This is a genomic window from Candidatus Ichthyocystis hellenicum (assembly GCF_001460935.1).
GTDB lineage: Bacteria > Pseudomonadota > Gammaproteobacteria > Burkholderiales > 2013Ark19i > Ichthyocystis > Ichthyocystis hellenicum.
On the sequence record NZ_LN906597.1, the window covers coordinates 1202740 to 1255700 of the forward strand.

Genomic DNA, 52961 nt, shown 5'->3' on the forward strand with positions numbered 1-52961 from the left:
GATATGATATCAAGGCCCCATGATCGGGAAGAATCCGCATATTCCCTCGAATCGATTCTAAGAGTTTTAATTTTTTTATACAAATTATTATAGATATAAGTAATGTCTTCTAATAAGTATCTAGTCATTAATTTTACGGTGCTACTATTTAGGGTAATTGACTTTCCTTCGTAGAATACAATGGATGTTTTCACCTCGTGTTCTAATTTTATCAATAAACTATCAAATAATTCTTTGTAATCATCAAAACTTTCCCTAAGTAATTCTTTTTTTGACATTTCTTTATCAACTATGCTACAGATACCCATTATATTTCTCATAAAAGATTTACTAATGTGTATTCCGTGAAGCATAAAAAACATACCATTTAATACATCTATTTCTTTAAACTCTTTTATTGCGCAAACAATCTTTTCTTGTAAATTGCATATAGTAGCTATTACTAATAACTTTAGGGCTTGGGATATCCTTGTTTTTGTTTCTTTATCTCTAAGCATGATAAATTTATCAACACCAAAAAAAATCTTTGTTTGAACTAACGGTAAAAACTCTTCATGGTGTATTTTATTTACCATCTCTACTACTTCTTTGCAAGATTCTCCTAATTTGTGAAAGAAAGTTTTATTTGATATACAGATAGATTTAACGTCTTGAATAGACATCCCGCTCTCCATGTGTACATCTGCAACTTGTATAATATTATTAATATATGGCGAAATTTTTCCGAGAATATATTCACGTATATTTGAGTATGTGCATGAAATGTTAATGCATGATTCATCAAGCCCTTTCTTTTTAATAAGAATACCAACTTCTTCTAAAATTCTTTTTTTCAACATGAATTCATTATCTATATCAATTGTCTTAATAGCACTATCGTATATGCTTTCAATTTTTTTGTTGTTCCAAATATTGGCTTGTATAGAATAGCATACTGATAACGGCAATGCTAATTCGTCAGGGGCAACAAATTTTTTAGAATTATTTGGTGCCTCCATATTATAAGTTAAAAAAAACATTTGCTGTGCTTCAAGAATTTTTTTGCCACTAGCACTTTCAGTATTTTCCATTTTTTTATTATCAATTTTTTCTGCACCCGAGATAGTTATAACTGGTATATATTCGATTGATGATTGCTTTGATAAACAAGATACAGGTGAAGCTTCTACTAAATATGTAGCGTCAGCTGATTTTTTGGTATCAACCCTTTTTGAACTTGAGATTGTTGTAAGCGGTTCATATTCTACGAATGGCCTCTTCAATGAGAAAGGCATAGGTGAAGTTTCTACTAAATACCCAGTGTCAGCTGATTTTTTAGTATCAATACTTTTTGAACTTGAGAGTTTTGTAAGTGATTCAGATTCTATGAAAGATTTCTTAGACGAACGAGATGCAGATTCAGTGTTAACTGATACATGTGTACTTACTCCAACCAGATCCGGAAATAAATCCTCCAGTAGTTCATTCATGGAAGAGGATGTATCTTTGCCATTATCTTGGTGCTTACTATGTAATGGATCTACAGCAGAGATCTCACCTGAAAAATATGGGTACATAAAAACTCAAATAACTGAATTGCAACAGCCCCATACTACACTAACACTGAGATATCTAATTGCTCAATTTTTATTGGATAGTAATATAATTTTTCCTAATTCAACGCAACAATACAACACTCCTATTACCCGACATAGGTAAAAACAACGTTACTATCTAATTTTTAATCAGTGATCTGATCATTAGGTAAGACTTAAGTTTGTTTAATATCACATTCCTAGTGTCTTTATTTGCAACTGACACTTCGTTATTTAAAATAGTCATGATGGGATCACTTAGTTCTTTTTGTAACTCCACTATTTGTGCCTTCACTATTTTTTTTATAATGGCAATTTTGTCAAAATTCTTATGGTTTTTTTCCGCACTTCTATACAATGATAGGCTGTCTTCTATTTTCTTTTGTGTCGAATCAAATATTGATTGAGCTTTTAGCAATGTCTGATTATCAACGTAAACGTTGTCGAATATAGAAAAATACTCTCCAACAATATGCGACGCAGGTAACGATCCAATTAAATCCATAACTTTTTCTGGAAGACTTATTATGCTAGAAGTCAACGATTCTAAAATACTATTAGTAATACTATCCGTTTCTTGTTTTTGTAGAATATTTCTTAATTCTGGTGAAATTACCATACCTACAATTTCTTTGCCAGTGACCTTTATTTGCCCTACGATCATACTACACCCTTCACTCAATTTATCGAAGAATTCCTTGTTGGATGTGTACGCTAATCTAATTTGTTCTATAGTCATTCCATTCCATTGGTTAATTTCGATTTTTTTTTCAATTTTATTAATTATATTATTAACTGTTGATAAAATATAACTTCTAATCATATCCCTACAGTCGTATATATTATACTTTGTTCCAAAGATCCTATTTTTTGCATTAAACTCAATAACTGAAATTGCAAACCTGTACAATCCTAAAGATCTTACATTGCTGTTAGGATCTAATGAAGACGAATATGTAAGTAGTTTAGAACTGCATTTATGGTAAATATTATCAATGTCTAGTAATGAATACCTGATTAGTGATTTTTTCAGATGCTCATTAAGATAAAATGTTGTTCCCTTAATTAACACAACGGATTTTTCTATTTTTTCTTCTAATTTTGCCCTTAAAGTTGAATTATTTATGCTCTGGTGCCTGTATGTTTGGGGAGATTTACCCGTATAGTCACTAATATTAACCATATTTACCATGCTTCTTACGAATGATTTATTGATATACACTCCATGTAAAGGTGCAAATACTCCCGTTAAAATATCAATTGTCTCAAATTTAGAAATAGCATATTTAATACTTAATGGCAGATCGTTTATGGTGTCTATTATTATATCTATCATTATTTGGTAAAGAATATTTTTTTTATCTTCATAAAGTCTATTTCTGGTAAAGCTTATGATTTTGTTTAACTCACTGTTTTTGCTGGCTTTAATTATAGACAGTATTTCTTCCTTTTTGATTTCATTTACAGTTTTTGCTACTTCTTTACAACACTCAGTTAATTTATAGAAGAATCTTTTATTTGATATGCACGCATCGCGAACATCCTTAATAGACATTCCAGGGGTTACTAATACATCTTCAGTTATTATAATATTATTAATGTAATGACAGAATATATCTAAAATGTATTCTCGTATATTAGAGTAAGTAGATGGAATGTTAATCCATTTAAATTCTTTTAGTACAGGGGTATATTTGTTTTTAATATCAATTTTTTTAATAGCATATTCATATATACTAATGTTGAATTCACTGGAAGGTATCAGACTGTCATAGTCATAACCTTTTGATGTTAATTCTGTTGTACTTGGTGCAATGTGTTTTATATGTTCAGACCAGTTAGTCTTATTTCTTGCCATGATTGTTTCGTGAGATTCTAAATCTTCAGTGTGCGGTTCTTCCTCTGCAACTTCATTGTTAGCGGTGATTATTGCAGAGCTTGTGGTAGGATGCTCTAGATTTTCAGTGTGCGGTTCCTCTGCAACTTCATTGTTAGCAGTGACCATTGCGGAGTTTGCTGTAGGAGATTCTAAATTATCAGTTAGTTTTTCCTCCGCAATGTTTATACGTTGGCTATCATTTGTATCACATATTGGTTCTTTTTGTTTGTCTTCAGATATATTGTCAAAGGAAGATTTAACAATATCTTTGGCCAAGAATGAAGATATTAACTTTACTAGAGCCTTACTTAGAGGATATGTGATTTCTCCAATTAAAATAACTGACGTTTGTGCAGATTTGTATACATATTTTTGCATCAATTCTTCTAATTCAACTTTTACCTTTGAGTAATAAATTTTTTCAGATTTTATTTTAATAGCCAATTCATAAATTTTATCAACAGTATAATTTTTAGTTATATTTCTTATAAAAGACTTGGGTAAGTACGCTCCGTGAATGTTTGAAAACATTCCGTGAGAAACATCAATAAGGGTAAATTTTTCTATTTCAGAGATAATATTATCCGGCAAATTGTATATGGCTTCCACTATTAAACGTTTTGTTAACATAGTAAGTTTATTACGTTTTGCCGTGGAAAGACTCTTTAAATTAGTCCATAAAGACTCACCTAAACCAAAATTAACATGATTCTGAATTATAGTTAAAAAATTATCATGTTTAGTGTTATTGTTTATGTTTTTTGAGATTTTTATGCAATACTCTTGTAATTTATCAAAGAAATCTTTATTTGATATGCACCGACACTTAATTTCCGAAATAGACATTTCAGGCGTTATGTATATATCATTGCTAGCTATAATATCATTGATGATAGGAGAGACCTTGCTTAAAATGTATTTAAGCATTTTTGAATAAGTGCAGGAAACATCAGCAAGTTGCCTATTAAAACCGTTAAGTTCGATTATGTTTTTAAATTCTTCCAGAATAATATTTTTGAACAATTTTTCTTTATCGAAATCGATTTTTTTAACAGCACGTTCATATATACTAGTGGTTAATTTTTCGGAGTATATATCCATGTATTTGTATCGTGTTGATATTAATTCTAATTGTTCTGGCATTATACCTACTAGCAAATTTTGATGGCTATTTTCTTCTTTTTCTGTTCCATGCTGATGATGGTTTACTAGTTCTTCTATGTTTGTATCTTGTTTATCTTCTTTAACCTCAACCGGTTCTTTATTTTCAGTAAGATGAGTTGGATGTTTTTCATTTAATAAATACCTTAATTTATTTTCAATAATTAATGCAGATCTTTTTTTAGGAGTGAGTTTGTTCATATCTAGGAGTAAATACTTGGCCATCAATTTTATGGTAAATGCATTCAGAGAAAGAGCCTTTTCTCCGATGCGCATAACAGATTTTCTGCATTCTTCTTCTAATTTTTCTTTTATAAGTGAGTCATTGGCTGCTAGAGACTGTTCTTCTGCGATTAATTTATAATTAGTGTAAATGTTTAATGCATTCCTTATTAATGATTTGGAAGCGTATCCTCCATGAAACAACGTAAATGTGCCTTCAAAAATATTAACTGGCTCAAGTTTTTCTATTGTATTTTTTATCTTTTGTGGCAAATCAAGAACATTACTTATTACTGAAATTTTTGACGATCTAGAAAGCTTTCTCTTCCTACTTAAAGAAATCTTTTTTAAGTTAGTAATGAAATTATTATCTGGGCCAAAAGTAATGCGACTTTGAATTATGGGCAAAAATTCTTCGTCCTTAATCTTGTCTAAAGATGTTGCTATTTCCTTGCAAGATTCTTGCAGAGCATCAAAGAATTCATGATTGGATATACATTTATTTTTTATGTCAACAACATTCATGCCAGGGGTTATAATTATATCTTTTGTAAGAATAATATTATTTATGTGCAGAGAAACTTTGTTTAGAACATACCCTCTTATATGGGAATAAGTGTAAGAAATATCCATGAGTGATTTATCAAAATTCTTATATTCAATTAGATTGGAAAATGTTTTTAATATGGCATTCCTAAGTAATTTTTTTTCATCAACCTCAATTGATTTAATCGCTTCTTCGTATATACTCATAGTTAAGCGAGAAGAGCATATATTTGTTGTGCTATATGCCGTTAGTAATGGTTTTAGTTCCTCCGGCATTTTATGTTCCGATAAAAGAGGAATAGTACATTCTGCTGTTATAGGTGGAACGTGTTCCTTTGAGGCTTCACATGCAGTTAACTGCTGTGTTGAAGGTAAGGTTGATTGTCCTGATACAGAGAGAGCGTACTCCAGCACATTGGTTACCCCTATGGGGTTACCATCTTTGTCTCTTCCTTCTATTTTATTTCGCAGAGATTGTGATTCGTTTTTAGTAAAAACTATAGAATTTATATCTGATATTAGACGCTTAGTCACCAATTTTACTGTAGATTCGTTTGGGAAATATGCTATTTCATTAAATAATACAACAGATTTGCGCAATTCTTCACTTAATTTATTTTCTATCTCAGATTTATTTTTAATCACCGATTCGGTGTTGTTGAGAATGTTTTTTAACTTTCTTAATGATGATTTAGCAAATTGTACTCCATGTATTTTAACGAATACAATTTGTAAAATATCAGTTGGTTCAAATTTTTCTATTATAAATTTTATTTTTTGTGGCAACCCCCGCAGGGCATCTACTATTAAATATTTAAGTGAAATAGAAAGTCTATTCCTTATGTTCATAGAAATTAATCGCATGCTAATGTGTGAATTGTTTTTGTTGTTGCGCGAACAGAAACGAACATAGTATTGGATCATGGGGAGAAAACTTTCATGAGAAAGCTTATTCACTGAAGTTGATATTTCCTTACAGCATTCCTGTAGTTTATCGAAAAAAACTTTGTTTGATGTATACCTGTATTGAATATCTGTAATAGACATTCCGGCAGTAATTTTCACATCTGTGGTTAGTATAATGTCATTGATGCGCGGACTAATCTTATCCAGAATGTACCTACTTATGTTTGAATAAGTTCGCTGGATGTCCATGCTGGATTCGTCCAAATTTTTTTCTTCTATTTTATCATCTAGTTCTGTCAAGACGGAATTTCTAAACGATCCTTCTTCGTCAAAATCAATTTTTTCAGCAGCAATTTCATATATACTTTTTGTTATTCTGGCAGCTAATATATTAGCTCGATTGTACGAGTTTGGTACCAGTTTTAATTCTTTTGGGAGTACATGCTGGCTATCTTCATGAAGCTGGCAATGTTTTTTGCTACTACATTGTTCAGAATTATTATCGTCTTCATTGCTAACATGCTTTCGTTTTACAGCAGCAGAAGAGGAAGGACTAATCTTATTTTCATATGAAGATAAGTTTTCCATCGAGACACAGCATTCATCATAATTTGGTATATTATCTGTAGTTGCTGATGGTCCTAATTCACCTGTGTATGTACTAGTTGTGCAATCTTCATCAATAAGCGGTTCATTTTCTGAAATACCATCCCATGATGGAACATCACAGTATGAATGTTCTGTTGAGTAACTATTATCACAATAATTCGTATCAATTTGTATAGCAAAGGGATCTTGTTCTACTACATTAGACACACCATTAAGTAAATTATCTATATCAGTAAACAAATTATCCATCGAATTATTTTTTTTTCTACAACTCGAATCTGCATCAATTTGTGGAATAAATGGGAACGGATCGACCATACCATGCATGCCACTAAGTAAGGTATCTAAATCAGTAAACAGACTTTCTATCGAATTATTTGCTTTCCCAGAATTCAGTGAATCAGTTGGTGCTGAAAGTGGGTTCAATTCATTTGTATAGGTTCTATCATCAAGTAAATTTTCTAATGTAGTATTAGGTGAATTGTATTCCCTATTGGTGTTTATATCATAGCTTGGTGTTTCAGTGTCTTGCGCATATGAATACATTTCATCTGCATTATTTGCACTATCAATTAATCCCCCCAATGTAGCGTTGAAAGAACATTCTTGATTATAAGTTTCTGTGCAATTAGTTACATCATCATATAAATATGATCTTTCTGTATTGTTTGTGATGCTAAAAAAGTCTTCCAGTGAAATATCGCCAAGCAAATATTTTTCTGAGCTATCCAAATTGTCGTTTTTATTGTAACTTGAAAAAATATTGTTGGAGGATTCATAGTCAATATTACTACAACTATTAACATTGAAATTGTTTGATTCATCGGTGTCGCTAGGGCCATTGTTTGGAAAATATGGATACATATACTGAATGCCTAACAGATTAAAAACAACATACATCCGACTAAATCGGCGTTTTGATAAAATTACTAAAATTAATCGATAACTTATAATTATGTATCATTTTCTACATGAAAAGTCGGTATATATCAAAGACGCAAAATAAATTATGATATACCTATACATAACATATAATAACTACTAAAATAAACGTTTCCTTGCGTTCAGTTCCAATGTTATACCATAATTAATGATGTACTAAAATTAATGTTTCACGTTTGTCCGTGACTAATGTTATATGACGGAATGTCGTGAACTGATGTTTATTGGTAAACGCATTGCTATTATTAAGCGTCATTTTTATTGAAAATATCTTTATTAGCTAGTTATTTAAAAAAATAACCGTACTTAATAATTTTGTTACAAAGTAGAGTATAGATATTTTTGAGAAAAATTCTACCTACTAGTTTTTATTTGTAAGTTTGTAATTATAGTAAAGTGTTATCTATTAAAGTTAATTTTAATAGGTTTTTGCTGACCTCACTCATTTTTTATATTTAAGACATGTGTCTACTAAGTGTGGTGCAGTAATTGTTATTAATAACTTTTACTAAGCATATAAATATAAAATAAAATTCATCTGATGTTTAGTATATTGCAGGTTGTCGTTGACTGAAAATCATCTTTATTTCATCTTAATGGTGGTGAGATGCATTTCTTCACAGCCTCAAGTGGTGGTTAGCGTGAATACTATTTTTTCTATAAACACTGATAATGCAGCTGGATATACCTTAACCCTACACCAAATTTCATTCGGTCCGAGCTATGCATCATGAGATACACATAATTGCTCGTCTGCCTTCCTTTTGCGACTTTCATTTGGTTCTTTATCATCGGTGGTTGGTTTAGTCTTGTTTTTGAGGGAAAAGTTAACTATATCAGAGAGCAAATGCTTGGTCATTAATTCTACCATAAATTCATTGGGTGCGAGTGCTTTTTCTTCATGTAGTACCACAGATTCTGTTAGTGCTTTTTTTACTTTTTCCTCCAGTATGCTTTTTTTATCTAGAAGTTTATTAACCATATCGGCGGGATAAGTCTTTGTTAAGTTTCTTATAAATGACCTGGTTAGATATGTCCCATGTAGTTTTACAAACAAAATTTCCGAAATACTAGCCAAGTCGAGTTTTTTTATCTCAGAAATGATTTTATTTGGTAAATTTCGTATTGATTCAAGTATTAAAAACTTTGATAACGTAGAGAGTACATTTTTTTTATCGCGAGAGATGCTTTTTACATTGGTAGTTAAAGATTCTCCAGAATTTATACGAATATGACCTTGGATTATGTACAAAAAATATTCATGAGGGATTTTATCTATCTTTTCAGAAATATCCATGCAGTACTTATATAATTTATCAAAGAAGACTCTATTGGATATACATTTATCTTTGATATCTGAAGTAGACATTCCATTAACTATAACCACATCTGAAGATGGTATAATATCATTGATGTATGGAGAAACTTTACTTAAAATGTATTTTCGTAAATTTGAATGGGTGCTAGAGAAATTTGTATTTGACTCGCTAAAATCATTTTTTTCCATTTTTTTATTAAATACTTTCAACATGGTTTCATTAATTAATTTTCTTTCATCGAAGTTAGTCATTTTAATAATTTTCTCATACATATTTTCAACTAATTTGGCAGAATATATATTGTTGTAGCTGTATAACTTGGTCGTTATCTTCAATTCTTTTGGAATCTTATATTTTACTTGATGTTGTAAGGAATGTTTTTGGCTATCCTTATCCGTAGCTTGTGGGTCACTAATTGAAGGCAATGGTTCGTATGAAAACAATTTAGACATGATTCCCCATGAATCTTGGGTGCTATTTTTATCAAAAGTTATTTTGTTGTCTTTGTTACCAAAATGTTGCTCCTTTGTGGCATTAGATGCTGGGGGTTGCTTATCATGATACGCAGGACCACTAGCTACAAGCATGCTACATTTGTCGCTGTAGTGTATATTATTCATGTCAAGTAGTAAATAATCTGCCAAGAGTTTTGCCATAGACTTGCTTAGCTTAAATGTTGTTTCTTTATATACTGTGATAGATTCACATAGTTTTTTTTCTAAATTTTCCTTTATAATTGGGTCTTCGATACTTAGGTTTCTGTTAATATAATAAATATTCGCCACATTTTTAATAAGTGACTTGGTTAGATAGACATTGTGAGTGAATACAAACTCTCCCTTTAAAATATCAACTGGTTCCATGTTTCCTATTGTGTGCTTAATTTTTAGTGGCAAATTGCGTATAACGTTTACTATCAAAAATTTAAGTGCTTTATAGATTTTATTTCTTCTGCTGCAAGAAATTTTTTTCATACTAAAATTCAAATTATTTGATGGACCAAAACTTATACTAGATTGAATTATAGTAAAAAAATCCTTGCGCCAGGTTTCATCTACATCTTCTTCTATTTTATTACAATGTTCTTGCAATCTATCAAAGAATATTTTATTTGATGTGCATTTATCTTTTATGTCTGAGATGGACATTCCGGGAGTTATTAATATATCTGTATCTTTCATAATTTCATTAATGTAAGGAGATGATTTATTGGAAATATATTTACTAATTTTTGAGTAAGTTAGTGAAATATCCATGAGTGATTTATTAAAACCTTTGAATTCAATCAAGTCATTAAAATCTTCTAATATGGTACTTTTAAGTAAGCCTTTTTCATCAATCTCTATTGACATAATAGCATATTCATATATGCTAACATTTGCCAAAGTGTGGCTGATCTTATAATTAAAGATATATGATCCAGAAATTAATATTAGTTCTTCTGGTAGTACATACCTACCACAATCATCAAAAGTACAATCATCAAAAGTAAATTCTTTACTTAATTCCTCTCGTATTGTGTTTTCTGATATATTCCTGGTTGCTGAAGGATGTTTTTCATATTCTTCAGATGCATTGCTGCTAGTTGATGGTAATTGAGGGTTACTTCTTTGTTCAAAGTTTCTTATATCTTCAATGTCAATGTATCTCCTATGTTGGTTAAAAGATATAGGTAGAGTTTCATCCGCATTTTCAGTAAGCAGTATGGATTTTTTACCAAAATAAATATTAGCTATATCTGAGATCAAGTATTTAGTTATAGATTTTATTATGCGGTCATTAGGTGAATATACTCTTTCTTTAAATAGCAAGGAAGATACTTGCAGTTCTTTCTCTAAGTTTTCCTTTATGGTTTTAAATAATTCATAAAATGATTTATAAACTACCTTTCTATCGTCATCCATTATTGATTTATTAATAGCATAAATCTCTAACATATTTCTCATAAATGACTTGGTTATATACACCCCGTGCAATTGTACAAACAAACCATTTGAAATATCAGTGGCACTAAAATTTTCTATTTCATATTTAATCTTCCTAGGCAAACCAAGCAAGGAATTGACTACTAAATATTTTAGCAATAAGGAAAATTTATTTTTTCTATTTATAGAAATTTTTCGTACGTTGGCATCAAAGTATTCTTTTGCACCGAAACCAACACGGGATTGAATTATATGCAAGAAATTTTCAGCAGGAATCTTATCAGTTGCTATTGCTATTTCTTTACAAGATTTATGTAATTTATCGAAAAAAATTTTATTTGATATACACTTATTTTTTATATCTGATATTGACATTCCAGGAGTTATAGGTGTATCAGCAAATTTCATTATATTATTAATATCTGAAGAAGTTATGTCTAAAATATATTTACCAATTTTTGAATAAGTTCGGGATAGATTCATATTGGATTGATCAAATCCCCTAAGTTTAATGGCGTCACCGAATTCTTCTATAATAAGGTTTTTAAGTAAATTTTCCTCGTCAAAATTAATTTTTTTAATGGCATTTTCATATATGTTGCTAACCAAGCTAACAGAGGCTATATTAACGAAATTATACAAGTTTGCCGTAAGTTTTAATTCTTTTGGCACTTCAAATTCAGGTGAGATAGATTCAATTTCCCTTTCTTCACTGTTTTTTTCATTATAATTTACCATTTCACCGATTTCAAAACATTCATTATTTTTATCAAAAGATGTATGTGGTTGCTCTGGTATGTTCACTAGTATATTGTTATTTTCAATGAATGCGTTTGTATTAACCAACGGTTCAATATTTGCTGTTTTCAATTGATGGTACTCTAGTTTATTGCCACATAAATCTCCAGTAGAAGCATTATTTTCGTAATTTGTGTTAGTATCCCGCAATTCGGTTATATGGATTGCATCACTTACATCATCTATATTGTTGAATAGATTTTCCTCTGGGTAATAATTTTCAGTGTAATCAATAAAATTATTTGCTATGTTGAAAGGATCTTTATTTTCAAGTATTACATCCGATAGTACATCTACTATTAAATTATCTATATCTTTATCATAATTCAAAAATTGATCACTATGCTGATTTTGCTCAATAGTGCTACTTAAATTGTTTTGAGTATTGTCCTGATCTCCAATGTCATTACTTTCTGTGGGGGCGTTGTTAGGGAAATATACATACATATAATTAATGCCTGACGAATATAATTAAAAAATAAAATACTTGTTTCTATGTTATATGGATGCTACAGCAAAATTATTACAGTTGATGTTAAATTTTGATTGTTGATAAATTGTAGTTAGATAATTAAATGAAGATAAAATTTTTTTGTTGTAAAATATGATGATAGATTATACATTTCTAATTTTCTTGAAAATATAATTGTAGTCTCGTCATATGAATTTGTAATAAGCTGAAAGTATACTACTTTTGTGCTTTCAGCCTATTACAGTAATTAGTATTTAATGGTTTACAATTTCAACTACTATCTTATATACAAATATATTATATGAATGTTTCATCAATTAAGGGTAGTGGAGCGTTATTCATGTGCAGAAAAATGGTTGTTAATGATTTTGTCCCTCATCCTAGCATAGTAAGTAACTATATCCGATGCTAATTTATTAGCTAGAGATCTTAAGGTAGATTCATTTGGTGAAAGTAATTCACCCTCGTGTAGTATTGTAGAACAACGCAGTGTTTTTTCTAATTCAATTTTTATAAAATTTCTTCCTTGTTCTAATAGCATATCAATTTTGTTAATTGTATAAATTTTGGTTATATTTCTTATTAATGATTTTGGAATGTATATCCCATGTATTTTCACAAATAAGTATTCCGAAATATTATTGATGTCAATTTTTTCTATTTCAGATGCAATGCTATTTGGTAGGTTGTATAGGAAGTATAATATTGAAAGCTTTATCAAAGCAGTAATTTTATTCCTTCTGAAGATTCCGATGCGTTTTATATTGGCACATAAATCAGTATTTGAGCTAAGATTAATATAACTTTGAATTATATGTGAGAATTTTTCATGAGGAATTTTATCTATTTCTATCACTATTTTTTTGCATGATTCCCGTAATTTATAAAAAAAATCTTTATTATGTACGTATTTATGCTTGACGCATGGAATAGACATGCCTGGAGTTATTACTACATCTGTTGTTGATACAATGTCATCAATGTACGGGGATATTTTATCCAAAATATATCTAGTTATGTTAGAGTAGGTGTCGGCTATTTTTTCGTTGGCCTTATACGTATTGTAATCGACGATCTTGTCTTTAAACTCTTCTATTATAGCGTCGCTTATCAATCTGTCACTGTCAAAATTAATTTTTTTGATAATGTTTTTATATATGCTGGTAGTTAACCCAGTAGAATATATGTTGATGTAATTATATGATTTTTTAGCTATAAGCAAGTTATCTGGCATTATATTATTTACGTAATTTTGAGCAACATATTCTTGCTCTTCCCCTGTATCTGAAGGATGGTCTTCTGGCGTTTTTAACTCTGTTGAGCATATATACTCGAATACAGGTAAATGAGATTTAATCCTAGATATCATATTGTGATATTTTTCACTACTTATACCAAATGTTGAGGTGCATTTGGTTGTGTCATCTTGGTTTATCATGTTAAAAGATGTGGATGGTTGTTCTTCATTCGCATAGTAGTTTTCCATATCCATTAATAAATAATTAGTCATAGATTCTACTAAAGATTTACTTGGTGAAAATGTCATGTTTTCAATTAGCACAACAGACTTTCTAAGTTCTTCTGCTATTCTATCCTTTTTGTGAGACTTTTTAGTTTCACAAATGTTTAATATGTTTCTAATAAACGATTTATTAACATATACACCATGCAACAGCGCAAACACACTTTCCAAAACTTCAGCCTCTTCAAATTTTTCTATTGCTGATATAATTTTAAACGGCAAATTGCGTATGGTGTGTACTATTAAAGATCTTACTTCCACTGAGAGTAGTCTTTTTCTCCTGTAAGGACTTTTTCCTATACCAAAGTTTGCGCTGGAATCTATGCATTTAGATGATCCAAAATAAAAATTATTTTGAATTTTACCCAAAAATTTCTCGGCTTGTATTCTTTCTACATTTGTTGCTATTTCTCTACAATACTCATTCAGTCTGTTGAAGAATATTTTGTTTGATATATACTCACGTTTTATATCTGAAATAGACATTCCAGGAGTTATGGATATATCCGTACTTATAGTGACTCTATTTATATATCCATGAAATCTATCTGAAATATATTTATGTATATTTGAATAAGTTTGAGAAATATCTATAGAAAAGCCATCATAACCACTGAGCTTTATTTTTTCCTTAAACTCCGCCATTATAATCTCTCTAAGTAAAAATTTCTCATCAATATCAATTTTATCCACAGCATTTTCATATATGCTCTTAGTCGATATCGAGTCTATATCAGTGAACTCGTATACCTTTGATGATAGTTCCAGTTCTTCTGGCATTGTATATTTGGAGTAATTCTGAAGAGTATTTTTTTCATTGTTAGGTGATTGTTGTTTTTCGTATGCGTTTGATGCAGTACACTGATTGTTGTATGAATTTGATTTGGTGATACTTTGCCAAACATTTAGCTTCTCTCGATTGTAGAAATATTTAGGTGTGTCTTTTTCTGAATCTGGGTCTGGGTCTGGATCTGAATCTTCGATTATTAGTTTGTACCCATTCCTAAAATAAAGGGTGGTTATGTCCGTTAGCAAATATCTTGCCATTAATTCTAATGTAGATTTATTGGGTGAAATAGTTTTTCCACCAATAAAAATAACCGACTTCTCAAACTCTTTCTTTAATATTTCTTTTAAAATATATCTGTTAATTTTTAAGTATCCATTTTCAGTTACAGACATATTGCAGTAATAAACATTTAGTACACTTCTTATTAATGATTTAGAAACATATGCGCCATGTATATACGCAAATGAACTCTTAGAAACATCTGCTATCTCAAGATTTGCTATTACAGATTTAATTTTGCTTGATAAATTAAATATATTATCTATTACCAGGTTCTTAGATAAGGTTGTGAGTCTATTTCTTCTAGGAGTGGCAATTTTTCGTACACTAGTTACTAAAGATTTTCCCGAACCAAACTTTATGGAAGTTTGAATTGTATATAAAAAATCTTCATGAGGAACTAATTCAATTTCTTTTGCTGTTTCTTTGCAATATTCATCTAATCTGTCAAAGAAAATTTTATTTGCAATATACTTATTTTTTATATCTAAAATAGACATCCCAGGAGTTATGGATATATCTGTAACGGGAGCGATGTTACTAATGTACTGATAAACTTTGTTCAGAACATATTTGAGTATGTTTAAATAAGTTGGGTAAATGTTCATACTCGATTCATCAAAACCTTTAGTGATAATTTTTTTTTTAAATTCTATTAATATAGCGTTCCTAAGTAAGTTGCCATCATCAATATTGATTTTCTTAACTGCATTTTCGTATATACCGACAGTAAATTTACTTGATCGTATATCAGCGAAAGTATACAGTTTTGATGCAAATGTTGTTTCTTTTTGATATTTATATTTTTTAGACATAGCAGTGCTAAGTTCTTCTTTAAATGTTGTTTCGCAAAGCCCGCTAATTTCACTATTTTGTTCAATATTTTGGAGATATTCATTATCGTCAAATTTACGTTTTGTACCTAAACATATTTGATGTTTTTTTTCTAATTCCATAACCTCATTGTTAACTCTAGTTATTGTACCTGCATCAACTGTTTGCGCATTACATTGTTCTACAAACTCCTGTGTTTGTGAATTAGACTCATTAGAATCAATGATATCATCAAGTAAATATTCTAGCGATTTGTCATTTTCATCACTATTTATTGCATATAACGAATACGATAATAAATCGGACAGTAAATTATCATTTTCATCATCATTTGTTGTGTTGACCGGTTTAGGAGATGCAGACCTTCCTAGGTCAATGCCAGGAATGTCAGTATGACATAGGTTATTTTTCAGCGCGTAATCATCATGATTGTACACTGTAAGTGTATTTTCAAAGGAGTTTTGATCAATAATGACGTCATCAGTATTGCTAATGATTTCTTCGTTATTGCTTGCTGTAGAACTGTTACCAAAAAGATGTATGCTCATATATCTAATACCCAATACTCAATTAAATTAGAAGTAAAATGTATCTTTCTCCTTAGGGGGGATAGTACACTAAAATAATAAAATAAGTACGAACCAGTGTACATTTTTAATTGATAATACTTTACCTAACTGTTTAAATATAAAAAATAGTATTTGCTTATAGAAATGTTAGTGAAAAAATTGACCACTAATTTTTGTGCGTCTTCTAATAGAACTACACTGTTTTAGTTATGCTAATGTATTAAATGGTGTCTATTAGTTATTAATTTTTACTGACATGTGTTATTTTTCGCTAACTGATTTACACAATCAAATGCCGATGTTTAATTAGAATAATAAAATTTTTAAGAGCGAATGTATATGCTAATCATCCGATGATAAATTAGTAGTTATTAATTTGTCTTTCGTAATATTTTGTATGCAGAGTGATATATTATTTAAGAATTCATAGAAAAATATCATTGCTGTGTAAATTTGAATGCTTTGTTGAGTTATTTATATAATCTTATTTAATTCATATCAAAACTAAAACCTACATGAAGTAACAACATTAACTTATTGTTTTTTTAATAAAAATCACGAGTATAATAATTGATAATTAATATAAGAGTAGCATATTATTTTCCGATGATTTACAACTATAGTTTGCTTGGTTTAAATTAATGATAATAAACGGTAAGGATTGATATCAACTCATAATGGTGATAATTAATAATTATTCGCTAGTTTTATCATTAATTCCAACTTAACTTTACTCAGTATTAGATTCCTGATTTCTTCTTCTGCTATCGATACTTTGTTATTGCTAATAATCATAATTTTCTTCTCTATTTCCTTCTTTAGTTTGCCTAATCTGTTTTCTATGAAATTTTTTACGGTTGTATACTTGCTGGAGTCATTGTAGAATCTATCCATGTGTCCAGATAATATCGTATGACTGGCTATTTCTTTTTGTGTAGATTCAGAAAAAATTCTTATTTTTGATATTGATGAATTATCAACATATACATTATGATAAAGAGAAAAAAATTCTCCTACAAGATGTGATCTAGGTAGCATTCTTATAGAGTTTGAAATTTTTTCTGGGATATTTGAGATATTATAAGCCAACAACTGTGAGAGAAATTTAGCCAGATTATTCTCTTCTTTCTCAGATAATTTGGATCTCATGTTTCTTCCAATAACTTCATATATTATGCTTTTGTCGGACCTTTCCAATTTATTTATAATTGTAATACAATGTTTGCGTAATCTATTAAAGAATCTTTCATTTGATATATACGCTATCTCGAATTCTTCCATCGTCATTCCTTCATGTGGATTAATTTCAACCTTTATTTCTTCTTCGAATTTATTCATGAAAGCATTGATTATATCTACAATGTAATCCTTGATACTATCTTTTCCAATGTACCTCGAATACGATGTATCAACATTAATTGTTAATATAGCAAATCTATACACTCCAATGAGCCTAATATTATCAAAGCTCCATAACTGTGAGTAACAAAATAACTTAGAATTAAATTTGTAATATATGCTATTAGCATCTGATAACAAATGTTCGAGCATTAATTCTGTCGTATATTTATTTAATGAAAATACCTTTTCCTCGTGAAGCACAATTGATTTTTCTAGGGCTTCTTTTAACTTTTTCTTTGCTAGTGCAAAATTAAATTGTAGAGATTTATTCTCTATCATTGTTTTTTCAACATAATCATGAGTTTCAATTATATCCATAATTAATGATTTAGTTACATATACATTATGCAGAATTACAAACATTCCACTTAAAATATCAATAATTTCAAATTTTTTAATTACATCCACAATCTTTTCAGGCAAATTATTCAACGTGTCTATTATCAAATTTTTTAATTGTTGAGAGATTCTACGTTTTCTTTTATCGGCAATAGTACTTATGTTTGTTTTTAAAATTAATCCGCGTCCAAATGAAAGATTACTTTGCATTATAGGTAAAAATTCCTCAAGTGGCATTTCATCTATGTCTCTTGAAATTTCTTTACAACACTTACGTAGTTTATTAAAGAAAGTATCATTTGATATGCAGCTATCACGAACATCTGTAATAGACATCCCTGGCGTTATAAATACATCTGCATAATGTATAATGCTGTTAATGTGAGGGGAAACTACGCCGCAAACATATTTGCGAATTTTCGAACAAGTAAGAGTGTAGTCCATGTGTGATAGGTTAAATTTTTTATCTTCAATTTTGTTCTTAAACTCTTCTACTATTACTTTTCTTAGCGATTCTTTGTCATCGATGATAATTCTTTTAATAGCGTATTCGTATATGGTTTCAACTGGTCTATCGTAGTAAATATTGCTTATTCGATGTGATGGCGAGACAATTCTTAATTCTTCTGGCATTGATATTTTTTCATAAATTTGAAATGTGTTTTTTTTCTCTACGGTAGAAATAGATTCCAGGCGTGTATTTTTCTGATCGTCATTCACAAATTCCATATCAAATAATTCTTTAACTGTGATTTTTTGTTCAGGATTAAATTTGTCTTCAGTTTTAACATATGGTCTCTTTAGGGCAGAGTATGATGATTTTTGCCCATGGGAAGCTTTATCTCTATTGCCTCTAATGGTTGATTTTGTCTTTTGATTTAAATGTTTGTAATTAGGATAAGAAGTACCTGGTTCAATTGCTGTTGTCGTATTACAAAATTCTTTACTAGTACTGCTTTGATTAATACTTTCTACGTATCCAATATCAATGCTTTGTTTTCCCCCATAAGATGTTGATGGCTGTTCTAGAACTTGTTCAGGATCATAACCAGTGCCAATTACTTTTTTTGTATTTACTTCAACTAAATCCGGGAACAAATCTCTCAATAAACTATCTACGGAAGAATCGGTTTTTTTGCTAAAACCTATTGATTGATCAAGGGGCAACATAGGTTCATTACTATTGCGTAATTCGTTACTTGAATTGTCGCTTATATCATCAACATTACTTATGTTAGAGCTAGTTTTTGAAAAATATGAACACATATAGTAATACCTAAATAATTTGAGAAAAGTTATTCTTACAGACGTATGGTACTTTAATAATAATATTATTTAATGTTTAATTTTTATTCAGAAATATAAATTTTTATTAAAATTAGTGGTCTCGTTAAAAATAAAACAGCGCTACTTATGTTATCTCCTTATAGGAGTCGCCAATTTTTCCTTAATTGTTTCTAGTATGACTACGGCATTAATGTGCCCCCAGATCCTTGTTTACAAATTAATTTTTTTCATAAACTATCTGTCCAATAACGTACAATCGTTCCAGCCATAGCAACTACGCGATTGCCACGAAACGATTGTACACAACCTAGTAAAATAGGCAAGATAATCATAAGTAAGGACATGATTTGTGTTTACATCACACAGAACTTATACCCGATCTTTTAATACATAAATTTCTGTATGAATTAAGTGCCAGTTCCATTATATATAGCTCAAACTTAATAAATAAATTATCTCTAGCTTCACCTTCCGCGATTACCATTTTATCATCAAGTGTTATTTTTTTGCTTGAAAATGAACTATTCTTAATAATGATAGGTTCATTGCTTTCTAGTATAGTTTTCAATTTAGTATCAACCAATTCTCTTACTAAAATTTTTATATAACCATGAGTCGACAAATCTCCGGAAATAATGTAATTGTCAATAATTGAATCAAGATGGTCATTTTTTGTGACATCCACATGTTCATCTATTTCCTGATTGATATATTCTCTGATGTGATTGCAAATATTACGCGAAGATGAAAATAGCACCTCATCATTTTCTACCATTTCTTGCGCAGCGTTGAAGACTAATTTCACTTTTAGTAGTGATTTGTTATCAACATACACATCACAAAATGGAGAAAAATAACCTTCAACAAGTACTGGCTTTGGCAGCGATCTAATCAGATTTGCTATTTTTTCTGGAATGCTGCACACATTTTTTGACAACACCATCAAAATATCTTCGTTAAGGGTACGCTTAACCTTGTCAGACACCGCAACTTTTAGCTTCGAACCAACTAAACTAACGTATGACTGAATTAAGGTACATGATATATTATCCCATGGAGTTTTATCAATTACTCTGCTAATTTTTTTTTCCATTCTTCCTGCAATTTCACTACAAAACCAGTTTAATTTATCTAATGACAGATTGTTTGATATATGAGCATTTCTAAATTCTTCTAAAGTCATACCATTATACAATTTTATTTCGGTTAGTCTTTCTGCTTCTATCTTATCCAAGAAAGGTGTGATCGATTCTACTATGTAGCCTCTGAGGCGAGAATATGTGGCAACAAGGTTAGGCTCCGGTCTCTTTGATAATTCAGAAATATAATTTTTTACTGACTTTAATGATCTAGTTTTATCTATGAACGCACTACTGAAATTGCCCTCATCAATAGAAATCATTGAAAGGGCAATTTTGTATATATTTGTGGGAACGGCAGTTATATATTTATTCAAAGACGATGTACTTTCACGGTACATGTTTACTGCAGCACGTTTTTCGTTTTTTTCACCTAAGTTACAATTATCTAGTATCGGAGATTCTATTTTGTTCTCATTAAGTGCTTTATAGTGCGTATTGTAACTAGCCTCAGTTATGTCCGACAATAGGTATGCGGTGATTAATTTAACTGTGGAATCATTTGGAGAAAATACAATCCCATTATGGAGGAAAAAGGAAGTATTTGACCATTCTTTTAACTCAGCAATTGCTTGGTCAAATAATTGTTCGTAATCATTGAAATCATTCTTCAGAGGCTTGTCTTTCTCTATTTTTTCATTAATAGAGTTATAGATACTAACAGTTTTTCTTATAAGTGATTTTGATACATGTGCTCCATGGCAAAATGAAAATAAACCTGATGTCATTTCTTTTGAGTCATAATTTCCTATCACATAAATAATACGTTGCGGTAGACTAGAAATAGTATCTAACAGTAGCTGTTTTAGTGCCATGCAGATGTCAATTTTTTTTAGTGATGAAGTCAAAATTATCGTTGAATTAAAAAAGATCCTGTCTTGAATAAGATTAGAGAATTTTTCATGAGGAATTTTGTTAATGTCTCTCATTATCTTTTTGCAATATCTGGATAATCTATAGAAGAAAACACTATTTGATGTACATCTGGTTTTCATATCTGAAACATTCATTCCGGGTGCTAGTAACACGTCTGTTTCATGCATGATGCGATTGATGTACTGAGAAAATTTGCCGCAAATATATTTACGTATCCTTGAATAAGTAGGAGCTAGACTCACAGTGTGTTTAAGGAACTCTATTTCTTCAATACATACTCTTGATTCTAGCAGGATGCTATTTGCTAATATACTATCTCTTAATGATCCATTATCGTCAATGCTAATTCTTTTAATGGCTTTTTCATATATACCTGAGGTATATTTATCAGAAAATATATCATGGTAATTATATGCCATTGATAATATTTGCAAATCATTTGGTATTGTGAATTTATCACAATTTTTAAAGCTGGAATGTTGTTGCATAGCTGAAGTTAAATGTTTATCTAATTCTTGTGTTTGTGTGTAATACTGGGGTTCCGTAAAGTAGCAGCTTTGGTTGTGATCGGGTATATAGATTGTACTAGGATGTTTTTTGCTGCTAGTGCTCTGTCTGTCATCTAATCTATCTTTACTATTACCAAATTTTCTTTTTGTATTAGGATGCGTTGGGTATTGTTGATCGCAAGTATTAAATTCGTAATCATTTATAATTGTAAGCTTTGCAGTATTGTAATCAGATTGTGCACCGTATGTTGTACTAGGTAAATTAACTAAATTTTCTGTTACAGTGGTGTTAGTCTGACTATTGTATTGATTTGATTCATTAGTTATGGAAGTTTCTAACGAATAAGATAATAGTTCATTTTCTAATAAAGTGTCTATATGTAAATTTAAACTTGGATCAAAATACTGGCTGTGATACAACTTCTGGGAAACGTCGTTGTTACTCGTGTCATTTTCAAAATATTGTTGTAAATTGTTATGGTAAGTAATTTCTAATGAATGAGGCAGTGATTCATTTGATGATAATTTAGTATTTGCGTGTTGATTCATATCTAGATCAAAGTATTGCTTATGAGGTAATTGATCCTCGGTACCGCTGTTGTCTACCTCATTGTTAAAATATGGTTGCAAATTGTCATAGGCAGTAATTTCTAATGAATGAGATAGTGATTCATTTGATGGTAATTGGGTATGTGTATACAAATTAAGATCTAAATCAAAATATTGATTAAGGGGTAATTGGTGTTCGTCATCATTGCTATTGACATAATCGTTAACTACTTGGCTTAATCTGTTAGCGTAATTTCCATCCAATGAACTACTAAGTAATGGTTCATTTGCTAATAAAGTATCTGCATCTACATGTGAATTCAAGTCTGGATCAGAACATTGATTATGAAATGATGGATGTACACCACTACTACTAGTGTCGTTTTCAATTCTTGATGACTTATTAATATCACTCATCTTTAAATTATTTGCTGCAGTAAAGTATGGATACATATAAAAATTCCTACCTGACCTAAAAATAAATTAATAATAACCTACGGATTTTATACTACATCAATTTAATACGGTACAGAGCCTAATTTTAATTGTTGGTCATATTATTTTCAAAAAATATCTCACAATTAATTACATATAATGCTAATGATTAAGAAAAGGAAATTTTATTTTTGTAATTTATTCAATCTGCAAAGTACATCGTAGCGGTGAAGACATTTTTATATTCTACTACACGTGAACGATGAAATTTTAATTTATCTTTATTTTAACAAAAAGGGTATAGTTGGCATATACGTATGAGCAAGTTCAAATGTGTTAAATAACTAATGGTGATGTTTGTACAATTCATAATTATGACAAATATTTATTATGGCACCAGGTGCAAATGATTAAGGGTAAAAGGTGACTATGTTTTATTGCTTTAATAAGAACCATACTTGATTTTACAATAAATGCATTCCAGTCTACAATGATTAACAGGTTGGTTTATATTATAATTTATAACTATAACAGTTAGTTGTTTTAAGTTATGCGGGTGATTCTATGATTGGTTTTGTCTCCTAAACAACTATTTCTTTTTTTAATGAGGAAGATATTAAGTTTTATTTCTTAGCGTCATGTCTTTGTATTATATGCATAGTTTATTGGAAAAATTTTACGGCGTATTAATTGAAAATTTTATTCAATAATGAGTAGGTTATTTCAAGTCTGTCATTTACAATATTAGTGCATTGATCAAACTATCTGTGATGATATTTACTATAATAAATTCACCTTAATTTAACCTAAATCAGTTGAATACATTAAACCTTTTTCTACATCAAATTTTGGAGCATAGAATTTTTAATTTTCTTATTACAATGCTATCCTAGATATTGAGTTTGTATCGCTCCTGAGAAAAGACACGGTAGCAGAAATTATCTTCTAACCGTGCCTAAAATTACATGATGTGATAATTAATATTATGAAGCGAACTATGTTTTACTTAATTATGCCGGCATTTTTAATGCACAAGTTTCTATATGTAATGATGGATTTTGATATTAGTGATCGCTTAAGCCGGCTTAAAATCTTATCTTTAATTTTTTCATTTGCAACCAATACCTTATTGCCAGAAATAATCATCACAGGATCTCTTAGTGTTCTTTCTAATTTTTCTGACTGTCTTTCTGACAATTTTTTTAAATATGAATAGGAAGTATTACTTTTATCAACAATAAAATTGTCAATTAATGCGCACATGTTACTACGGCTTGCATCATTAACTTTTTTAAGTAATATAAGTTTTTTAACAATTCTCGACATGGATTTCATTAATTCTCGATCAATTAATATTTTTTTTCTCGTGTATTCAAAAATTTCTGTTGCCCTCATCAGCGATCTATTATCAACGTAATAACCGCCAATAAGAGAAAAGAACAAGGGAATAACGCTAGATTCAGGTAACAACTTAATTATATTAAAAGCTTTTATCGGAGCAGACAAGATATTATCTATCAATGATTTTCTCACATCTTCGATAAGACTATTCTTCATGGTATCTGAAAAATGAATTCTGCTCGAATCCTTTAATACTCCATCCCATTTTACAGTAGCTGGCATTATTCCATACAGTACGGCATTATGGCAGATTTTGGTATTTCTAACAATTTTATCACATAATTTGCTGAGCTTTTGAGATGATGTGCAGTTTGATATATATGATGATTTAATTTGTTCTATAGACATACCACTAAGCAGCTCAACTTTAGACTTAATTTCTTCTTCAATCTCATCCAAGAAAGGATAAAATTGACCCAAGATGTGATCTTTGACGCGACCGAACATAATCTTAATTCTTGGACTGACAGGAACTTCACTAATCTGCCTCTTTAGTAAATATTTTTTGTATGATTTGTCTATCAAAGACGTTTTGAAGCTTTCTAAATCAATTTCTATCATAGCAAAAGACATTTTAAATAATGACTCCTGTCTTTCATTAAAAGGGTCCCATTTACATGAAGATGTCTTAGAAATATATGCTGCTTTGAGCTGTACTAATGATCCATCAATTGCAGGAGATGACTTGAGTATTTTAACTTTTGTGCAATTGTAACGAGAACTCAAGTTTTTATCACGCGTTTTATTTCCACTTCTGCTACTAATAGCCTTTGTGGGTTTACTACAAGCATTTTTTATGTCCTCCAATAAATATTTAACCATTGATTCTGCTGTATATTTATTTAGTGAAAATATTTTTTCTCCATAAAGCACAACAGATCTACTTACTTCTTCTTCTAACTTGGGAGAGAATTCGTTAAGCAATTTCATGTAATCTTTAATATTATCTATTTCAGTTTTTTCTACCTTTTCTTGTACAGAATGAAGAATAAAATTTGTTGTTCTTAGTGCTGATCTGGATATGTGTACTCCATGAACAAGCGAAAACATGCGATTCAATACATCGGTGTTTTTAAGTTTCTTGATTTCATTAATAATTTTCTGTGGCAAATCAATTATAGTATCAACTATTAGCTTTTTTAACCCGTGGGATAATGAAAACTTTAGATCTTTAGTTCTTGCAAACAAAAAAGCATCGTATCCTCTAAAACAAAACTTAATTTGAGTTATAGGTAAAAAATCTTCATGATCAATTTTTTTTATTTCCATTAACACATCTTTACAGCATTTAAAAAGCCTTTTAAAGAAAAGGTGATTAGAAATACATGCAGATTTTACAATTGCAGGAGACATTCCAGGTGCTATTACCACATCTGTATTGAGCATAATGTTATTAATGCGCGAGGAAATCTTATCTGCAATATATTTTCTAACCATTGAATGAGTAAATGAAAGATCAATGGACGAGGGGTCAAGTCCTTTGTTTTTTATCTGATAAGCAAGATTTGTTATTATAAAGTTTTCATACGATCTGTTATTGTCGATCTCAATTGATTTAATAACATACTCATATATTCCTACAGTTCTACGATAATTAACTTCAGCACAACGATAGTGTGGGGTAATTAATTGCAATTTTTCTGGGATAGCGTATCTTTCAATATTACTTGCTGTGTCTTCTTCTTTAGTGTCAAGAGAATATTGTTCTTGTTCCATTGTATGTTCCATAAAACTTGGTATATCATCTTCTTCAGAGCTATTATAGCAATACTGTTCTTTTTTTCTTTTTTGTTTCGAAAAACTCTGCAAGGTATCTTCTCCTGAGCTGCTCGAATAATGTTGTTTTTGTTCCATCGTATTTACTGCAAGAAATCCTATGTTATCTTCTTCGTCACTATTTGAATAATGTTGTTCTTGTGTTATAGAATTGCATTGTTCCAATGATGGTTCATTTTGCAAGCTAGTTGAATAATCATATTTTTCCGATGATTCATAGGCTGTATTTTGCAAATTAGTTGAGTAGGTGTATCTTTCCGATGATTCATAGGCTGTATTTTGCAAATTAGTTGAGTAGGTGTATCTTTCCGATGATTCATAGGCTGTATTTTGCAAATTGGCTGAGTAGGGGAATCTTTCCGATGATTCATATGCTGTGTTTTGCAAATCGGTTGAGTATGGGTATCTTTCCGATAATTCATATGCTGTATTTTGTGAGCTAGTTGGATAAGGGGATTTTTCAGATGCTGCGTAATCTGAATCTGATTTTTGCAAGCTAGTTGAGTAAAGGTGTCTTTCTGATGATTCATTTGACGTATTTTGTAAGCTGGTTAAGTAATGGTATTTTTTCGAGGATTCATTTGGTTCGTCTTGAAAGTTAGTTGAACAAGGTTGCATTTCCGGTGATTCATGTGAGTAACTCGGGAAGTTAGTTGAGTAATGATCTTGTCCCACTGATTCGTGTGATGAGTTCTTAATGCTAGTTTGATAATAATGCTGATCTAGTGATTCGTGTGGAGGGTTTGGCAAATTAGTTAGATAATGGTACGGCTCCAACGTTTCACATGAGGCATTTTGAATATTGCCTGAAGAAAGATATTGTTCACACATAAAAAATTATTCCCCCTTCATATGGGTAAAGATACAATATCTACAACGACGCGAGATATTGGTAGATTACTAGGTAAAAACTATAGTTTCATAATAATGAGCGTTAATGTTTACTGCGGCACTTGTTGTAAATGATAAAATGCTAAACAATCAACATTGCTTTCATTGAAACTATTTTTGAAAAATACACACATGCATTGCATCTAGGCTAGCTATGTCTTCTCCATATTAACATGAAGATATTCCATGTCCAATATTTTGTATTGTATTTAATTAATTAACTGCTAAATTAAAAGTAGATAAGAAAATTGGTATGTGAACGTAGTGATAGCAAAAAATAAAACGTTGTATGTTTTTTATAAGATAAATATAATTGTTGATAGGTTAGTAATATTTAAAGATACAAATGAATCATAACTTATTATTTAGAAATGCTAATAGAAATAGCGTGTCGTTATTTAGGAAATTCATAAAATAATAATTTATTGTTTATTTTAGTTTATATGTGTAATTTTATGATCAGGAATTTATGCGCTAAAAATAGATGTTGTTTTGATAAAATGAGAAACATATTTACATAATAAAAGTTATTTTCAATGCAATAATTAAGTTGTATTAACCTGACAGTTGTTAATGACTAAAATGTATCGGTTGAGGGGTGTGTGCTAAATTTATGTATGTATCTAGTTTTTATATCTAATATTATAAACACCAGATTTTTTTAGACAAAGTTCTCTGTATATCTTTATGGATCGTGACATCAGGGAAAATTTAAGCTTGGATAAAATATGATTTTTTGTTTTTTCATCTGCAATTGAAATCTTACTGTTATCGTGAATAATTATCATGGATTCACTTAAATCTTTTTCCAACTCAACAAATTGTTTTCTTACTGAAATTTTTAGATATTCAGATGCAGATAATTTCCCATCAACAATACAGTAGCTAATGGGTTTATAAAGATCGTGCGTTTTACTAAATTTATTGCTTCTGGCAAATAATTTAATACCTTCAGATATCTTATATACAGATTCACTTAATATTTTATCATTCATTAATTTTTCTTGTGTTGATTCAAACACTGCTTTTGCTTTTAGTAACGATTTATTATCAACATATACATTATCAACGAGAGAGAAGAAACATCCTACAGTTTTACATAGTGGTAATGATTCAATTACGCTTGTAATTTTTTCTTTAATACTCAGAATGTTATCTGTTAATAGTTGTCTTATTATATTAATAAAATTACCCTTGGTTTTTTTCGAGAAATGCATTCTTCTTGATCTTTTTACTCCCGATTCTAGTTCTATGGATGATGGTATAAGATCAAATAACACCTCGTCATCATAATTTTCAGTGCGTTTAGTAACTTTGGTGCACAGCTCTTGTAGTCTATGATGGAAAAAGTTACTTGATGTATACGCCAATTTAAATTGTTCTATAGACATTCCATTAAGGGGCTTAATTTCAGATCTTATTTCTTCTTCAATTTCATCTAGAAAAGGACCAAATTCATTGGAAAAGTAAAGCTTAATACGATTACACATACAATTGAAGTTAGGATTAAATGAAATTTTATTAATACATCTTCTCACAGAAATTTTGTTATTAGATTCAGAGATTAAATGATTTTTAAAATTTTCCGTGTCGATTTTAATCATTGTGATAGCTAATCTATATAATCCAGTAGATGGTCCTATGCTAGATGGATCCCAACGGTATGGATGTTTTCTTAGAGACATAGATGCTTTTTTTGATAAAGAAGTTTTTTCTGTATCAGTGGAAGCCTCTAACATAATTGATTTTGAAGAAATAGAGTTAATTGTATTGCCATACATTTTATAATAAAATTTAAAACAAATATTGTTTATATCTCTTAGTATGTATTTAATCATCGTCTTTGCAGTACATTCGTTTGGTAAAAATGTTTTTTTTTCGTGCATAACAACTGAGCTTCTTACTAATTCCCCCAATTTTGACGTATGTTCTTCTAGTAATTTTCTATAATCATGGAAATTGCTCTTCGGTGGGTTGTCTTTTGCTATTTTTCCTTTAATATGATTGATAATGTAATTTATGTTTCTTATTAATGAGTTAGATACATATACGCCATGAACAAATGGAAACATAAAGTTGGATATTTCTGTCGTTTCAAAATTACTAATTGCATTAATAATTTTGTTTGGTAAATCATATATGGATTCTATTATTAAAGCTTTTACCACTTGGGAAAGTATTTTTTTTCTATACTTGCCTTTGATCCATAAAACGTTTCCAGGTCCGAAATAAGCTTTGCTTTTCATTAGAGGCAAGAAATTTTCGTGACTGAGCTTACTTAATTCTGTTGCAATGTTCTTGCAACAATTATTTAGCTTAAAAAAGAAATGTCTATTTGATATACAATTGTATTTTATGTCTAAAACAGACATTCCTGGATTAATAAGTACATCTGCGGTCGTAATTATCTCGCTAATATAAGGGTTAACTTTGTCTGCAATATATTTTCTGATTACTGAGTAGGTACTAGAAATATCAATATCTAAAGGGTTAAAACTTTTCATTTCAATAAGTTTTTTGAACTCGTTTAGTAAAGAGATCTTAAGTGATTCCTTATTATCAATATCAATCTTTTTGATAGCGTGTTCGTATATGCTTACGGATATTTTAGTAGAACATAAATTATGATAAACGTATAATTTTGATGTTAGTTGTAATTCTTTTGGAATTACATACTCTACAGGGTGCTGGAAAGTATGGACTTCTGGGACACCTAGTGAAGAGTATTGTTTAGTAATGGATTGATCAATTTCTAGCGGAAAATATACATCATAATATTCATTGCTTTCAATGAGTTGTTTGGTATTAATTGCATCAACATATTGGTTATCCAGTTCTTGAGTAAGAGGTGGTTTATCTGTAGTGTTTGTTGACTCCCTAGAGTTAAGAACATTTTTTTCTGTTGTTTCAACCGATTCTAAGTTATTAGTAGCTATTGTCGTGTTTGATTCATCAAATTTATCTACATCATGTAATAAATGTCTCAACAAATCGGTGCTGTTTGCGACCTTATAGCTGTGTGTCTGATTTGTAGTAAAGCTTGGTAAGTTATGAAGCAATGTATCTTCTATTGGACTATCTACATAGGAATTATGTTGATCACAATCTAATTTTTCAATATTATCTGGAGATTTGTTCGAGCTATTAATGTCGTCTGCACTACGGTTTATTGCTGGAAAATGCGAATGCATATAATGATGCCTGTGTAATTGGTTCGCAAAATTTTGTTTCAACTTACAAAATAGTACACTAAGTAGTACTTGATGTTAAATCTTTGTTAAAAATATTATGATTTTTTTAAAAGAGTTGTAGTTAATTGTTTTGGTAATGGTTATTAAATTTTTTAGATCAAATAATGTAGATATAAAAAAAATATTAATATATCCATTATTGGTGCATGATTAATAATTGGTCGGAGGATGGGTACTCTACATACAGATAAACTTTGCTTGTTAATTTCCATTTAGGGTAGCTACTTGTTACAGAGTAAATATTTATCAAACAAATAAGAAAATTTTTTATAACGAGCTGACTGTATTTTGAACGTTACTATAATCTCTGGTTACGGCAATTTTATTTTTGTAGGCTTTTAATCATACTGGCTAATAAATACCCAGTTAATAAATTTACTTCAAGTTTATCTGGTGGCATTATGTTTCCTTTATGAACTATAACAGATGCCTGTATCATTTCTTCTAATTTTGTTTTTACACATAATTGATCAAATAATTTATGACGATAATTAGGATCATTATCTTTTTGGGATGTGTTTTCCATAATATTATTGCTAATGGAGTTGTAAATATTTATTATGTTTCTCATAAGTGACTTGGTGATGTAGATATCTCTGAAAAGCAAAAATACTCCGTTGCAAATATCAATTAACTCGAAATTTTTTATAGTAGAAGAAATTTTTTGAGGTAGTTTTGATATGGTATCCATTACTAAACTTTTTGATATTTCATAAAAGTAGTTTCTAGCTGCAATTTTGTTGTGATTATCATCTGGGGAATTTTTCAAACAAATTCTTATGCTCTTTGGAACTATGAGTTCAAAATTTTTACTAGGAATTTTATTTATATAAGTTAATATTTTTTTGCAATATTCACCCAAGCTACAGAAGAAATCAATATTGGAGATATAATTATCTCCAATATTTGTTATAGGTGTTCCTGGAGGAATTAGTACATCTGATGTTTGTATAATATCGTTAATGTGGGGAGAAATCTTATTTGAAACATATTTTCGCACTCTTGAGTGCCATTCTGCAATGTAGACATCTGGCTCACCCAGATCTTCATATTTAATTCTTTTTTTAATTTCCATCAATATCAAATTTCTAAAAATTTCCTCATCGTCAATGCTAATTTTTCTTATAGCGCACTCATATAGGTTGTCAATTTTTTTGTTATTGAGAATATGACGTATATCACATGATTTCATTAATGTTAATTCTTTTATAACTCTTATTTCTGAACAACCTTGATGGTTATCTTCTTGTTCATTACTATTTTGTTTATAAAAGTGTTCATTAGAGGCTTTGATTATATCTGATAACAAATATTCAATCATTAATTTAGCTTCACTTTTTTCTAGTGAGCATATTTTTTCTCTAAGTAGTATAACTGATGTTTTTAATGCTTTTTCTAATTTATACCTTATTATAGATTCATCGATATATTTATCATTATCACATGAGTCATGATTTGGAGCTTTAGGTTCTATTACTTCTTCCTTATAAATATTTATTACATTTCTTATGAATGATTTATCGATATATACACCATGTAAAAGTGAGAACATCCCGATGCGAAAATCAGCTACCCTAAATTTTCTAATCACGTAAGTAATCTTATGAGTTATGTTGGATATGGTATCTATTATTAAACTTTTTAATGCTTGGGAAAGTATATTTTTTTTGCTATCCATGATTGGTGTATTAACATCCAAAACGTTACCTTCATCAAAGGTAATTTTTGATTGAAGTATAGACAAAAAATTATCATTTGGCATTCTGTTTATTGTTTCTATAATTTTTACGCATCCTTCGGAGAGTTTGCTGAAGAAAATGTGATTTGAAGTGCACTTAATCTTTATCTCTGAAATAAACATCTGCGAAGTAATTTTAACATCTGCAATATGAATAATGTTATTAATATAGGGGCAAATTCTATCTACTATGTATTTATGTACATTTGAGTAAGTTTCTGAGATATCTATGCATGAATTATCAAATCCTTTCTTGTCAATTATATTTTTAAATTCTGCCAATATAGTTTTTTTTAACAATCTCTTTTCATCAATAATAATTTTTCTGACGGCATATTCATATATGCCTTCAAGTGATTCTGTAAAACATTGCAATCCATTCTCTTCTGATATAATCGAAGTGGGCTGATTGGATACAGGAATAATTATACCATTTGATTCATCTCTTTTTTTATATATATTTTGTGGAAACTGACATGCTAAATTATTAGTGTTACTTTCTTCGTTAATATTTCTTTGAGCCGAAGGGGATAGATGGTACTGATCTAGGAAATTTTTTGTCATGTCTGAGAACAAACGGCAGGTCATTGTATTTATGATATCATCGTTTGGAAGAAATGTTATTCCTTCATGTAGTACGATAGATGTTCTTATCAATTTTTCCAATTTTTTTTTTATAAACGGTCTTCTGAAAAACGATTTCATTGCATTGTTGAGATCACTTATTAGGGATTCGTTTTCCATGATTTCTTCATAAATATTTATTATATTTTTTATAGATGATACTATAATATTTGCTCCATGTAATTGTAGAAATAGTATTGACGATATATCATCGCAACTAAGATTTTCGATTACGAAGATGATATCTTGTTTTAAATTAGATACAGTATCTATTATTAATTTTTTTAATGCTTTATAAAGTGCATCTCTTTTAATAATAGTAATACTGTGTGCGGTGAGATTGAAATTGTTAATTAAGTCAATAGTAATGTTTTGTTGAATAACACGTAATAATTCCATAGGAGGGGTTATATTTATCATTTCTGTGATTTCTAGACGGCATTCCTCAATTTTATTGAGGAAGAACTGATTTGATATCAACGTGGATCTAATGTCGCTAACGTGCATTCCTGGGGTTATCAACAAATATGCAGATTGCACGATATCTTTAGTGTAATGAGACATTTTTTTCAAAATATATTCGCGTACTTTCGAATAAGTATTTGTCATATCTATGTTTGATGCGTCATAGATCTTATGTTCAATACTATATTTGAATTCTTTCAATATGGTATCAGAGAATATTTTTTCTTTATCAATAAAAACATTTTTAATGGCGTATTCGTATATATTATCAATATGTTTATTAATAAAAATATTACTTGGTTTATATTGCGGAGATAATACAACGATTCCTCTCGGTATTATGAATTTTGCGTAATTTTTAACGATGTCTTCTACCTCAATTGGATAATATTTACCAGATGAGCATAGATCATAGAAAATGTTTATCATATCTGATAATAGATACTCAATCATTAATTCTTTTGTAGACCAATTAGGGTGATATGTATTTTCTTTGTACAATATAACTGAGTTTTCAACGGCTTCTTTCAACTTATTCTTTGCAATTGACTCATCAAACAATATTTGATCATTATCAAATCTTGTTTTTAGGCACTTATTGCTCCTGATTTCATTATCAGTGTCATTATAGATTTCTATTAAATCCTTTATAAATGACTTGGAAACGTAAGCGCCATGTAAGACTGAGAATAGGCCAGCACAAATATCGATTGACTTGAATTTTTTGATTGCATAGATAATCTTCTGTGTCAAATCAGATATAGTTTCTATTATCAGATTTTTTGATAATATAGAAAGTGCGTTTTTTTTATGATTTGGAATGCTGGTTAAATCGATTTTAAAAAAATTATTTGTTCCAAGATTAATATTATTTTGAATTATGTGAAAAAATTCCGTGTCTGGGGTTTTTCTTATTATCTCTACAGTTTCTATGCAGTACTCAGATAGATTACTTAAGAATGTGTTATTTGATATGCACTTAGACCTTATGTCTGAAATAGACATGCCAGGAGTTATTTTTATATCTGCGGTGGTAATAATGGTCTTAATGTATGGGGAAACTCTTTCTAAAATATATTCGCGCACATTTGAATAAGTTTCGGAAAGATCCATATATGATATACTGCAATACTTGGTCATATCCTTAAATTCTGTTAGTACGGTAGTTCTAAGCGTTTTTTTCTCATCAACGACGATCTTTTTAATGGCGCTTTCGTATATGCTTTCGATTGATTTATCTATATAAATACTACTTTTCTTATAAGATAGTGACAATACTGTTAATTCATCTGGCATTATAATTTTTGCGTAACTTTTGTTTTTGTTAGTTTCTTCTCCTGTGAATTTTGAGGTTGTTGCAATCTGCTCATTTTTAATAATAGATGATAGATCAACATCCATTGCAATACATGGACTGTTTTCGTGCATGTCAGTAGAATCTGATTTGACTATATTGAAAAATAGCTCTTCAATTGAGTTAACATGTTGGTATGAGTTATAATCACATAACTCTTTATCTTCTAGCAAAATATCTACGAGTGACTTATATTTATCAGTTTCAAAATTGTTATCGTCAATATTTTTTGTCTCTGAATTTTTTTCCATTGAAGGTTCGTTGTTTTGTGTGTTTACTAAATCTGATTTAATTGTGCATAAGTTTATATCCATATTAGATGAGTCATAATGATATTTTTCATAACTATTACTCTCCTTAAGATCTATTCTTTTGGGATTAGGTGTTTTCTCAAATTGTTCCTCTTCAACAAACGGACGTTTTAAAGTGCCGCATGTAAGCGGTTGCTCCACAAAATTTTCGGTTTCGTTATAATCTGTAATCGCTGTTTTTGTATCTACAACTATATCAGATGATGTTGTCTTGTTTGTCGTTACTTCTTGATCAAGTTCTTCCAACTTAAATACATCAATAAACAATTCTTCACTGAATGTATTATACCAATCCGAATTATTACTGAAGGGAGCGTCAACGACATTAAATGACGATCCATCCTCTAGTAAGTTATCTATGCAAGAACCTAAGCACCAGTCCAAATTTTGATTTCCATCATTGAATTCTTCTCGACACGGCATTTGATTAGTATCACTACTCGTCACGTTACTTGTAAAGTTATTAATTTCATTTAAGTCTTCTGAAGTAAAATTATCATTTGATTGGCATGGATGCATGTACAGCTATGTCCTAATTGTTTAAAAACAATCTGATTCTATCTATATATCTTAAAATATGTAAGTAAAAATAATATTTTTTGCATGAAGTGTTTTACTTAATGAAGATAATTTGCTGTGTTTTTATTATTTTTTACTAAATTATTCTATATCTAAGTTATTTTTATTGGTTTTGATATTTGTTAATACTTTAAGTAATGCTAATTAATTAGTATTATGGATAAAGTGATATTGATGCTATGGTACAGGTATTAATTTATTATGTACGTCAATTTTATATGTTGAAGGTTACTGTAAAAGGATGACATAATACTGAATTTATTTTGTGATTTCTGTGTTTCATTGTAATTGAGTTTGTATAAATTAACTTGCTAAGTGTGCTATTTGTAGCATATATTTTAAGCTTGCATAATAATATTTTATATTTAATTTGTATATGTATGTCTGCTAATTGGTATTTAGCGGTCAATCATGATCTATATTCATAAATATTTTTCAGAGTTATACATTTATTAGTGAGTTTTAAGGGGTAGTTTTGATTTATTGACAATAATTTGTGTATGAAAACATTGAATTCATCGAAGCAGTGTTTTAGGGGGATAAAATTGTTGCTCTAAAATTTTAATTTTACAAACAAGGTTTGTTGAGGGAATATTGGATAGGATTTTTATCCTTGCTACTTCCGTTTCCTGATGAGTGTGTATCTCTGCATACAAGTACATACAGAAAGTGTTTTTACGTAGTATGAGATAAAATTTATCTACAATTAAATTTGTGGCTGTAATGACAAAATAATGATCGGTTAATGATCCGTGTTTATTTGTTGATTTTTTGTAGGCAGCATGCCAACCCCGTATTCAATGTCGTTCATTATTGTATGATGGTCAATGAAATTATGTCGCTCTAGTATCTATTAATAAAATTTCACGCTATAAAGACGATATAGTATTATTTTTGCAATTTTTGTTATTAAATAAATGCATATAGTTAACTAGATAATTTATAATGTATAGCTTCTTAAATAGCCAACAACAATTCTTGTATTCATCATTGATATAAATATGATCTGGTAGTTATCTCATCAAGAAATCATCAAGTCTTCTAGAACAAAGCTCCATGTATGACTCAACGGCTAATTTAGATAAATATTTGGTTAATTCGTATATTAATTTATCTACCTCGCTTTCATTTGCAAAACGTATTTTATCCCCGACATTACCATCTTGGTTGCATTCAACAAGCATTACAGGGGAATCAACAGAAAGAGACAGGTTGCCTTTTTTCAACTTATTATTAATTAACTCCATTGATAATGCTTTTGCGCGCTCACTAATTTCACTAAATAAATTATCACCTTTCCTTTTTCTTCTTGACATGTTGAACTTATGAGCAAGGGCGTGTTTTTCAGGATCGTAGGAATTGCAAGTTTCTGTCATTAATTTATTCAATTCTTCTGCTTTAGCTAATTCATTTAGTGTGCATTCAAGGGCTGATTTTGCTTTTAGCAGAGAATTATTATCGATATACATATTGTTAAAAAACGAAAAACACCCCTCCAAAATTCTGTCCTTTGGTAATGATTGAAGTGCTGTTGTAATCTTTTTTGAAGTACTTAAAATATTGCTTATCAGTAAATCATACATATCTGCAGCAGCAATGTTCCTTATATTAGGAGTGGACTGAACTAATACGCCGTTACCTATTAATATCTTTTCTTGAATTAATCCGTGAGTTAATTTCAATATTTCACTTATATCGCTGCACTCTCTTAATATTTTTACGCTTGTAGCACATGCTTTTTCCAGCCAAGGGAAAAAATCATTATTATATAAGTATTCCATTCTAAGTTCCTCTAGGTACATTCCGTTTTTTATTATTATCGATTCTTTTGATTTTCTTTCAAAATTTTTTACAGCAGGCGAGATCATTTTTATAATGCAGGTCCTGACATGATCGTACGTAGAATCGAGTTTGAGTTTGGGGTAATCGAGTTTGAGTTTGGGGCAACGTTTTTTATCTCTTTTACTAGGATCTACATAAAAATTTTCTAATATTTTCAACTTATTTGTTTTCTCTAGGAAATTTTCTTGAAATTCATCGTGATCAATATACATTTCTGACATAACAGTTTCGTATATTCTTGAATGCTGCATGCCTGCCATTACTTCATTTGCACTCCATTTATTCGGTTTTTGGGGTTTTATTTTTTCACTTCCATTTGCACTTTTGGTTGTTTTTTTAGTTCCGTGATGACTTGCTGCTGCTGATCCTTGTGGGATATCATCCCCCTGTTCTTCAGTTGGTTCGTGATCTGCAGATGTAGTGGCAAGGCTAGCTAAAGTACCGCTTGCTTGGCTATTTTGGGTCTCCATAGATGAACAACCTTGGGGGGGTAATTCTTGCGTGTCTATTTGCAGTTGTGATAAGTCTCCCATTTGTTCTCTATCTTCGTCTTGCGGCTGGGTTGCTGCATTGGAAGCAGTACCATGACAACCACTAGTCGACGCTTCTGCTATATCTTCACTAGACAGCGAGTATACGTTTTTCATTTTTCTACCTAAATGATTAATTAATAATTTTGTGCGTATATTTGAGTAAATTCATAGCAGTCTCGTGCCAACACCTTATAAACCTAATGTTCGTATCTACTTGAAACATAATTTATATTTTTTCCATGTTACATGATCATATTTAGTATTATTTACCTGAAAACATTTATGTCAATAATGTATGTAAATTTATGACAACAAATAGTTTTTATATAGTTTTTATATGTATGTGATAGAGGTGCAATTTATGAGCTCCTATTCAACGGATTTTAATATATAAATGTTTAATTAAAAAACAATTATTTACTTGTTTGTTGGTTGTTTTTGCAATTGTATTTTGTGTTAACAGATTTCTTTTATATGACTTGCGAATTTGCGAATGTTTTTTAATTATTTATAGTGTTTCAGTTAGGTTTGACGTTTGCCTATGATCGTGCAGAGATCTATTTGTTATTTCTATCATCGCAATGATAAAACAAATCCACTGAACCATTATTCATTAGTTATGATACGTTGAACTTGTGACAGTGTTCTTAGAGTTGATCAAGGTTATGGCTTTGTCTAAGTAAAATTTATATGTGATACAATGGCTTGCATTTGTACATGATTAATTTTGAAGATTTGGTTGTTATGGGGGCACTTGTTTATGTTTGTTTGTCACAAACATTGCGATAGATGTCATTGCGATAGATGTTTATCTTTAGGTAGCTTGTTGCTGAATATTTTAAAATCTATTGCTCTATTGAATTGATTACATCTATTGAATTGATATAATCAATGGAGAAAAGATATTTTATTTATAGTTATGAGTTGAAATGCCCAGTGTTTCTATTTTGTCGTTGTTATATGTACATTTCTAGTAAGTGTGTTGGCAAATATTTCTTCAAAAAATTTGATGCTCTTACTTTCTTGTGCTTGATCCCTATCTTAGGGGTGGTTTGTTGGAGATTTTAGTAGTTTCATTATTGTATATGAGGCGAGGTTTGTGTGACACGTGTTAGTGTATAGAAATTTCCAATAATTGTTCACATTATTATGTGTATGTACGTGATTCATGGTCTGGTGTGTATCGGTCTAATTATTATTGATCACAAAGGTACTTTTGATTTCTATGTGGGCGATGCGTTTTACTAATTAAAATACTAGTTACATGAAGCTTAATATTACCTTGTTTTATAGGATATTAACCCCCAGCTTAACCTGGTGTCACTCATGTAAGGTTATGTGATTTGTGTAATTAGGTTGCAATGACTGTCAGTTTTATTTGTGATCTATCCCAAAGTGGGTAGATTTTGGGTAGTTTTACGGGGATAATAACCAGTTAATTGTTGTCATTGAATAAGAGTTTTATCTGAGCTATTGTTGTGGAACTCAGTTTTACTAATTTTTTTGAGATAACCCGGTTCGTGTGCTGCACTGTGCCCTGATTATTGACGTGCTTTTTTGTCGCTGAAGGCTTAAAATGCCAGTCGTTGTTTTTTGATAATTGCTTGTATATTGCCCTCCTAGTGCCGAGGGATTTTATTAAAAAGAGGTGCTTTTGTGAATAGTATGTTGAAAAATTTGATGATTTGGTTGGTTATTGGCGTGGTGCTAATGACTGTTTTTGACCAATTTGGTCTACACGGTGCTTCTATTTCATCAGTGCCATATTCACGTTTTATGGAAGAGCTTCACGCCGGTCGTATTAAATCTGTTGAGATACAGGGGCATGTAGTTAGAGCTAGTACGCTAAATAACGAAAGAATAAAAACCTATGCTCCTAGTGATTTGTGGTTGGTTAGCGATTTGCTTAAAGCTAAGGTCAACATTGTTGCTAAGCCCGAGGAAGAACCTTCGTTTCTTATTAATTTGTTTGTTTCTTGGTTTCCGCTTGTTGTTTTGATAGTGCTTATGGTTTTCTTTATGCGTCAAATGCAGGGCGGTGGTCGAGGTGGGGCCTTTACTTTTGGTAAATCTAGAGCTCGTTTGCTAGACGAAAATCAAAATACTGTCACATTTAACGACGTAGCTGGGTGTGATGAGGCTAAGGAGGAGGTAGCTGAACTTGTCGATTTTCTGAAGGATCCTGCTAAGTTTCAAAAACTTGGTGGTCGTATACCTAAGGGTGTTTTAATGGTTGGTAGTCCAGGAACGGGTAAAACTCTTTTAGCTAAGGCTATTGCTGGAGAGGCTAAAGTTCCGTTTTTTAGCATTTCCGGGTCTGATTTCGTAGAAATGTTTGTCGGTGTAGGTGCTGCACGTGTGCGAGATATGTTCGAACAGGCTAAGAAGTGTGCGCCTTGTATTGTTTTTATTGATGAAATTGATGCTGTTGGTCGCCAACGTGGTGCAGGTTTGGGTGGAGGAAATGACGAACGTGAGCAGACTCTGAACCAGATGTTGGTGGAGATGGATGGATTTGAAGGTTCTTCAGGTATTATTGTGATGGCAGCTACGAATCGTCCAGATGTTCTAGATCCAGCTTTGCTCCGTCCTGGACGTTTCGATCGTCAAGTTGTTGTTTCTTTGCCGGATATTCGTGGTCGCGAACAGATTCTCAAAGTTCATGTTCGTAAAGTTCCAATGGCAGATGATGTTCGTATAGACATTTTAGCTAGAGGAACACCGGGATTTTCAGGAGCAGATTTAGCTAACTTGGTTAATGAAGCTGCTCTCTTTGCTGCTCGTTATAACAAAAAGTTTGTTGATATGAGCGACTTTGAGATGGCAAAAGACAAAATTATGATGGGAACAGAGCGCCGTTCTATGGTCATGTCTGAAGATGAGCGGCGTAATACTGCGTATCATGAATCTGGGCATGCCGTTGTTGCTATGAGTTTGAAGCATGCTGACCCTGTTCATAAAGTAACTATTATTCCTCGTGGGCGAGCTCTGGGATTGACTATGCAGCTACCTATTGAGGATAGATATTGCCTGAATAGAGAGCAATTATTGGATCGTTTATCGGTTTTATTTGGTGGTCGTATAGCTGAGGAGTTATTTATGAATCAGATGACTACTGGTGCTAGCAATGACTTTGAGCGTGCTACTGATATGGCTAGAGCCATGGTGACACGTTACGGAATGTCAGATGAAATGGGGGCTATGGTATATGTTGATAATGAGACTACCGGCATATGGGGCAGATCTCCTTGGCATAATGTTTCTGAGACCACTCGCCAACAGGTTGATAGAGAGATTCGCTTACTTATCGATTCTCAGTACAATCTTGCTAGGAAAATTTTGGAAGAACGTCGTGATCGGGTTGAGGCTATGGCAAAAGCTTTGTTGGAGTGGGAAACACTGGATTCTGAACAGCTCAAGGACATAATGGATGGTCGTGAGCCAACTCCTCCCAGTGATGGTGTGGGTTCTCCGCCATCGTCTTCATCTGAAGATGATAAATCATCTTCAGATGATAAAAAAACCGATGGCGGTGCTACTAATCCTCCTCCACCTTCTGAGGTTAAGGACCCACATTCCTTACCGTCACAATAGCCTTGTCTGTGATTAAGTTTTCTTATTTGGTTTTCTATGGGTGATTGCCTTCCTTCGTTTATAAAGTTTGGGACGGATGGTATTCGTGGTCGTTATGGGTTGTTTCCTATTACTTCTGCTTGTTTTTGTCGTGTATCCTATTCGTACGCTGTTGTTATGCGTAGGTTGTATCCGTCTTGTTTACCAATTGTCTTGATCGGTCGTGATACAAGAGCTAGTGGTGTTCCGCTTTCGGAGGGAGTAATTGCTGGCCTGATGGCAGCCGGCATAGAAGTATGGGATATTGGGGTTGTTAGTACCCCTATAATTTCTTCCTTAGTTTGTCAGCATAGCGTTTTGGGGGGAATTGTTGTTAGTGCTTCTCATAATCCGTACTATGACAATGGCTTGAAATTTTTTTCACATGATGGGTTTAAGCTTTCATCGAGTTTGGAAGATGAAATTACCTCTGAATTTAATGGGCTGGATGAAAACATTTATTTTGCTTCCCGTTCTAGTGGAGCAATACATAAGCGTTATGATCTTTTGGAAAAGTATTTAAATGACAGTGTTAATCATTTTTCTGAAATGCCTACATCAATAGTACCTTGCAGAGTTGCCGTGGATTGTGCACACGGAGCTCTATATCGTGTTGCACCATTGATGTTTCAATCGCTTGGGTTTGAAGTGCTACCGATTTGCTGTAGTCCAAATGGATATAATGTTAATAATTTATGCGGTTCTACATCTCCTGATTTTTTAGCTAATTTTGTTCGTTCAGGAAAGGCTGATGTTGGAGTATGTTTTGACGCTGATGGCGATAGGGTTCTGCTAATTATGCCAGATGGTAATGTTTGCGATGGTAATATTATCTTATACTTGTTTTTTCGACGTTGGCTGATGAATAGTACGGTTTCTGGGGTCGTGGGTACGGTAATGACAAATTCCGCTATAGAGAATTTCTTCAAAAGTGAGGGTGTGTCGTTTTATAGGTCTCTTGTTGGAGATAAAAACATTGTTAAAACTATGATTTTGGAGAAGGCAACTTTTGGGGGTGAGCCATCAGGTCATTTGATTGTGAACAGGGATAATAGGCTATGTTTTGATGCTTTATTTAACGTAATAGATCTTATTTTATCATTCCATACTTTAGATGATATTTATCAGGAGTATTTATCCATTTCTCTTTATCCTCAAAAATTGTTGAATGTACGAATAAAAAAACATTACAATTGGGAAGACGATGTGAGGCTGCAGTATTACTTGGACGATTGTAGGAAGGCTGGGGGGGATTTTTTTCGTGTATTGGTTAGGTTGTCAGGTACTGAGCCTGTGCTGAGAATTATGTTGGAAGCAAAAGAAGAGCGTTTCATAAATGTTGTTGCTTCTCACTTGTCTTGCATCGTTAATGCCGCCCAAGATTTAATTGTAGGTGATTGATGAGAGCGGAGTCGTTGTTCGGCAGAGGATTTTCCCCGATTACTTGGAATTGTGGTAGATATCGTTTGAACATTCGTCGTCCCCTGGTTATGGCTATTGTTAATGTTTCCCCTGATTCGTTTTCTGGTGATGGAATTTTGGTAAAGGGCATGGATATTGAGGGCCATCTTTCCGCCCTTGTTGAATCTGGTGCTGATATTATTGACATAGGAGGAGAGTCTACTCGCCCTGGCTCTAGCCCAGTTTCGGAGCAAGAAGAGCTAGATAGGGTGCTGCCCTTTGTAGAGGTGGCGGTTACTTTGGGTGTTCCTGTTTCTGTCGATACGTCTAAGTCAACGGTTATGAATGCGAGCATTGCTCTTGGTGCTGATATCATCAACGATGTTTTTGCTTTGCGTGGTGATGGTTCGGTTGGTGCCGTGTGTGATTCATCTGCTGGTGTTGTGTTAATGCACATGAAAGGGTCTCCTGATAAGATGCAGCAATTTCCTAGTTACGATGATGTTGTGTCTGAAGTGGTGTCTTTTATCGAGGATAGAGTTTGTGCTTGTGTGGATGCAGGTATATCTCGTTCTCGTTTGTGCATTGATCCCGGTATTGGTTTTGGTAAATCATTGGAGCATAATCTGTCTTTGTTTTCTAGATTGAGTGATTTTGTAAAGATGAACCTTCCTCTCTTGGTTGGTCCCTCTAGAAAGAGCTATTTATTTCATCTTTTAGGTCGTTCTGTTGAGGACCGGTTACCTGGAACTTTGGCCGCTTGCCTTGCTTCATGTTCATATGGAGCCCATATTTTGCGTGTGCACGATGTTGCTGCTGTTAGAGATGCTCTTATTTTTTGGAAGAGGGTGGTTGCTACTGAGTGGGGGGAGTTTTAGTGGCTAAGAAAAAAGGTTCTCCAGGTATAAGTCAGTTTGTAGCTTATATGTTATTGCTGATGACGACTGTTTTTTCTTTGGCTAATGCATCTGTTAGTCGTAAGGCTATGGTTATTGATGGATCTGCAACTGTTTATCCTATTACAGAAGCTGTGGTTGAGGCCTATCAGGATAGTTCTGCCAAAGCTTCTTCTCAACGTATTGTTATCTCTATTTCTGGTACTGGTGGTGGTTTCCAGAAGTTTTGCCGTGGTGACATAGACGTGGTAGATGCTTCGCGTCCTATTTTAAAGAAGGAAATGGAAGCCTGCAGAAGAAAAAATATTTCTTATGTCGAGCTTCCTGTTGCCTATGACGCTATTTCTGTTGCTGTAAATTTGAAAAATTTGTTCGTAAAGTCTTTGTCTGTATCAGATTTAAATAAAATTTGGGGAGAGTCATCTGATTCTAAAGTCTTATTTTGGGATCAAGTTAATCACAATTATCCCCATATTTCTCTTAATCTTTATGGTCCTGGTCCAGGATCCGGAACTTTTGATTATTTCACTAGTGTAGTAAACGGTAATAGTGGTTCTATACGTACCGATTTTTCGGCGTCTCAGAACGATGATGTTCTTGTTCAAGGCATTTCACGTGATCCTCGTGGTATTGCATATTTTGGCTACTCTTACTATGTTAGTAATAAAGATAAGATTCGTTTAGTACCAATTGATAAAGGCAATGGTCCTGTTTTTCCTTCTATGAAAAGCATTGTTGATGGCAATTATTTGTTGGCTAGGCCATTATTTGTCTATGTTTCGATAAATTCTCTTAAAAATTATGAACTTATGGAGCTTATGCGTTACTATTTAGCAAATGCAGCTCGTTTTGCAAGAGAAAGCGGTTACTTTGAGTTATCCGATGATTTGTACACGTCTTTGCTTAAGCGTCTGAATGGTAAATTTTCTGGTACTCTTTACGGCGGTGATTTTGCTCATTCTGCAAATTTGGATTGTTTTTTAGTTAAGTGATTTAATGTATAGGGTATTTTTGTGTCTGATTACGTGTATCGCTCTAATTTTAAGATAATTAAAGAGAGAATTGTCGTACTTATTCTTTTTTGTGTTGCATTTTTTTCCATTTTGGTGACGGTTGGTATTGTTTTTTTGTTGCTCAAAGAATCTTTGTTATTCTTCAAGGTTATTCCAGTAACCGATTTTTTATTTGGAACAAAGTGGTCACCGTTGTTTAGTAATGGTCATTATGGGGTTTTGCCATTGCTGAGTGCTACCTTGATTGCTGTTTTTGTGTCGCTGTTTTTTGCTATTCCATCTGGTACGTTGATTGCTATTTATCTTTCTGAATTTTCTTCTCCGCTTTTACGTGAGATAGTTAAACCTATCCTGGAGTTGTTGGGCGGTGTTCCAACGGTTGCCTATGGTTATTTCGCCCTTACTTTTGTAACACCAATTTTTCAAAAAATACTGCCATCACTTCCTGGTTTTAACCTTTTGTCAGCTGGGCTTGTAATGGGACTTATGATTATTCCGTATATTACTTCACTATCTGAGGATGCCATGCGTGTTGTTCCTTATGGTTGGCGTGAAGCTTCATATGCCTTGGGCGCTACACGGTTTCAAACTGCATGTAGAGTGGTTTATCCTTCAGCTTTTTCCGGTATCTTTTCCGGGTATATACTCGCAATTTCTCGTGTATTAGGTGAAACTATGATTGTTTCTATTGCTGCTGGTGCTGAGGCTAGGATGGTTTTTCATCCTTTTCAACCTGGTCAGACCATGACTGCCTATATTGTTCAAATTGTTGCTGGTGATGTTCCCTATGAAGGGTTTGCTTTTCGTACGGTGTTTGTTGTAGGGTTGCTTTTGTTTATCATTACTTTAATTTTTAATCTTTTGGGACAATGGATTAGGAAGCGTTTTAGGTGTGTTTACTAAAAGGGGTTTGATTAATTTGTTTGTTTCTTGGCGCTCATTATTGAAGCATCTCCATAGGGAGAAAGCCAAGGAGATCGTTTTCATTAGCTTGTGCCTGCTAGTTCTTTCCTTGATTATGGTTATTTTTTCGTCACTCATAATTCATATGGCAATAGAGGGTTATGCTAAGCTTAATGCATCCTTTTTCCTCCGATATTCTTCACATTACTCTGAGAAAGCTGGTATTCTTGCCGCGTTAGTAGGTAGTTTGTGCACAGTTACAGTAGTTGTTTTTACTGCTGTTCCTATAGGGATAATGTCTTCGGTATACTTAGAGGAGATTGCTCCTAAGAATATTTTTCTTTCTATTTTGGATGTTAACCTGTCTAATTTGGCAGGTGTTCCGTCTATTGTTTACGGTATTTTGGGTTTGTCTCTTTTTGTCTATCGTCTCCATTTGGGTCGTACTATAATTTCTGCAGGTCTTACTTTGTCTATATTGGTTCTTCCTATAATAGTTGTTACCGCTCGCGAAGCTATTTCACAAGTTCCCAACTCTTTACGTGAGGCGGCATACGCTTTAGGTGCTACCAAGTTGGAGGTTATAAAACATCACGTAGTGCCGTATGCCTTGCCTAATATAGTTACTGGGGTGATTTTAGCATTGTCTCGAGCAGTATCCGAAACAGCTCCTCTAGTTGCTATTGGTGCTGCTGCTTTTCTAAGATTTTTACCAGAGTCTCCACTTCAAGCAACTTTTCCCTTTTTCAATATGCATTGGCTTTTTTCGGAGTTCATGTCTCTGCCGTTGCAGGTTTTCCACTGGACAAACAGGCCTGATCAAGGGTTTCAAGAAAGCGCTGCGGCTGCTAGCTTGATCTTAGTGATAATGACCTTTTTTTTAAATGCCGTCTCTATTTTTCTTCGATATTATTTAATTCGGAAGATGAAAAGGTGAGTTTATGACTTCAGAACCTGCTCTTAAGTGCAGAGTTAAAGATTTCAATTTTTATTATGGAGATAAACATACTCTGAAGGATATAAATTTAAATGTATATGAAAAAAAGATAACTGCCTTAATAGGTCCGTCTGGATGTGGTAAATCAACGCTTCTAAGGGCTTTTAACAGGATGCATGATTTGTATTACAGCCACTGTTATGCAGGATCTATTTATCTTTACCCCGAGGATGTAAATCTACTTGATGTTTCTGTTGATCCGATACGCATTCGTTCGCGGATAGGCATGGTTTTTCAGAAACCAAATATATTTCCCCTCTCTATTTACGATAATGTTGCCTACGGGTTACGTATAGCAGGTGGTTATTCTCGATCATTTATTGACGATAAAATTAAAGATGTGCTTATTTCTGTCGGTTTGTGGTCAGAAGTTGATGATCGCTTACGTTCCTCTGCCTATAATTTATCTGGGGGGCAGCAGCAACGTTTGTGTATTGCTCGTGCTTTGGCGACAGGACCAGAGATGTTGTTATTTGACGAGCCAACTTCAGCTCTTGATCCCATAGCTACTTCTAAAGTGGAGGATCTTATGGTAGATCTGAGGGATAATGTGACAATTCTAGTTGTAACCCACAACATGCAACAAGCAGCTCGTGTTTCTGACTATACGGCTTATATGTATCTCGGTGAGTTAGTTGAATTCGGTGAAACGAGGTCGTTTTTTGTTAATCCTCAAGACAAGAGAACGGAAGACTATATTACTGGTCGTGTGGGGTAGTTAAAAATGAGAAAAAAATATGTTGTTGCAAACTGGAAAATGAATGGCCACCAAATGTTTGTCCGTGATTGGATTAGTTCCTGGAATAAAATTCTACCGTCTCTTAGCCGTGTACGTGCGGTTCTTTGTCCCCCTTACGTACACATCAAAAGTTTAATGGAAAACTTAAATGGTAATGTTTCCCTAGGTGCTCAGACGGTTTCTTCTTATGATCAAGGATCATTCACCGGTGATATTTCTGCTTCTATGTTGACTGATTTGGGTTGCGAGTACGTTATAATCGGTCATTCTGAGCGCAGAAGCTATGCGCGTGAGGTAGCTGATGATTTTTCACTCAAAATTAATCAATCTTTAATGAGTGATTTAACTCCATTTGTTTGCATAGGAGAAAATGCGGAGCAGTATCAGAAAAATTTAACTAAATCTGTATTATTTTCACAAATAATGGATGTATTTACTAACGTTGATATTTACTCTTTAAATAGAATTGTTATAGCTTATGAACCTATTTGGGCTATAGGGACGGGTCATATAGCAGATCCTTACGAAGTGACAATACTATTTAGCGATATTAGGAAATTTTTGTTACAGACTTTTGGTCCATATATGGAGTCAGTTTCTTTGATCTATGGCGGTAGTGTTTCCCCTAGGAATGTTCCTGAGTTTTTGGAGCATGGTGTTATGGAAATTGATGGATTTCTGGTGGGCTCCAGTTCATTAGAACCTGCTGATTTTGTTAGGATTTGTGAAATAGGAGAAGTGGCTTGGACTTCATCTTAGGAGTGGTTGTTTTTTTTCATATTTTTGTTTCATTGTCCTTAGTGATATTGGTTCTACTTCAGCAAGGAAAGGGTGCTGATGCCGGTGCTGCTTTTGGTTCTGGTTCCGGAGCTTCTGGGACAATGTTTGGTGCAGCGGGTTCTGGAAGTTTTTTGAGTCGACTGACTGCTATTGCTGTTACTGTTTTTTTCCTTACTTCTCTTACTTTGACTTATTTGGTATCACATAGGCGGAGTGCAAGTCATAAAGGTGTTCTGGATAGGGTGTCTGTTGTTTCTTCTGCCAAGAGTTTAGATTTGCCTAAACCTTCAAATGACGTCAAGGCTCCTGATGACATTAAATTTCCACCTAAAGTAAACAAAAGTTAGATTTTAGCCGACGTGGTGAAATTGGTAGACACGCCATCTTGAGGGGGTGGTGGAGAGATCCTTATGAGTTCGACTCTCATCGTCGGCACCATGATGCTATTATGCTGCATAAAATACATGCGTGCTGTGCTCGTCTCAGGTTAGTTTTGATTCTTCTTCGTCATGACTAATTTTTTCCATGTCTGATAATAGATGATCAATGATCGATTTAGCTGTAGATTCGCTAGGTAGAAAGGCAGTTTCTCCTACTAGTATGACAGACTTTTTTGCTAGTTCTTCTAATTTTGTTTTTTCAAGTAGGTAGCTGGAAAATTTTATAGATCTATTTCCTCTTATTTCTTTGCTGATTTTGACACAGGCATCTGTTGCATTTCTTATAAATAGTTTAGTTACATTTATGTTGTGGAATGTAGTAAATATTCCAGATGAAATATCAATAGGTTCAAATTTATCAATTACAAACATAATTTTTTCTGGCAAATTGATTATGGTGTCCATTATTAAAAATTTTAATGCTAGCAAAACTCTATTCTTAACATTGATGTCAACATTATTTATATCAGTTTCGTTGCCTAAATCAAATAGTGTTAAAAAATTCTCATGGGGCACTTCACTCACATTTTTTACAATCGATTTACAGTATCCATACAGTCTATCAAAGAAAGCGAGATTTGACATGCATTTGCGTTTTATGTACGAGATGGACATACCTGGGGTTATTAATACATCTGCAATGATTACAATTCTATTAATGTATGGGGATATCTTATCAGAAATGTATTTTACTATGTTTGAATAAGTTACCGAAAGATTTATGCATGTTTCATTAAAAGAGCTACTGTCTATATTATTTTTGAATTCTTTTAATATAACACCCATGAAAACTTTGTCATCATCAATTATTATTTTTTCAATAGCACATTCATATATACTTTTTATAGATTCTATGCAATATTTATGTTCATTATTGCTATTCATTTTGTTATGATTTTCTTTTAATTCTTCAGTTTCAACGAATAGTTTGTGATATATACCTCGCTCACTAATATTTTGGCTAAAATCCAATAGTAAATAATTAACCATTAATGATGTTGTGTATTTATTTGGTGAAAATGCTTTTCCTTGATGAAAAACAACAGATTTTTCCAATATTTTTTCTAGTTTATTTTTTATGAGATCCTTATCCACTTCTATTTTAAGATGTTTGTTTTCTGCCATCAGCTTATCAGTGGTATAGATGTCGATTATGTTTTTTATAAGTGATTTAGTTAGATGTACACCGTGTAGGGGTGCAAACATATTTTCTAAAATATCATCTTGATTAAATTTTTCTATAACAGACTTTATTTTTTGTGGTAGATTGCGTACGATGTCTATCGCCAATTTTTTTATTAGTCCTGAAAATATGTTTTTTACCCATATCCATCGTCTACCTATTATATCAATACAAAAATTTGTGGATGAATAAAAGAATATCTTACGTTGAACCAGTGGTACAAAATGTTCACTAGGGTTTTTGTCTATTTCTCTTTCAATATTTATACAGCATTTACGTAGCTTATCAAAGAAAGCATGGTTTGATGTACATTCATGATTAATGTCTGATGTGGACATTCCTGGTGTTATAGTTATGTCTTCAATATGAGCAATATAGTTAATATATAGGGAAACTTTATCTGAAACATATTTAATTATGTTTGAATAAGTAGTAGAAATGTCTATTAACGATTTATCAAGTCCTTTGCTCTTTATTCGATCATAAAATTCTTCTAATATTGCATCCCTAAGCAGTTCCACATCATCAACGTTAATTTTTTTGATAGCGTTCTCATATATGCTTACAGTTAATTCTGCAGAACATATATTGTTGTATCTATATTTAGTGGATGTTAGTAGAATTTTCTCGGAAACTACATATTTTAGCTGTTTTTGTAAATTGCTGTCCTGGTTTACAAATGAAGTAGGACTTTCAAGTATTTTATTTTTATCAGACTGTTGTTTAAGTAATTTTTCAGCTTTTTTTCTAATAAATAATTTGGATTGTGTATTGGCTATGTCTAATAATAAGTGATCTGACATAGATGATACTATAGATTTATTGGGTAGAAATGTTTTTCCCTCATGCAGTATAATGGATGTTTGCAGTATATATTCCAATTTTTTTTTTATGGAGCCACTATAAGTTTCTGCATTTATATTTTTGTTTTCTAGCATTGATTTACTGAGTAGAATTTTTTCTATTTTTCCGATAAGTAATTTGTCAATATATACCCCATGAATTTGAGTAAACATACACTCCGAAACATCAAGTAGGTCGAGGTTTTCTATCACATATTTAATCTTAAGGGGTAAGTTGTGAATAATATCTATTATTAAACTTTTTAATGACGGGGAAATTTTATTTATTTCATTGCTGCTAATTTTTTCTGCATTAACTTTTAAGTCACTACCTGTATTAAAATAAATGCAATTTTTGATTATGTGAAAAAACTTTTTGTGCTTTACTTTGTCTATATTTTTTGCAATTTCTTTGCAGTGTTTATATAATCTATCAAAGAAATTTTGATTTGATACACATTTATGATGAATATCTGATAGATACATTCCAGGAGTCATAAATATGTTTTCAATAATCATTATTTTGTTAATGTATGGGGAAACTTCATTTGAAATATATTCTCGTATATTTGAACAGGCATGAGAAATATCTATGGATGATTTGCTAATATTATCAGTTGTGTCTTTATCTCCAAGACATTCCAATATGGCATTACTAAGTATTTTATTTTCATCAATATTAATTTTTTTTATGGCAAATTCATATATACTTATATTTAATTTTGATGAGAATATGTCATTGTGATTGTATATATCTGATACCAATTTTATTCCTTCTGGAAGAATTTCTGGAAGTATACTTGAGTCAAGTGTTGTTAATGCTTTTTCACAATAATATTCTCCATCTTTATTAATGTGTGATTTATCTACACCGCCTGACATGTGTTGTTGGCTAATTTCATTAATTAATTTAGTCTTATCAGTAGAGTAAATGCTATTCATATCTAGTAATAGGTGATCAATTATTAATGTTACTGCAGATTTATTTGGAGAAAATATTTTCCCCCCAATGATTATGATAGATTCTTGAAACAACTTCTTTAATTTTATTTTTATACTTGATACATCTATTTTCAAGGATTCGTTTTCCATTGCTAGCCGATCAAAAGTGTACATGCTTATTGCATTTTTTATAAATGATTTTGAAACATATGTGCCATGTAATTTTACAAACATGCTTTTCAAAATGTCAGTTTCGTCGAAGTCTCTTATTGCAGATTTAATGTTGTGTGGTAAATTATTGATGTTTTCTGTTATTAATCTTTTTAACAAATCGGAAAGATTATTTTTTTTATCTGCAGTAATCTTGTATGTGCCATTACTTAAGGACTTTACCAAATTTGAGCTGACATAATTTTGAATGAGGGGTGTGATTTCTTCATCTCTAATTTTGCAGATATTTTTTGCCATTTCTTTACAGTGTTCCCATAGTTTAGAAAAGAAATTTTGATTGGATATGTAGCTATCCTTGATGTCTGATATTGACATTCCAGGGGTTGTGACTATGTCTTCGGTGTTTATAATGTCATTAATATATGAAGAGATTTTATTTGCTATGTATATGCGTATGTTTGAATAAGTGCTAGAAACATCTATGCATGATTTAATAAAGCCGTTGGTTACAATATCGTTCTTAATTTCCATTAAAATTGCTTTATTGAGTATGTTGTTATTATCAACATTAATCTTTTTGATGGCGTATTCGTACATACTTATATTTAATTTTGATAAACACAAATCATTGTGTTTATACGAGTGTGATACTAATTCTAATTCTTCTGGTAGTACATGTGGTATACCGATTTGTAAACTCACTTGTTGATTTGAGAATGTAAAAAAACTCTCTTCTGGTGTTTTGCATTCGGTGTTTTGGGAGGTGTGCTCCATTGAAGATATTATTTCACAATATTTTTTGCTACTACTATGTTCAGTGATTTTAATATCTTCAGTATCTGCATATGGACGTTTTGTGCTGAGATAGGTAGGGTGTTGTTTAGATGATGATAAATTTTTATTATTACTGGTTGCTTCACTTTCTTCAATTAATGTCATACTATCGGGATCGATCAATTCACTATGATTATCAATTAAGTTATCCAGTGATATGTTGTCGTTGGTGATACTTTCTATAAAGTTGTCTAATGATCTATATGAATTATTATAATTACCCATTAGAACATCTTCTATTTCTTCTGGTAGCACATATGGCATACAGATTTGTAAATCTACTTTTTGATTTACAGATGAAAAAGGACTCTCTTCCAGTGTTTTATAATCAGTGCTTAGGGTAGGGGCATCCATTGAAGGTATTACTTCAAAATATTTTTTGCTACTACCTTGTTCGATGGGTTTTTTTATATCTTTAGTATCATTATATTGAGGTTTTTTACTAAAATATGTGGACGGTTGTTCAGATGTATTATTACTAACTACTTTACTCGTTTCAATTGATGGTATGCTATCAATTTCACTTGATTCACTTTGACAATCAAGTAATTCTTCTAATTT

Annotated in this window: 20 protein-coding genes and 1 tRNA gene (1 of these 21 running past the window's edge); 10 read left to right on the forward strand and 11 right to left on the reverse strand. The window is 31.6% G+C overall.

Annotated features, from left to right (window positions below; genetic code table 11):
- From Arg41_RS04845 to Arg41_RS04890, 10 genes are all read right to left on the reverse strand, one after another.
- Window positions 1–1556 carry the 5' portion of a hypothetical protein gene (locus Arg41_RS04845; protein ID WP_092343649.1) on the reverse strand. It extends 910 nt beyond the left edge of the window, so the window shows 1556 of its 2466 coding nt (coding positions 1–1556); its start codon is at window positions 1554–1556; its stop codon lies off the left edge, out of view.
- Window positions 1557–1713: 157 nt separating this feature from the next.
- A complete protein-coding gene (locus Arg41_RS04850) occupies window positions 1714–7761 on the reverse strand; it encodes a hypothetical protein (protein WP_092343650.1) in 6048 nt (2015 codons plus the stop codon).
- Window positions 7762–8560: 799 nt separating this feature from the next.
- A complete protein-coding gene (locus tag Arg41_RS04855; RefSeq protein WP_092490528.1) occupies window positions 8561–12328 on the reverse strand; it encodes a hypothetical protein in 3768 nt (1255 codons plus the stop codon).
- A gap of 359 nt (window positions 12329–12687) precedes the next feature.
- The gene (locus tag Arg41_RS04860) at window positions 12688–16326 is read right to left on the reverse strand and encodes a hypothetical protein (protein ID WP_092490529.1); all 3639 of its coding nucleotides are present in this window, start codon (window positions 16324–16326) and stop codon (window positions 12688–12690) included.
- A gap of 708 nt (window positions 16327–17034) precedes the next feature.
- A complete protein-coding gene (locus Arg41_RS04865) occupies window positions 17035–19353 on the reverse strand; it encodes a hypothetical protein (protein ID WP_092343613.1) in 2319 nt (772 codons plus the stop codon).
- A 379-nt stretch (window positions 19354–19732) separates the two neighbouring features.
- Complete coding sequence (locus tag Arg41_RS04870; RefSeq protein ID WP_092343614.1) at window positions 19733–22900, reverse strand: hypothetical protein; 3168 nt, start codon at window positions 22898–22900, stop codon at window positions 19733–19735.
- 984 nt (window positions 22901–23884) lie between these two features.
- Entirely contained in the window at window positions 23885–26890 is a 3006-nt protein-coding gene (locus tag Arg41_RS04875; RefSeq protein ID WP_092490530.1) for a hypothetical protein, read from the reverse strand.
- A 683-nt stretch (window positions 26891–27573) separates the two neighbouring features.
- Complete coding sequence (locus Arg41_RS04880; RefSeq protein ID WP_092490531.1) at window positions 27574–30141, reverse strand: hypothetical protein; 2568 nt, start codon at window positions 30139–30141, stop codon at window positions 27574–27576.
- 382 nt (window positions 30142–30523) lie between these two features.
- The gene (locus tag Arg41_RS04885; RefSeq protein ID WP_092490532.1) at window positions 30524–35212 is read right to left on the reverse strand and encodes a hypothetical protein; all 4689 of its coding nucleotides are present in this window, start codon (window positions 35210–35212) and stop codon (window positions 30524–30526) included.
- 1073 nt (window positions 35213–36285) lie between these two features.
- Complete coding sequence (locus tag Arg41_RS04890) at window positions 36286–37761, reverse strand: hypothetical protein (protein ID WP_092343618.1); 1476 nt, start codon at window positions 37759–37761, stop codon at window positions 36286–36288.
- A gap of 1542 nt (window positions 37762–39303) precedes the next feature.
- On the opposite strand from Arg41_RS04890, the gene ftsH reads away from it, so the two are divergent.
- The 10 genes from ftsH to Arg41_RS04940 all read left to right on the forward strand — a co-directional run bounded on the left by ftsH (window position 39304) and on the right by Arg41_RS04940 (window position 48426).
- The gene (gene ftsH / locus Arg41_RS04895) at window positions 39304–41241 is read left to right on the forward strand and encodes an ATP-dependent zinc metalloprotease FtsH (protein ID WP_092490533.1); all 1938 of its coding nucleotides are present in this window, start codon (window positions 39304–39306) and stop codon (window positions 41239–41241) included.
- A gap of 36 nt (window positions 41242–41277) precedes the next feature.
- Window positions 41278–42660, forward strand: coding sequence for a phosphohexomutase domain-containing protein (locus Arg41_RS04900; RefSeq protein ID WP_092343620.1), 1383 nt, complete (start codon window positions 41278–41280; stop codon window positions 42658–42660).
- Window positions 42660–43538 carry a dihydropteroate synthase gene (gene folP, locus Arg41_RS04905; RefSeq protein WP_092490534.1) on the forward strand — a complete coding sequence of 293 codons (879 nt, stop codon included), beginning with the start codon at window positions 42660–42662 and terminating at the stop codon, window positions 43536–43538. The genes Arg41_RS04900 and folP overlap by 1 nt, the downstream gene beginning before the upstream one ends.
- Window positions 43538–44548 carry a PstS family phosphate ABC transporter substrate-binding protein gene (locus tag Arg41_RS04910; protein ID WP_092343622.1) on the forward strand — a complete coding sequence of 337 codons (1011 nt, stop codon included), beginning with the start codon at window positions 43538–43540 and terminating at the stop codon, window positions 44546–44548. The genes folP and Arg41_RS04910 overlap by 1 nt, the downstream gene beginning before the upstream one ends.
- A 21-nt stretch (window positions 44549–44569) precedes the next feature.
- Window positions 44570–45472, forward strand: coding sequence for a phosphate ABC transporter permease subunit PstC (gene pstC, locus Arg41_RS04915; protein WP_242641403.1), 903 nt, complete (start codon window positions 44570–44572; stop codon window positions 45470–45472).
- Entirely contained in the window at window positions 45462–46409 is a 948-nt protein-coding gene (gene pstA / locus Arg41_RS04920) for a phosphate ABC transporter permease PstA (protein WP_092343624.1), read from the forward strand. Before pstC ends, pstA begins: the two co-directional genes overlap by 11 nt.
- Window positions 46410–46413: 4 nt before the next feature.
- The gene (gene pstB, locus Arg41_RS04925) at window positions 46414–47187 is read left to right on the forward strand and encodes a phosphate ABC transporter ATP-binding protein PstB (RefSeq protein WP_092343625.1); all 774 of its coding nucleotides are present in this window, start codon (window positions 46414–46416) and stop codon (window positions 47185–47187) included.
- Window positions 47188–47193: 6 nt separating this feature from the next.
- Window positions 47194–47967: a triose-phosphate isomerase gene (gene tpiA, locus Arg41_RS04930; protein ID WP_092490535.1), complete on the forward strand. Its 774-nt coding sequence runs from the start codon at window positions 47194–47196 to the stop codon at window positions 47965–47967.
- Window positions 47952–48335, forward strand: a complete 384-nt coding sequence (gene secG / locus Arg41_RS04935; RefSeq protein WP_242641404.1) for a preprotein translocase subunit SecG — start codon at window positions 47952–47954, stop codon at window positions 48333–48335. The genes tpiA and secG overlap by 16 nt, the downstream gene beginning before the upstream one ends.
- Before the next feature lie 6 nt (window positions 48336–48341).
- Window positions 48342–48426 (forward strand) — tRNA-Leu (locus tag Arg41_RS04940).
- Between the two features lie 44 nt (window positions 48427–48470).
- Here Arg41_RS04940 and Arg41_RS04945 read toward each other — a convergent pair.
- A partial coding sequence (locus Arg41_RS04945; RefSeq protein WP_172792673.1) for a hypothetical protein occupies window positions 48471–52961 on the reverse strand: 4491 nt, incomplete at its 5' end.

Excerpts from the sequence above, each read along its gene's own strand:
- Arg41_RS04850 (WP_092343650.1), bottom strand. The coding sequence starts at position 7,761 with ATGTATCCATATTTTCCAAACAATGGCCCTAGCGACACCGATGAATCA.
- Arg41_RS04855 (WP_092490528.1), bottom strand. The coding sequence starts at position 12,328 with ATGTATGTATATTTCCCTAACAACGCCCCCACAGAAAGTAATGACATT.
- Arg41_RS04860 (WP_092490529.1), bottom strand. The coding sequence starts at position 16,326 with ATGAGCATACATCTTTTTGGTAACAGTTCTACAGCAAGCAATAACGAA.
- Arg41_RS04865 (WP_092343613.1), bottom strand. The coding sequence starts at position 19,353 with ATGTGTTCATATTTTTCAAAAACTAGCTCTAACATAAGTAATGTTGAT.
- Arg41_RS04870 (WP_092343614.1), bottom strand. The coding sequence starts at position 22,900 with ATGTATCCATACTTTACTGCAGCAAATAATTTAAAGATGAGTGATATT.
- Arg41_RS04875 (WP_092490530.1), bottom strand. The coding sequence starts at position 26,890 with ATGTGTGAACAATATCTTTCTTCAGGCAATATTCAAAATGCCTCATGT.
- Arg41_RS04880 (WP_092490531.1), bottom strand. The coding sequence starts at position 30,141 with ATGCATTCGCATTTTCCAGCAATAAACCGTAGTGCAGACGACATTAAT.
- Arg41_RS04885 (WP_092490532.1), bottom strand. The coding sequence starts at position 35,212 with ATGCATCCATGCCAATCAAATGATAATTTTACTTCAGAAGACTTAAAT.
- Arg41_RS04890 (WP_092343618.1), bottom strand. The coding sequence starts at position 37,761 with ATGAAAAACGTATACTCGCTGTCTAGTGAAGATATAGCAGAAGCGTCG.
- Arg41_RS04900 (WP_092343620.1), top strand. The coding sequence starts at position 41,278 with ATGGGTGATTGCCTTCCTTCGTTTATAAAGTTTGGGACGGATGGTATT.
- folP (WP_092490534.1), top strand. The coding sequence starts at position 42,660 with ATGAGAGCGGAGTCGTTGTTCGGCAGAGGATTTTCCCCGATTACTTGG.
- pstB (WP_092343625.1), top strand. The coding sequence starts at position 46,414 with ATGACTTCAGAACCTGCTCTTAAGTGCAGAGTTAAAGATTTCAATTTT.
- tpiA (WP_092490535.1), top strand. The coding sequence starts at position 47,194 with ATGAGAAAAAAATATGTTGTTGCAAACTGGAAAATGAATGGCCACCAA.